The 57,671-nt window shown below is 39.8% G+C and carries 44 protein-coding genes and 15 pseudogenes (2 of these 59 running past the window's edge); 26 read left to right on the top strand and 33 right to left on the bottom strand.

Going from position 1 to position 57,671, the window contains the following annotated elements:
• A pseudogene (locus BTN49_RS21360) lies at positions 1-471 on the bottom strand (IS982 family transposase) (its annotated part extends 292 nt beyond the left edge of the window); the annotation flags it as partial.
• A 368-nt stretch (positions 472-839) separates the two neighbouring features.
• On the opposite strand from BTN49_RS21360, the gene BTN49_RS11245 reads away from it, so the two are divergent.
• The 9 genes from BTN49_RS11245 to nqrM all read left to right on the top strand — a co-directional run bounded on the left by BTN49_RS11245 (position 840) and on the right by nqrM (position 10,138).
• A complete protein-coding gene (locus BTN49_RS11245) occupies positions 840-1,184 on the top strand; it encodes a BolA/IbaG family iron-sulfur metabolism protein (protein WP_199399596.1) in 345 nt (114 codons plus the stop codon).
• A 1,668-nt stretch (positions 1,185-2,852) separates the two neighbouring features.
• A complete protein-coding gene (locus tag BTN49_RS11250) occupies positions 2,853-4,193 on the top strand; it encodes a Na(+)-translocating NADH-quinone reductase subunit A (protein WP_097357246.1) in 1,341 nt (446 codons plus the stop codon).
• A gap of 3 nt (positions 4,194-4,196) precedes the next feature.
• A complete protein-coding gene (locus BTN49_RS11255; RefSeq protein WP_097357247.1) occupies positions 4,197-5,438 on the top strand; it encodes an NADH:ubiquinone reductase (Na(+)-transporting) subunit B in 1,242 nt (413 codons plus the stop codon).
• Positions 5,428-6,210, top strand: a complete 783-nt coding sequence (locus BTN49_RS11260) for a Na(+)-translocating NADH-quinone reductase subunit C (protein ID WP_097357248.1) — start codon at positions 5,428-5,430, stop codon at positions 6,208-6,210. The genes BTN49_RS11255 and BTN49_RS11260 overlap by 11 nt, the downstream gene beginning before the upstream one ends.
• Entirely contained in the window at positions 6,203-6,835 is a 633-nt protein-coding gene (locus tag BTN49_RS11265) for an NADH:ubiquinone reductase (Na(+)-transporting) subunit D (protein ID WP_097357249.1), read from the top strand. The genes BTN49_RS11260 and BTN49_RS11265 overlap by 8 nt, the downstream gene beginning before the upstream one ends.
• Positions 6,836-6,842: 7 nt before the next feature.
• The gene (gene nqrE, locus BTN49_RS11270; protein ID WP_097357319.1) at positions 6,843-7,439 is read left to right on the top strand and encodes an NADH:ubiquinone reductase (Na(+)-transporting) subunit E; all 597 of its coding nucleotides are present in this window, start codon (positions 6,843-6,845) and stop codon (positions 7,437-7,439) included.
• Positions 7,440-7,470: 31 nt separating this feature from the next.
• Positions 7,471-8,694 carry an NADH:ubiquinone reductase (Na(+)-transporting) subunit F gene (nqrF, locus tag BTN49_RS11275; protein ID WP_097357250.1) on the top strand — a complete coding sequence of 408 codons (1,224 nt, stop codon included), beginning with the start codon at positions 7,471-7,473 and terminating at the stop codon, positions 8,692-8,694.
• 99 nt (positions 8,695-8,793) lie between these two features.
• Positions 8,794-9,810 carry an FAD:protein FMN transferase gene (locus BTN49_RS11280; protein ID WP_097357251.1) on the top strand — a complete coding sequence of 339 codons (1,017 nt, stop codon included), beginning with the start codon at positions 8,794-8,796 and terminating at the stop codon, positions 9,808-9,810.
• A gap of 124 nt (positions 9,811-9,934) precedes the next feature.
• Positions 9,935-10,138 carry a (Na+)-NQR maturation NqrM gene (nqrM, locus tag BTN49_RS11285; protein ID WP_097357252.1) on the top strand — a complete coding sequence of 68 codons (204 nt, stop codon included), beginning with the start codon at positions 9,935-9,937 and terminating at the stop codon, positions 10,136-10,138.
• Between the two features lie 649 nt (positions 10,139-10,787).
• On the opposite strand, the pseudogene BTN49_RS18505 reads toward nqrM, so the two are convergent.
• Together BTN49_RS18505 and BTN49_RS21365 are read right to left on the bottom strand one after the other, a co-directional pair.
• Positions 10,788-11,309 (bottom strand): annotated as a pseudogene (locus BTN49_RS18505) (IS982 family transposase).
• Between the two features lie 750 nt (positions 11,310-12,059).
• On the bottom strand, positions 12,060-12,188 hold the full coding sequence (locus tag BTN49_RS21365) for a transposase (protein ID WP_146679426.1): 129 nt from the start codon (positions 12,186-12,188) through the stop codon (positions 12,060-12,062).
• A 1,102-nt stretch (positions 12,189-13,290) separates the two neighbouring features.
• Between BTN49_RS21365 and BTN49_RS11300 the strand changes: the two genes are divergently transcribed.
• The 4 genes and pseudogenes from BTN49_RS11300 to BTN49_RS16750 all read left to right on the top strand — a co-directional run bounded on the left by BTN49_RS11300 (position 13,291) and on the right by BTN49_RS16750 (position 16,327).
• Positions 13,291-14,577 (top strand): NCS2 family permease, encoded by a 1,287-nt coding sequence (locus BTN49_RS11300; protein WP_097357254.1) that lies wholly within the window; start codon positions 13,291-13,293, stop codon positions 14,575-14,577.
• Positions 14,578-14,642: 65 nt separating this feature from the next.
• A complete protein-coding gene (gene gpt / locus BTN49_RS11305; RefSeq protein ID WP_097357255.1) occupies positions 14,643-15,101 on the top strand; it encodes a xanthine phosphoribosyltransferase in 459 nt (152 codons plus the stop codon).
• Positions 15,102-15,706: 605 nt separating this feature from the next.
• Positions 15,707-16,120 (top strand): annotated as a pseudogene (locus BTN49_RS11315) (transposase).
• A 24-nt stretch (positions 16,121-16,144) separates the two neighbouring features.
• Positions 16,145-16,327 (top strand): hypothetical protein, encoded by a 183-nt coding sequence (locus BTN49_RS16750; protein ID WP_150138541.1) that lies wholly within the window; start codon positions 16,145-16,147, stop codon positions 16,325-16,327.
• A 39-nt stretch (positions 16,328-16,366) separates the two neighbouring features.
• On the opposite strand, the pseudogene BTN49_RS18510 reads toward BTN49_RS16750, so the two are convergent.
• Positions 16,367-16,471: pseudogene (locus BTN49_RS18510) on the bottom strand (IS982 family transposase); the annotation flags it as partial.
• Between the two features lie 155 nt (positions 16,472-16,626).
• On the opposite strand from BTN49_RS18510, the gene tcdA reads away from it, so the two are divergent.
• Positions 16,627-17,439, top strand: a complete 813-nt coding sequence (tcdA, locus tag BTN49_RS11325) for a tRNA cyclic N6-threonylcarbamoyladenosine(37) synthase TcdA (protein WP_097357259.1) — start codon at positions 16,627-16,629, stop codon at positions 17,437-17,439.
• A 114-nt stretch (positions 17,440-17,553) separates the two neighbouring features.
• On the opposite strand, the pseudogene BTN49_RS22700 reads toward tcdA, so the two are convergent.
• The 8 genes and pseudogenes from BTN49_RS22700 to BTN49_RS11360 all read right to left on the bottom strand — a co-directional run.
• Positions 17,554-17,904, bottom strand: a pseudogene (locus BTN49_RS22700) (IS982 family transposase); the annotation flags it as partial.
• Positions 17,905-18,295: 391 nt separating this feature from the next.
• Positions 18,296-18,661 carry a transposase gene (locus BTN49_RS19460; protein ID WP_097357260.1) on the bottom strand — a complete coding sequence of 122 codons (366 nt, stop codon included), beginning with the start codon at positions 18,659-18,661 and terminating at the stop codon, positions 18,296-18,298.
• A gap of 200 nt (positions 18,662-18,861) precedes the next feature.
• Positions 18,862-19,155: a hypothetical protein gene (locus BTN49_RS11335; RefSeq protein ID WP_158523761.1), complete on the bottom strand. Its 294-nt coding sequence runs from the start codon at positions 19,153-19,155 to the stop codon at positions 18,862-18,864.
• A 481-nt stretch (positions 19,156-19,636) separates the two neighbouring features.
• A complete protein-coding gene (phaC, locus tag BTN49_RS11340) occupies positions 19,637-21,454 on the bottom strand; it encodes a class I poly(R)-hydroxyalkanoic acid synthase (protein ID WP_097357320.1) in 1,818 nt (605 codons plus the stop codon).
• A 60-nt stretch (positions 21,455-21,514) separates the two neighbouring features.
• Positions 21,515-21,862 (bottom strand): phasin family protein, encoded by a 348-nt coding sequence (locus BTN49_RS11345; protein ID WP_097357262.1) that lies wholly within the window; start codon positions 21,860-21,862, stop codon positions 21,515-21,517.
• Between the two features lie 45 nt (positions 21,863-21,907).
• Positions 21,908-23,122, bottom strand: a complete 1,215-nt coding sequence (locus BTN49_RS11350; RefSeq protein WP_097357263.1) for an acetyl-CoA C-acetyltransferase — start codon at positions 23,120-23,122, stop codon at positions 21,908-21,910.
• A 16-nt stretch (positions 23,123-23,138) separates the two neighbouring features.
• The gene (locus tag BTN49_RS11355; protein ID WP_097357264.1) at positions 23,139-23,879 is read right to left on the bottom strand and encodes an SDR family oxidoreductase; all 741 of its coding nucleotides are present in this window, start codon (positions 23,877-23,879) and stop codon (positions 23,139-23,141) included.
• 549 nt (positions 23,880-24,428) lie between these two features.
• Complete coding sequence (locus BTN49_RS11360) at positions 24,429-24,851, bottom strand: SufE family protein (protein ID WP_097357265.1); 423 nt, start codon at positions 24,849-24,851, stop codon at positions 24,429-24,431.
• A 410-nt stretch (positions 24,852-25,261) separates the two neighbouring features.
• Between BTN49_RS11360 and BTN49_RS22705 the strand changes: the two are divergent.
• Positions 25,262-26,158 (top strand): annotated as a pseudogene (locus BTN49_RS22705) (IS982 family transposase).
• Positions 26,159-26,289: 131 nt separating this feature from the next.
• Here the strand turns inward: BTN49_RS22705 and BTN49_RS11370 are convergent.
• The 4 genes and pseudogenes from BTN49_RS11370 to BTN49_RS21375 form a co-directional block, all read right to left on the bottom strand.
• Positions 26,290-27,513: an aminotransferase class V-fold PLP-dependent enzyme gene (locus BTN49_RS11370; RefSeq protein ID WP_097357321.1), complete on the bottom strand. Its 1,224-nt coding sequence runs from the start codon at positions 27,511-27,513 to the stop codon at positions 26,290-26,292.
• Positions 27,514-28,493: 980 nt separating this feature from the next.
• A pseudogene (locus tag BTN49_RS11375) lies at positions 28,494-29,290 on the bottom strand (IS982 family transposase).
• A gap of 204 nt (positions 29,291-29,494) precedes the next feature.
• A complete protein-coding gene (locus BTN49_RS21370; protein ID WP_146679428.1) occupies positions 29,495-29,629 on the bottom strand; it encodes an IS1 family transposase in 135 nt (44 codons plus the stop codon).
• Between the two features lie 117 nt (positions 29,630-29,746).
• A complete protein-coding gene (locus tag BTN49_RS21375; RefSeq protein WP_146679429.1) occupies positions 29,747-29,935 on the bottom strand; it encodes an IS1-like element transposase in 189 nt (62 codons plus the stop codon).
• A gap of 208 nt (positions 29,936-30,143) precedes the next feature.
• Here BTN49_RS21375 and mltA point away from each other — a divergent pair, with 208 nt between their 5' ends.
• Positions 30,144-31,220 carry a murein transglycosylase A gene (gene mltA, locus BTN49_RS11380; RefSeq protein ID WP_097357266.1) on the top strand — a complete coding sequence of 359 codons (1,077 nt, stop codon included), beginning with the start codon at positions 30,144-30,146 and terminating at the stop codon, positions 31,218-31,220.
• A 34-nt stretch (positions 31,221-31,254) separates the two neighbouring features.
• On the opposite strand, the gene BTN49_RS11385 is transcribed toward mltA, so the two are convergent.
• Positions 31,255-32,226: a TAXI family TRAP transporter solute-binding subunit gene (locus BTN49_RS11385; protein WP_097357267.1), complete on the bottom strand. Its 972-nt coding sequence runs from the start codon at positions 32,224-32,226 to the stop codon at positions 31,255-31,257.
• A 751-nt stretch (positions 32,227-32,977) separates the two neighbouring features.
• Positions 32,978-33,139: a transposase gene (locus BTN49_RS11390; RefSeq protein WP_150148458.1), complete on the bottom strand. Its 162-nt coding sequence runs from the start codon at positions 33,137-33,139 to the stop codon at positions 32,978-32,980.
• Positions 33,140-33,238: 99 nt separating this feature from the next.
• Here BTN49_RS11390 and BTN49_RS11395 point away from each other — a divergent pair.
• A pseudogene (locus BTN49_RS11395) lies at positions 33,239-34,052 on the top strand (transposase).
• Between the two features lie 342 nt (positions 34,053-34,394).
• Here the strand turns inward: BTN49_RS11395 and BTN49_RS11405 are convergent.
• The 5 genes and pseudogenes from BTN49_RS11405 to rsmC all read right to left on the bottom strand — a co-directional run.
• Positions 34,395-34,535 (bottom strand): annotated as a pseudogene (locus BTN49_RS11405) (IS1 family transposase); the annotation flags it as partial.
• Positions 34,536-34,592: 57 nt separating this feature from the next.
• Positions 34,593-35,512, bottom strand: a pseudogene (locus tag BTN49_RS11410) (IS5 family transposase).
• A gap of 708 nt (positions 35,513-36,220) precedes the next feature.
• Positions 36,221-36,639, bottom strand: a pseudogene (locus BTN49_RS22710) (transposase); the annotation flags it as partial.
• A pseudogene (locus tag BTN49_RS11420) lies at positions 36,639-37,254 on the bottom strand (IS5 family transposase); the annotation flags it as partial. The pseudogenes BTN49_RS22710 and BTN49_RS11420, both read right to left, overlap by 1 nt.
• A 106-nt stretch (positions 37,255-37,360) precedes the next feature.
• A complete protein-coding gene (gene rsmC, locus BTN49_RS11425) occupies positions 37,361-38,419 on the bottom strand; it encodes a 16S rRNA (guanine(1207)-N(2))-methyltransferase RsmC (RefSeq protein ID WP_097357271.1) in 1,059 nt (352 codons plus the stop codon).
• Positions 38,420-39,284: 865 nt separating this feature from the next.
• On the opposite strand from rsmC, the gene BTN49_RS19480 reads away from it, so the two are divergent.
• Positions 39,285-39,419 carry a hypothetical protein gene (locus BTN49_RS19480; RefSeq protein WP_263364201.1) on the top strand — a complete coding sequence of 45 codons (135 nt, stop codon included), beginning with the start codon at positions 39,285-39,287 and terminating at the stop codon, positions 39,417-39,419.
• 202 nt (positions 39,420-39,621) lie between these two features.
• On the opposite strand, the gene erpA is transcribed toward BTN49_RS19480, so the two are convergent.
• Positions 39,622-39,963 (bottom strand): iron-sulfur cluster insertion protein ErpA, encoded by a 342-nt coding sequence (gene erpA, locus BTN49_RS11430; protein WP_097357272.1) that lies wholly within the window; start codon positions 39,961-39,963, stop codon positions 39,622-39,624.
• A 222-nt stretch (positions 39,964-40,185) separates the two neighbouring features.
• On the opposite strand from erpA, the gene hemL reads away from it, so the two are divergent.
• Positions 40,186-41,475 carry a glutamate-1-semialdehyde 2,1-aminomutase gene (hemL, locus tag BTN49_RS11435; protein ID WP_097357273.1) on the top strand — a complete coding sequence of 430 codons (1,290 nt, stop codon included), beginning with the start codon at positions 40,186-40,188 and terminating at the stop codon, positions 41,473-41,475.
• 105 nt (positions 41,476-41,580) lie between these two features.
• On the opposite strand, the pseudogene BTN49_RS22715 reads toward hemL, so the two are convergent.
• The 4 genes and pseudogenes from BTN49_RS22715 to BTN49_RS13505 all read right to left on the bottom strand — a co-directional run.
• Positions 41,581-42,385: pseudogene (locus BTN49_RS22715) on the bottom strand (IS982 family transposase); the annotation flags it as partial.
• A gap of 76 nt (positions 42,386-42,461) precedes the next feature.
• On the bottom strand, positions 42,462-42,641 hold the full coding sequence (locus tag BTN49_RS11450; RefSeq protein WP_097357276.1) for a hypothetical protein: 180 nt from the start codon (positions 42,639-42,641) through the stop codon (positions 42,462-42,464).
• Positions 42,642-42,823: 182 nt separating this feature from the next.
• A pseudogene (locus BTN49_RS11455) lies at positions 42,824-43,147 on the bottom strand (transposase); the annotation flags it as partial.
• 62 nt (positions 43,148-43,209) lie between these two features.
• Complete coding sequence (locus tag BTN49_RS13505; protein WP_146679431.1) at positions 43,210-43,449, bottom strand: hypothetical protein; 240 nt, start codon at positions 43,447-43,449, stop codon at positions 43,210-43,212.
• A 635-nt stretch (positions 43,450-44,084) separates the two neighbouring features.
• On the opposite strand from BTN49_RS13505, the gene BTN49_RS21380 reads away from it, so the two are divergent.
• Positions 44,085-44,198, top strand: coding sequence for a hypothetical protein (locus BTN49_RS21380; RefSeq protein WP_097357278.1), 114 nt, complete (start codon positions 44,085-44,087; stop codon positions 44,196-44,198).
• 22 nt (positions 44,199-44,220) lie between these two features.
• Positions 44,221-44,454 (top strand): transposase, encoded by a 234-nt coding sequence (locus tag BTN49_RS21385; protein ID WP_146679433.1) that lies wholly within the window; start codon positions 44,221-44,223, stop codon positions 44,452-44,454.
• Positions 44,455-44,499: 45 nt separating this feature from the next.
• Here the strand turns inward: BTN49_RS21385 and lptG are convergent, their stop codons facing one another.
• Entirely contained in the window at positions 44,500-45,573 is a 1,074-nt protein-coding gene (lptG, locus tag BTN49_RS11470; RefSeq protein ID WP_097357280.1) for an LPS export ABC transporter permease LptG, read from the bottom strand.
• The gene (gene lptF, locus BTN49_RS11475; protein WP_097357281.1) at positions 45,573-46,673 is read right to left on the bottom strand and encodes an LPS export ABC transporter permease LptF; all 1,101 of its coding nucleotides are present in this window, start codon (positions 46,671-46,673) and stop codon (positions 45,573-45,575) included. Before lptF ends, lptG begins: the two co-directional genes overlap by 1 nt.
• A 193-nt stretch (positions 46,674-46,866) precedes the next feature.
• On the opposite strand from lptF, the gene pepA reads away from it, so the two are divergent.
• From pepA to mltC, 5 genes are all read left to right on the top strand, one after another.
• The gene (gene pepA, locus BTN49_RS11480; protein ID WP_097357282.1) at positions 46,867-48,375 is read left to right on the top strand and encodes a leucyl aminopeptidase; all 1,509 of its coding nucleotides are present in this window, start codon (positions 46,867-46,869) and stop codon (positions 48,373-48,375) included.
• A gap of 914 nt (positions 48,376-49,289) precedes the next feature.
• Entirely contained in the window at positions 49,290-52,163 is a 2,874-nt protein-coding gene (locus BTN49_RS11485) for a valine--tRNA ligase (RefSeq protein ID WP_097357283.1), read from the top strand.
• Between the two features lie 285 nt (positions 52,164-52,448).
• A complete protein-coding gene (gene mutY / locus BTN49_RS11490; RefSeq protein WP_097357284.1) occupies positions 52,449-53,513 on the top strand; it encodes an A/G-specific adenine glycosylase in 1,065 nt (354 codons plus the stop codon).
• Between the two features lie 38 nt (positions 53,514-53,551).
• The gene (locus BTN49_RS11495; protein ID WP_097357285.1) at positions 53,552-53,824 is read left to right on the top strand and encodes an oxidative damage protection protein; all 273 of its coding nucleotides are present in this window, start codon (positions 53,552-53,554) and stop codon (positions 53,822-53,824) included.
• Between the two features lie 111 nt (positions 53,825-53,935).
• A complete protein-coding gene (mltC, locus tag BTN49_RS11500; protein WP_097357286.1) occupies positions 53,936-55,078 on the top strand; it encodes a membrane-bound lytic murein transglycosylase MltC in 1,143 nt (380 codons plus the stop codon).
• 201 nt (positions 55,079-55,279) lie between these two features.
• Here mltC and BTN49_RS22720 read toward each other — a convergent pair.
• From BTN49_RS22720 to BTN49_RS11515, 3 genes and pseudogenes are all read right to left on the bottom strand, one after another.
• Positions 55,280-55,963, bottom strand: a pseudogene (locus BTN49_RS22720) (IS982 family transposase); the annotation flags it as partial.
• A gap of 1,086 nt (positions 55,964-57,049) precedes the next feature.
• Positions 57,050-57,232, bottom strand: a complete 183-nt coding sequence (locus tag BTN49_RS21390; protein WP_146679445.1) for a transposase — start codon at positions 57,230-57,232, stop codon at positions 57,050-57,052.
• Positions 57,233-57,598: 366 nt separating this feature from the next.
• Positions 57,599-57,671 carry the final stretch of a transposase zinc-binding domain-containing protein gene (locus BTN49_RS11515; RefSeq protein WP_097357289.1) on the bottom strand. 122 nt of this gene lie beyond the right edge of the window, so the window shows 73 of its 195 coding nt (coding positions 123-195); the start codon falls outside the window, past its right edge; it ends in the stop codon at positions 57,599-57,601.

Here is a 57,671-nt window from a genome sequence, read left to right on the forward strand (position 1 = left end):
CAGATATATAACCTTTATCTCCGTATAAACACCCCCAAAGCTCGTCAACAATTTCCGATACAGGCTTTCTATTATCCACGTTAGACATCGTCACTTTGATTGAGATAATTCTAACTTGGTCATTGATAGTAAGGTGTAATTTAAAACCGTAGAACCACCCCTCGTTCCTTTTCCTCGCTTCGCGGTACCTTTAAAAACCTGATGTTTGAGAATGAGGAGGTTGTGACAAACCTGTAACTTAGACGAATAAACAAAGGCAATTCCTGTCGGCCTTGCCTGACGGTGCGTGAGGTAAGAGCAAAACAGAACTAGAACACCTTGCATGAGCCTGAGCATTCGCGTGTAACTGACTAATTTAGGAAATTTATTGGTGAGGTAGAGGCAAACAAAGTGGATATAATAGGTTTTGAAGTCTCGATATCCTGATTGATGGAAAGCTATCACTATCGTCATCACCTCGGTTATATCTAGCACCATCTAAGATTATAGGCAACTTATGCGTTAATGAGGAAATGTCTCTAAACTTATTGGATACATAACCCTATTAAGGATATTATTGTTGATAATCATCATTTCTGATTGCGTTGGTAATGACAAGCATTTGGGTGTCGAAATAGGGTATACATCCTTTCTGAGTAACCTTTTTAAGGGGAGAACTACGTTGTTCAAAAACAGCTAGTACAATTTGAATACTGGTTTTCATTGAAAATATTTGCTATGTGCGCAAAAAAATAAAATTCATTGTTACAGGTAACAAAATACGACAATCGTCTTTAACCTCCAATCTAAATCTGGTTGAGCTTTAAACGAAAAAAATGAATGTGGAGTTAAAAAACATGCTGGTTCAGATGAACATTGAGCAGAAATTATCGGCAGCGTTTTCACCGATATTTCTCCATGTGATGAATGAAAGCCATATGCATAATGTACCAATAGGATCAGAAAGCCATTTTAACGTCACTATTGTTAGCGAATGTTTTGTCAGTCAGTCTTTGTTAGCAAGACATTGTGCGGTTCATCAGTCACTGGCAGAAGAATTGAAAAATGATATCCATGCCTTGGCAATCCACACTTATACTGAAAGGGAGTGGCATACTTTAAATAATCAATTACCTGTGTCTCCACCTTGTTGTGGAGGGTTTACTGATAAAAGAAAAGGATCAAAAAAGTCTGTGAGTGATTAGGACGTATTTATCTTTGATGAGTGCTTTAGGAATAATCTGGTGGAAAGTTATAATCACTTCGCCAAAACAACCTAACCTACAACACCATACCTAGAACCATGTTAACGGATAATCGCTGGGAACTATTACTCTAACTAATGAAAAAGATTGGTAATATTTATGACAAGCCAGAACATAAAATGACTCTTTAAGGTCTTTTTCATCGGATGTGATCTAGTATTCCATGGTGAGATTGAAGACGTTACTTTAGAAAATAGAATCAGTGTATATCGACGATTTAATATTTAGCCTAAAAAAGGAATTCTTTAGAAATATTGCAAGCAAAGAGTTATCTAAAATTTCGACTTCCAATCGGTTCCTATGGAGGGTTCAATTGTTGGAACACCTCAACACAGTACTGAGGCAATGATTCCGAATCATGAGTAAATAGGAAAAAGCTGTGGTGGTAATTTAACAAAGGTTTTGTCAGTACGTCATTCAGCAATGATGTAGACCTTTAAAGAGGGAAAAACTCTCAATGACAATTAAAATTGTGGGCGAGATATCGATAAAAGTAGTATAGGTTAATCACTATATGTGTATCTACTTTTTTAGTAGAAAATACCTTAGGGCGAATTAAATAATATCGTTAAGTTCCAACTAGATATTATAAATTAGAACGAAATTATGTCAGCAGGGTATCACTGGAATTTATATGAATATGACGACCGTAGTATTGTTGAATGAGTTTTGTAGAGCAAAGATCAACAGCTCCTAGTCTTTTTGTTACCCAAAGTGAAATATAGAATGAGAAATTAACAATTTGAGGTAAAAAATGTCATTTTGAATGAAAAGTTGGCAGTTATACTTAATTACATATTCGAATAGTGATATTTATAAACTAAAATTCCCTTACAAAAAGGGTTAGATCATGGAAGTTTCTTTGCACTTTTCCTGATGATTCGAACGGAATTAGTGTGAATATCAACCGACGTATGAGTAAAAATTAGACAAGTTGTCTGTTTTTTGCGCAGGTTATTTTAGGAGTTATACAACGCAAGAATAACGTCAAGGTATAATCTGGTTGGAACTGCTGGTAATTAATATCAAACCAATTCGTGATCTTTTCCTGTTCTTACCAGTTATTTACGCTTACTAACAAATCTTGGAATATCTCTGTTATGTTTGATTTTTTCACTTACTAATACTTATTAGTTCGCATTGATGGTTAGATTTCCAATCTTATTGATCTTTGATATCATCTCTGTATTTAGAAGTGTTTATGATAATTATTGAAGTGCTGTATCCATTTCGTAATCAAACTCAACCGATTGTTAAGGAAAACAATTGGTTACTTAAAATATACAAAATGAACGGCAAAGTGATAAACGCTTTTAGCGAGCGCAAGTTTTACCACTACTCACGATATTGGAGCCATGACCAAATTGATGAAAGTTTATCCAGTTCTAGTAATTCAAGGCATATCATGAGGATTACTGAGGAATAGCGATTTTGCTTGATGAGAGAATCCTCGGCTTGAAAACTGCTCCCTAGCGCATAAATTTTGCTTAATTAGTGTTGAAGACAATGTGAGGATAGTCGATTAGCATGTTCGGCTAGACAGTGAAAGTAGTGTATTAACTGCGCCACAACAGAATTCTTTTTTCCGTTAATATAGTGCAAGTGCGTATGATTACAATAAATAAAGGCTTGGATCTCCCTATCTCAGGGATTCCTGCTCAGGTGATTAGCGATGGTCCTGTCATAAGAAAAGTTGCCTTACTTGGCGAAGAGTATATTGGAATGCGTCCAATGATGCATGTAGGTGTTGGAGACGTAGTAAAAAAAGGAGAGGTTCTTTTTGAAGATAAGAAAAATCCGCATGTTAAATTTACTGCTCCTGCCTCGGGCACAGTAATTGAAGTAAACCGTGGTGAGAGACGTGTTCTTCAATCAGTTGTCATTGAAGTAAAAGGTAACGAGCAAGTCATCTTCAATAAGTATGATGCCACTGAAATCGCTGCTTTAGATCGCCAAGTTATTGTAGAGCAGCTGGTTGAGTCAGGCATGTGGACAGCACTACGAACGCGTCCCTTTAGTAAAACCCCTTCAGTAGATGGGAAACCTGCTGCCGTATTCGTTACAGCAATTGATACTAACCCTCTTGCGGCGAATCCAGTGCAGATTATCAATGAGCAGAAAGAATCATTTGTTGCAGGCTTAGATCTCGTATCACATCTGACCGATGGAACAGTGTATGTATGTAAAAGTGAAGAAAACCTACCTTGTAGTACTCAGTTGAATGTCGAGGAACGTGTGTTTAAGGGTCCTCATCCAGCAGGTCTGGTAGGTACCCATATTCACTTCCTTCGTTCTGCTGGTTTATACATGCAAGTTTGGCATTTAAACTACCAAGATGTTATTGCATTCGGTAAGCTTTTTCTTACGGGTGAAATTTATACAACTCGTGTGATCTCCTTAGCGGGTCCTGTGGTTAAGAACCCTCGACTGATTCGTACACAAATTGGTGTATCTATCCAAGAGTTGACTGAAAATGAATTGATGCTAGGTGAAATCCGCCTCGTTTCAGGATCCGTATTAAGTGGTACTCAAACCGATTGTGTATACGGTTATCTTGGTCGTTTCCATTTGCAGGTGAGTGCACTAAGAGAAGGTCGCGAAAAAGAACTGTTTGGCTGGTTAGTACTAGGTAAAAATCAGTTCTCTATTACGGGTGCTTTTATGAGCCATTTCTGTAAAGGACAGCTATTCAACATGTCAACGACTACCAATGGTAGTGAGCGTTCGATGGTGCCAATTGGTAGCTACGAGCGTGTTATGCCTCTGGATATTGAACCTACAATGTTGCTTCGTGACATTTGTTCGGGTGATTTGGATAGTATGGTCCAGTTAGGTGCGCTAGAACTAGATCCTGAAGATCTTGCTCTGTGTACCTTTGTTTGCCCTAGCAAATATGATTATGGTTCGATGCTTCGTGAACACCTTAATCAAATTGAAAAGGAAGGATAACTGATGACCCTAAAGAAATTTATTGAAGATATCGAACCGCATTTCGAACCCGGCGGAAAGTACGAAAAATGGTTTGCACTGTATGAAGCCACTGCCACTCTACTTTACACGCCAGGTTTAGTAACAAAAAATGGTGTGCATATTCGTGACAGTATAGATCTTAAGCGTATAATGATCATAGTGTGGTTGGCTGTATTTCCAGCAATGTTATTTGGTGTGTATAACACGGGAAATCAAGCAATTACAGCATTAAATTGGATGTATGGCAGTGTCGATCTAGCTATGATTATCGATGCAAACTGGCAGTACTGGCTAACCGAGATGTTAGGGGGTTCCATATCAACCGACGCAGAGTGGCCAAGCAAAATGTTGTTGGGTACAACCTACTTCCTGCCTATTTACGTGACTGTTTTTATTGTTGGTGGTTTTTGGGAAATGCTGTTTTGTATGGTTCGCAAGCACGAAGTCAACGAAGGTTTTTTTGTGACCTCCATCTTATTTGCGTTGATTGTGCCTGCGACATTACCTTTATGGCAAGCAGCTATCGGTATTACCTTCGGTGTTGTTGTCGCGAAAGAAATTTTTGGTGGTACAGGCCGTAACTTTTTAAACCCAGCATTAGCGGGTCGTGCATTTCTATTTTTTGCATATCCTGCTCAGATTTCTGGTGATTTAGTTTGGACTGCTGCGGACGGTTTCTCTGGCGCAACAGCGCTCAGCCAATGGGCTACGAGTGGTCAAAGTGCACTGGTAAATAATGTTACAGGACGCACTATTTCTTGGATAGATGCATTCCTTGGTAACATTCCAGGTTCAATCGGTGAAGTTTCTACATTGGGCATTTTGATCGGTGGTACCATGATTGTAGCTACTCGTATTGCATCGTGGCGCATCATTGCTGGCACCCTGATTGGTTTGGTTACAACATCGACACTGTTCAATATCACTGGTTCTGATACCAACCCAATGTTTAGCATGGCGTGGCATTGGCATTTAGTTCTAGGTGGTTTTGCCTTCGGCATGGTGTTCATGGCGACTGACCCAGTTACAGCATCGTTTACTAATAAAGCAAAGTGGTGGTACGGCATACTGATTGGTGTGATGGCAGTGATGATTCGTGTGGCAAACCCCGCATATCCTGAAGGTATGATGCTAGCGATTCTGTTTGCAAACCTTTTTGCACCGCTGTTCGACAACCTTATAATTCAGGGTAATATCAAACGGAGGTTGGCTCGTGTCAAGTAATAACGATGGTGTTAAAAAAATATTGACTGTTGTTGTCACACTGAGTTTAGTGTGTTCAGTTGTAGTTTCGTTTACAGTGGTCTCTCTACGTTCCTTGCAAGAGAAAAATGTTGCGTTGGACGAACAGCGTAATATCCTTTCCGTTGCTGGGATTGATGATGACGGTGATATTCAAACCGCTTTTGAGGAGTATATCGAACCACAACTGATAGATCTTTCTACTGGTGACATGGTTGGTACGTTAGAGGAGGCACGGGAATACAATCAGCGTCTAGCTGCTAATAACCTTGAGAAATCTATATTACTGTCTTCTAATGTGGATGTTGTAGGTATTGGTCGCCAAGCGAAGTTGGCAAAAATCTATTTGGTAAAAAACGATAGAGGTGAAACTCGGGAAATTATTCTTCCAATACATGGAAATGGACTTTGGTCAATGATGTATGCCTTTATTGCAGTTAAAACTGACGGTAATACTGTTGGTGGCATCTCTTACTACCAACAGGGTGAAACCCCAGGATTGGGTGGTGAAGTTGAAAATCCTCGCTGGCGTTCCCAGTGGGTCGGAAAAAAACTTTTTGATGATGAGGGTAAACCAGCTATTCACATCGTAAAAGGTGGTGCGAGATTAGGTGACATCCATGGTATAGATGGTCTATCAGGTGCGACACTGACTAGTAATGGTGTTCAACGCACCTTTGACTTTTGGTTAAGTACCAATGGGTTTGGACCATTCCTAGCGAAAGTTCGCGAAGGAGGTTTAAAAAATGGCTAATACTAAAAAAATTAGAGAGAATTTTTGGTCACCGATTATTGAAAATAACCCTATTACACTTCAGGTGCTAGGTGTATGTTCGGCATTGGCCGTTACCACTAAACTTGAAACAGCGTTTGTCATGTCATTTGCGGTACTATTCGTCACTGCCTTCTCAAATTTATTTGTTTCCTTAATACGTAATCATATCCCAAATTCTGTGCGCATTATCGTGCAGATGACGATTATTGCATCGCTAGTTATTGTTGTAGATCAGATCTTGAAAGCCTACATGTTTGGTATTTCTAAACAATTATCAGTGTTCGTTGGTTTGATCATTACTAACTGTATTGTAATGGGTCGCGCTGAGGCCTACGCAATGAAATCAGCACCGATACCTTCGTTCATGGATGGTATTGGTAACGGTCTTGGCTACGCTTTTATTCTATTATCCGTTGGGTTCTTTCGTGAGTTATTGGGTTCAGGAAAGCTGTTTGGTGTGTCTATCCTACCTCTAACATCAGAAGGTGGTTGGTATCAATCAAATGGCATAATGCTTCTTGCACCATCTGCATTTTTCTTGATTGGTTTCCTTATTTGGATTGTACGTATGATCAAGCCTGAGCAGATAGAAGCGAAGGAGTAAGGACATGATGGAACATCACATTAGCTTGCTGGTGCGATCGATCTTCATCGAAAATATGGCACTTTCCTTCTTTTTGGGGATGTGTACATTTTTGGCCGTATCTAAGAAAGTAAAAACTTCTTTTGGTTTAGGTATCGCAGTAACGGTGGTTTTAACCATTTCTGTACCTGTAAATAATCTAGTATATAATCTAGTTTTAAAAAACGGTGCCCTTGCACCGAGTGTAGATCTTAGCTTTTTGAACTTTATCACCTTCATTGGTGTTATCGCAGCGTTGGTTCAGATCCTTGAAATGATCTTGGATCGTTACTTCCCACCCCTTTACAACGCCTTGGGAATTTTTTTACCTCTAATCACAGTTAATTGTGCAATTTTCGGCGGTGTTTCGTTCATGGTTCAGCGTGACTACAACTTCAGTGAGTCAGTGGTGTATGGTTTCGGGTCGGGTATAGGCTGGATGCTGGCGATTGTTGCACTAGCAGGTATCCGTGAAAAGATGAAGTACTCAGATGTACCACCTGCTCTTCGTGGTTTGGGTATTACCTTTATCACTGTAGGTCTGATGGCACTAGGCTTTATGTCTTTCTCCGGTGTTCAACTGTAAGTCGGTTAAACCGCGATATAAGGAATAGTCAATGGACATTATTCTTGGCGTAGTAATGTTTACTCTTATCGTACTGATGCTCGTACTGGTGATTCTTTTCGCCAAGAGCAAGTTGGTACCTTCGGGTGACATAACCCTTTCTATAAACGGCGATGATTCTCTAGAGATTATTACACAACCAGGAGGTAAATTATTGACTGCTCTGGCAGATGCTGGTTTATTTGTGTCTTCTGCTTGTGGTGGTAGTGGTTCCTGTGGACAGTGTCGCGTAAGAATAAAATCAGGTGCTGGTGATATATTGCCAACAGAACTTGATCATATTAGTAAAGGAGATGTTCGAGAAGGAGAGCGTCTGGCATGTCAGGTAGCCATGAAAACTGACATGGATATCATTTTGCCAAAATACATTCTTGGCGTAAAGAAGTGGGAATGTATCGTTATCTCTAACGGTAATAAAGCTACCTTCATAAAAGAACTAAAACTTCAGATCCCTGATGGTGAGTCGGTACCTTTCCGTGCAGGCGGTTATATTCAGATTGAAGCACCTGTTCATCATATTAAATACTCTGATTTTGATATTCCGGAAGAGTACTGGGCAGATTGGGACAAGTTAAACCTGTTTCGTTACGAGTCTAAGGTTAACGAAGAAACTAGTCGTGCATACTCGATGGCAAACTATCCAGGAGAGTCTGGAATTATTATGCTGAATGTACGTATCGCTACGCCACCACCGAATAATCCAGATGCTTCACCAGGTATCATGTCTTCCTATATTTGGTCTCTGAAAGAAGGTGACAGGTGTACAATATCTGGACCGTTTGGTGATTTCTTCGCGAAAAATACTGATGCAGAAATGGTATTTGTCGGGGGTGGTGCAGGTATGGCCCCTATGCGTTCTCACATCTTTGACCAATTGAGACGTCTTAATTCTAAGCGGAAGATATCTTTTTGGTATGGTGCCCGTTCTAAACGTGAAATGTTCTATATAGAGGATTTTGATATGCTTCAGGCTGATAATGATAACTTCGTTTGGTACTGTGCACTGTCTGATCCTTTGCCAGAAGATCATTGGGAAGGTTACGTCGGCTTTATTCATAATGTACTTTATGAAAACTACCTAATGGATCATGAAGCACCAGAAGATTGTGAGTTTTACATGTGTGGACCTCCAATGATGAACGCTGCGGTGATAGGCTTACTGAAAGAATTGGGCGTTGAAGATGAAAATATCCTGCTGGATGACTTTGGCGGTTAATCCCTTCTGAGTCTGAACGATGAATACTATTCCGATGGTCAACCATTTATTCTTCAGACTCAGAAACTATCGTCTTCTTGAAATTAATTGTATGAAATAATGTTAAAATTTCTGTTGATAACTATTTTTCTTATCGTATTACTGGTGCTGGGTGGTGGCAAAAAAGCATCAAAACAAACTCATTTAATAGGTTACACGATGGGAACATATTATTCCATTAAATACCTGAACGATGAGGGGCTTCCTAGTGCGGAGGAAATTCAAGCTGAAATTGACAGTCGTCTTGAGACGGTTAATAACCAGATGTCGACGTTTCGAAGGCAATCTGAACTAAGTCGGTTTAATCATCATAAAGATAATTCTCCTTTTACAGTATCACGTGATACGATAAAGGTCATTAGTGAAGCAATTCGCATTAATAAGCTATCTGAAGGTGCGCTTGATATAACTGTAGGATCGTTAGTAAATCTTTGGGGATTTGGAACTGAAGGAAGTTCGAATAGTGTTCCTACGGATATACAGATCGCTAATCGGTGCCTGATGACAGGTATTGGACACCTAAGTATAATAGGGAATAATCTTATAAAATCAGATCCAGATCTGTATGTCGATCTCTCGTCGATAGCAAAAGGATTTGGGGTTGATGTGGTGGCGAATTACCTATCTGAATTGGATCTCAAAAACTATCTTGTTGAGATTGGCGGTGAATTACGGTTAAAAGGAGTAAATATGGAAGGGCAACCTTGGCGTATTGCGATTGAAAAACCAAGAAACGGCCAGCAAAGCATTCAAGAAATTATCACACCTGGTGATATGTCCGTCGCAACGTCTGGCGATTATAGAAATTTTTTTGAAGAAAATGGTATTCGCTATTCACACACTATAGATCCTACGACGTGCAAGCCGATTAATCATCATCTTATATCGGTGACTGTTCTTGATAAGCATTGTATGACGGCAGATGGCTTATCGACTGCATTTATGGTCATGGGGCCTGAAAAGGCATTAGCTTTAGCAAACAGTGAAAAGATCTTAGCATTTTTTATCGTAAAAACAGATAATTATTATAAATCAATAGCATCAGACGAGTTTAAAAAATATTTAATTCCGGATTAATTGAAGTTTAAGATCCGCATTAAATTTTATTTAATATGAGCTTATTTTATCTAGGTGATTGGTGCGCGTGAGATCGTTAAAGGGAATTATTTCTTTAAAATAAAAGTGACATAAGGGTAATCGAATGTCTGTATATTTGATAGCATGCTCAGTTTACCTTCTGGTAATAGCTTGTATGTTAATTGGCTACGTTATTCAACGTAAAATCATTACTGGCAGTTGTGGTGGCTTAGCTTCAATAGGTATAGAAATGAAATGTGACTACTGCTCAGATCAGTGTGATGCTCGAAAACACCGAGAAGCGCTTACAATCAAAAAAGTGGAATAACAATAAAATTATCTAGTGCGGTGATAACCAACATCCTAAAGATAAGGATGTCTCGATGTTTTTGAAAAGGTTAGTCTTCTAATTTTAGGAGTTCAGTAATATCTGGCAGGATAAGTAATGATCTTGGTTATATTACCTTTTGTCATTGGTGAAGCGACACAGTAACTCTCAAAACCCAACAAATTACATGCATAGGATGAATTCATAGAGATCTACTCTTATTTATCCTTCCCTCATCGTGGAATAACCTAGAGTCTCTGTCTGTTTCCCCCACATCCGTACCCACCGCTTAGTAAATCGCAAGTAGTATATTCTTGAATTACTCAAGTTGCTTGAAATAACATGCTCTTTGATCACCCTAGATGCGATGGGTTGCTAGCGAGAAATTACCCAAACCATTATAGAGGGTGATGCGAATTATCTGCGCATAGTGAAAAGAAAAAAACGCTTGCAGGTTGTTGTATCTAAGTGTTTTCTCCTCTCTAAGGCCACGTATACTTTCAGCAGTATTTTTCCTCGCTGACGATTTAATAAAAATCCGTAGTAACGTACTATCTTGAGACTGGAGATGCTTATCTGTAATTTACTCTACCAGTCTTTCTATTAATTCAACCTCAGATCTGCATAAGCGCTTGCTTATCAAACCTAGTCATCTTGATGCTCTTCTTTTTGGTTGAAATGAATACGCAATAAGCCCCGCCAGCAAGTTGACCATAAAGCTGATACAGCTACGGTGCCGAGAATACTCGATTTGGGATATGTTGTTTAGTTGGTCAAAAACGGTTTCAATAATCAATCATTTCCGGAGTATTAGGCGGTTCCAAAATTTCATCACTTTGGGTTTTATATTCTTTTTCACACCCGTTATCAGTGTCACTCTCTTTTCTACAAATTCTAGTTCCAATGGACCAGAGATATAACCTTTGTCTCCGTATAAACACCTCCAAAGCTCGTCAGCCATTTCCGCCCACAGGCTTTCTATCATCCACGTTAACCATCGTCACTTTGACTGAGATAATACACCTTGGTTATCAATAATAAGGTGTAATTTGAAACCATAGAACCACCCACTAGTTCCTTTTCCTCGCTTCTCGATACCTTTAAAAACCTGATATCTGAGAATGCGTAGGTTGTGACAAACCTCTAGCTTAGACGAATCAACAAAGGCAATTTCTGTCGGCCTTTACTGACGGTAAGTGAGGTAAGAGCAAAGCAAAAGTAGGACACCTTGCATAAGTTTGAGCATCCTCGTGTAATTAACTAATTTAGGAAATTCGTTGGGGAGGTAGCGATAAACAAAGTGGATGTAATAAGTTTTGAAGTCTCAATATCCCAATTGATGGAAAGCTATCACTATCGTCATCACTTCGCTAACTGAGAGGCGAGAATGCTTATTTCTTTATTTGACATCGGAAGAAATAAGATGTTTTTCCCATGCAGGGGGGAAAGTCTGGTAGACGTTGACGAAAACGGCGTCTAGGTTATTCATGCCCAAGTCCTTGTGCAGTCCATACTTTATTTCAAACGATTAGATCGCGACTTTGGCATTTAGTTAATTTCTTATGCGCAGCTCAGGTTAATTCACTATGACCCTGCGTTAAGCGAGGGGTATCCGTAATTCTATACTCTAGATAATCAAAGGCCACCATTCAACACTTGCTATAATAACAAAATCGATATATGGAGATGAGCGGACACTTCAGGTATCATTCAAGGTAATTCACTGTTTGATGGAAGTTATCCGTATTTTCCGCAGAATTGACTTTCTAGTATCGGTTGTATTGATCATCCAGAAAGTGATTTTACTTCCTTTTATTTCGGATGTACGCGTATTTCTCATCAGACAGGTTTAATGTCAGGCACGCTTGGTACAACAACCGTGCTATCGCATATCGCCAGCTCCCTTCAGTCTCTTTGGCCTTTAAAAAGATCGGTAGCCAAAGCAAATTTTTTTATGCAGACCTCCTTGAGTGACGGACAGGTGAGGATGTGTACTCCAGTTGAACTTTCGGCCGTAAGTATGCAGGACGAAAAAAATACCGATATCCATCCCTTCCTTTTTTACCCACCTAGCATGGTTTTGATAATAACATATCTAATAATGCACGGTTAGTGCGAAATAGTGGGCGATAATTTGTCTGAAAGCGTGAAGGTGATATGTTGTCCTTTACAATCAGGAAGTACGTATTATTGGTTACGTATCCATAGCTAAGTGGATTGACCGCCACAGTTATTGCAGGCGCGAGATTCGTAGGTTTAATTAATAAATTTAATACGGAAGCAGCCGCTATTGCTACAGCAATATTGGCTAAAGCCAAAAGCCGTGGTGCCTCACGTGAGCATTCTGGTGATATTTTTAATGATGACATCCCTCACTGTACCAATATTTCCATTGAGGAAAGGGAGCCAAGTCTATTGTGTTAAAGGCGGCATTTTAGGGAATGATACCGAGGATTACAATAAAAGAAGGGTTGCGGTCTGTAAGTTACCGCCATAGGTGGTCTCTTTTCAATATCTTTTTTCCTCGCTCAACTATTGATAATTTATGGAGTACAACTTATTGCTTTGGCGCGAAGACCATACCTATTTTAGTAGTGATTTTTTCCTTCTATACTAGACCATAAATGTGGCTTTTTTATCTAAATTCAGAGAGTATTTTCACTAATTCTGTTGTCGTAAAAGAAAGATATTAAATCTATTTTATCAATCGGTTATCCATATTCAATGTTGCATTTTATGCACGGATAGTTTCAATGTAAACGATACCTTTTCCAGAGAATAAACACCTTGTTGACAAGCTCTCTACGCAATGAATTGAGAGGTAAAATTAGATCTTCATAATACACCAGAAACGACTAAATCGGAAAGCGATTGGATAATGAAAAGCACCGAAAATATATGACCAAGTGATTTGTACATTCATTGAGCGTGAGTATTACCTTTAAAATATAACCAACTTATTGAATACATAACCTAACAGGTATTCGCTGCTTTCTCTGAGTGATTAATCAACTATTAAAATGAGTGTGACTTAATCCATACTGGAAATTGTCTAATTTGGCGAGTAAGATTCGCGTCATATTCAGAAAAAAACGTTTACCTAAGCGTTGCTTAAAATTGACATACACACACTTTCCAAGGAATCAAAAGCCATGCTTGAGCATATTTTTAAACTAAAAGAGCACGGTACAGATGTTCGAACTGAGGTTATTGCAGGATTAACCACTTTCATGACTATGGCTTATATAATTTTTGTTAATCCAGCTGTCTTGTCAGAAACTGGAATGGATCGCGGTGCAGTCTTTGTCGCCACTTGTTTAGCTGCTGCAATTGGTTGTTTTATTATGGGTCTGGTAGCTAATTACCCTGTGGCCCAAGCCCCAGGTATGGGGTTGAATGCGTTCTTTACCTATACCGTTGTTTTCCAAATGGGGTATACGTGGCAAGTTGCTTTGGCTGCGGTCTTCCTATCTGGTCTTTGCTTTATCTCGTTGAGCTTGTTTAGAGTTCGTGAATTGATCATCAATGCTATTCCTATTTCTTTGCGCACGGGAATTTCAGCGGGTATTGGTATGTTCTTGGCGCTGATTGCGTTGCAGAATTCTGGTATTGTTATCGCTCACCCTGCAACCTTAATTTCTATGGGAGACATTTCTTCCTTTGGTCCTGCGATGGCTGGGCTTGGATTTTTTTTGATTATCGGTTTGGTTACCCGTGGCGTTAAGGGTGCGGTAATGATCTCAATTCTGATTGTTACTGCGCTCGCTGTTATCTGCAGTGACGTTCAGTACACTGGGATACTATCTGCACCACCAAGCATTGGGCCTACCTTTATGCAGCTCGACTTATCCGGAGCAATGACAGTAGGAATGATTGCTATCGTATTTGCATTCTTGTTTGTTGACCTGTTTGATACTGCAGGAACTTTGGTGAGTGTGGCACAAAAAGCAGATATGCTAGATCTACATGGTAAACTTCCACGTCTTAGACGTGCACTGTTGGCGGATAGTACTGCAACTACTATTGGAGCCATTCTAGGTACGTCAAATACCACGTCTTACGTAGAAAGTGTGGCGGGTGTTGTAGCAGGGGGTCGTACGGGATTAACTGCGGTGGTCGTTGGTATTATGTTCCTACTGGCACTGTTCTTTTCACCATTAGCTGATATGGTTCCTCGATATGCCACAGCGGGTGCGCTGTTTTATGTTGCAATTTTGATGATATCCGGTCTTGTCAACTTGGATTGGTGTGATCTCACAGAAGCAGCACCCGTAGTTGTGGTGTGTTTGCTGACTCCACTGACTTATTCCATCACACATGGTATTGGTTTAGGCTTTATTTCTTACTGTGCAATTAAGGTTATCAGTGGTAGAGGGAGTGATGTACCTGTTAGTATTTGGGTTCTGGCTGTCCTTTTCTTACTAAAATTTATTGTGTAAGAGACAATACTTCGAAATTAACACTATGAGTTAAATGGCGCCCATCGCCACTAAGGTTTTTTAGAATGAAAAATAAGTTTGTTATTACGTGGGATAACATGCAAATGTATACTCGCCAATTGGCCGATAAATTGTTACCAGCAGAGCAATGGATAGGTATAATTGCTGTAAGCAGAGGGGGGTTGGTTCCTGCAGCTATTTTGGCGCGTGAACTGGATCTTCACCACGTTGATACCGTGTGTATTTCGAGCTATGATCATGATCAGCAACATGATATGAACATCATTAAAAAAGCTGAGGGTGATGGCGAAGGCTTCATAGTTGTTGATGATTTAGTTGATACAGGTGGCACTGCGAAAGTGATTCGTGAGATGTATCCGAAGGCTAAATTTGTAACTGTATGTGCGAAGCCACTTGGTAAGCACTTGGTTGATGACTACGTGGTTGATGTTATCCAAGATTGTTGGATTGAACAACCATGGGATATGGCAGTAGTATTCGTGGAACCTATCGCAAGGTGTTAGCTTAATAAAGAAACCAAGAATGGGACTTTTATATAGTCAGCGTTAAATTTTGAGGGCTAATATTAAGTCATATATTCAATGGGTTGATTATGATTTAAAGGTAATACTCACGTTAATCGTGTGTTCTATAAGTTGGTTGCCCTCTAGAAAATAAATTTTCTCGTGGTTATAAATTTTGTTAAAATATATGATATCTGCAGTAATAGACCACTGGTTTGTAAATGACACTGATGAACCATTAAATTTATTGAATACGTAACCTTCCAGTTCAATGAATATACCGATCACTTTGTTGTGCATTTTACTTGACGGAGGGCGTTAGTAAACCGTGGTTCAGTTACTTCTTGGTAAGATGACGAGATCGGCATTGTCTAAATAGTAGCTACGTCTATCTAAAAAGTCACTGAACCAAGGTTTATTAATGCTTGATTATATTGTTTCCAGTTTCCGATCTTGTAGGGGGCATTTTCCATAATCACCTCCCGCTTCACTCCATGATGATCTAATCGTAGGAATTGCGATTAGTTTAGATATTTAGGAAACAACGCCTCTGCCTTACCACCAATTTTCCTAAATTAGTCAGCTACACGCAAATGCTCAAGTTCATGCAAGTTATTTTGGTTCCACTTTGCTCTTACCTCACTCACCGTCAGGCAAGGCAAATAGGGATTGCTCTTGTTGATTCGTCTAAGCTACAGGTTTGTCACAACCTACGCATTCTCAAACATCAGATTGGTAAAGGTATCATGAAGTTAGGAAAAGGAACGATGGGTAGTTATACGACTTCAAATTACACCTTATTATCAATGACCACAGTTGGCATTATCTCAGTCAGAGTGATGACGGCTAACGTGGATGATAGTAAGCCTGTGGCGGAAATGGCTGACGAGCTTTGAAGGTGTTTATACGGAGACAAAGGTTATATATCTAGTCCATTGGAACTAGAATTTGTAGACAAGAGAGTGACACTGATAACGGGTATGAAAAAGAATATAAAACCCAAAGTGATGAAACTTTGAGACCGCCTAATACTCCGGAAATGATTGATTATTGAAACCGTTTTTGACCAACTAAAAAATATATCCCAAATAGATCATTTTCGGTACCGAAGTGGAGTGAGCTTTATGGTCAACTTGCTGGCGGGGCTTATCGCGTATTCATTTCAACCAAAAAAGAAGAGCATCAAGATGACTAGGTTTGATAAGCAAGCGCTTATGCAGATCTGAGGTTAACTAATTCAGGAAATTCATTGGTGAGGTGGTAGCACGCCAAAAAAAGTGGATGTAATAGGTTTTGAAGTCTCGATACCCTGATTGATGAAAAGCTATCACTATCGTCATCACTTCGCTAACTGAGAGGCGAGAAGGTTTGTTCCAGTTACACCTATGATTGAGTTATCTTAAACGTGTGATTGTATATCCCCCATTTTGGTGATGGTAGAAGCATTGAGCAGATATAGACATTTCTGCTCCAAGCGAGTATAAACCTCAATACATCCCTACGACTTGGAGCTAACCAATAAAGTATGTCGACAACACCAGTGCCCGCGTCTGATCGCTACCAGCAACGCTTCAGTGGCACTTGCCGCTTATATGGCATGTTTGGGCTCGAAATTCTACGAAGATCTCATATTTGTGTGATCGGTATTGGTGGTGTTGGATCGTGGGCAGTGGAGGCGTTAGCGCGTAGTGGTGTTGGTGCTTTGACGCTGGTAGATATGGATGATGTGTGCGTAACCAACATGAACCGGCAGATCCATGCAATGTCGGGAACGATCGGGCAAAGTAAGATTGAGGTAATGGCTGATCGTGTTCGTGCAATTAACCCTGATTGCCAGATCACATTAATTGATGATTTTATTTCAGAAGCTAATATTCCGCAATACATTACAAAAAACTTTGATTACGTACTGGATGCCATCGATAGCATTCAGCCAAAGACAGCCCTGTTAGTATACTGCAAACGCAACAAAATAAGAGTTATTACTGTAGGTGGCGCTGGTGGGCAGATAGACCCAACCCAGATCCAAGTTGCAGATTTAACCAAATCAGTCCAAGACCCTTTGGCAGCAAAACTCCGGAATAATTTACGCTACTTTCACAACTTCACAAAAACGAAAAACAGGAAATTCGGTATTGATTGTGTCTTTTCGACCGAGAAACTTAGATATCCACAACCAGACGGCAGTGTATGCGAAGCTAAAGTCAGTGGAAAAGGCTCCAAGAAATTGGATTGTTCAACTGGTTTTGGTGCTGCAACTATGGTGACAGCAACTTTTGGCTTCATTGCTGTATCTCGAATTATTGCTAAGTTAATGGCAAGGAAAAAACTAACCTGAGCTGTGCTCAAGGTGTAATTGAAAGCTGTAGAACTACCCCACCGTTCCTTTTCTTCACTTCTAGGTACCTTTAAAAGTCTGATGTCTGAGAACGCGTAGGTTGTGATAAACCTATAGCTTAGACGAAATCAACAAAGGCATCCTTATTTGCCTTGCCTGACGGTGAGTGAGGTAAGAGCAAAGCGGAACTAGGACATCTTATATGAGTTTGAGCATCCTCGTATAACTAATTCAGGAAATTCGTTAGTGAGGTAGCACGCCAAAAAAAGTGGATGTAATAGGTTTTGAAGTCTCGATACTCCGATTGATGGAAAGCTATCACTATCGTCATCACTTCGCTAACTGAGAGGCGAGAAACCTTGTTTTTTATTTGATACCGGAAGAAATTAGGTGTTTTTCCCATGCAGGGAGGGAAATCTGGCAGAAATCATCAGCATCTACGACAACTGCGTCTAAGTTATTCATGCCAAAGTCCTTATGCAGTCAATAGTTTTTTAACAATCAGATCGCGATTTTGGCATTTAGTTCATTTCTTATGCGCCGCTCAGATTGATTAATCATAGTCAGCCGTTTATCTATTAAATAAATGAACAAGTTGTTTCAGTTGAGGCATTTTTATATTGGCGGTAACACTGATACCCTACAAAACCTGTTTATACGATTACGGCAAATAATGGTCTTAAATTTGCCCGTCATGAAGAGATTGTAAAAGCTTTGGATGCAGAAATTGACTTCACCTACCCTTACAGTTCAGAGGAACTGTGAAAAGAAATCATATTAGTTAACCACTATCGTAAGAAAATAAATCGAAGAATACACCCTGTTTTGGATGGGAAAGTCGAACAAACTACATCCCTCACCCACAAAACACACATTTTAAAGGATTACGACCTGCTATCTCTTCGAAACACTCTACATAGCTGATACGTTTGGTGTAACTCATCATTGCATCCACCAAGTCTCCTCCTGCCCTCGCTATCACTTCATACCACTTCTTAAAGCTCGTTGTCGCTTGGAGGCCAAAATATCTCACTCTTTGAAATCCTTTAGGAAGACTGTGCTGAGACAGTCTGCCAACAAATACCTGAATATCCACTGTCTCATACGTTTTTAACTTCGTTTTATGTGATTGATAGTAATACCTGATTTGATGACCGTCAGACCCAACTATCCTAGATAATCCTATCGACGGGGATGACAAATAGTTGGTTAGGTATCTTATTAACCCTCAGTAGCTTTTGCTTAGAACTTTATTTTTACGATCATTGCCATGATGGGCATAGAAATTATCAGGATAATTAGCCCATAAGGTTTTAATCACATATTAACGCACCGGAAACTCAATCTTCATCAACTTCAGTAAGTGTTTTTTTAAAGTAATCGTAACTGAAATAACGATAAATGCTGAAACCTTGTCCAATCCTAGTTTGAAGAAAAGAATGCACCTTTAGCCAGTATCACATGTAAATGCAGATTGTAGTTGCTATTACAACTATGGATATGGATGAAAACAAAGACGGCAATTTCACACGCATCAGTCTTAAAATACGCTTGAATCAACTCTGATAAGCAGCCTTCCGATAAGACCATAAACCAAAAATAAAAACGCTTCTGATTGGAGTGATTATGGGAAGGAATACGAAGTTGCTCAGGCAATGTTAAGGCAACTTGCCGATAGCTCACTCTAGGAAACAGGCAGACGCTTATTTTGACCATACTCTCCCGTGCATAACGTTTTTCACATTGCGGACAAGCTTTCCCCTTACAACATAAAGTTAACTTTATGTTGCCCTTGACCGCAATCCAAGCATTGGTAAGTAGCAAAACCATTTTCTGAGCTTCCACACTTCAGCATCTTAGCGATTTATAAATGATAATAATCGGTGTCATAGCTGGGATGACTGGATAGGAATATGACCAAATTCGTAGTGAAAATATATTTCAAGCGAAGCAGTTTTGATTGGATACCTTTAACATTCATTCATGCCTTTTATCTGTTCAATCGTGCTAAATGTATCACAGAAAGGGACAGGTATTAAGCCCCACTACATATAGTTTCTGGGAGGAAATTTCTAGGTAAAATAAACAGAAGAGGAAAATTGGTTTTTGTGATTGTACATACAGTACATAAAAAAGGCCACCCTTTCAGGAGGCCTTTTTTATGTTGATGTAAGTGTAAATAAAGTAGTTTAGGGTATTAAGCATTAGTGCTTTTGAGATCTCTCCTTTCCAGTACTTTCTTCTTCGGTTCAATAGGTAGAACCTCTTTAACATACTCTCCAGGGGCAGATCCAATAACTGGATAGTTTCTTGATCCTAGTGCATATGGTACAATTTGTTCTTTCGGGTTGAAAGCTTTAAGCCACTTATTCCAATGCAACCACCAAGATCCTGTATTGTGGTTAGCCCCTCTATACCATTCATCGGCCGACTCACACAGCTCCTGGTTAACCCAGTAGCCATATTTATTTTTATCAGGATGATTGATGATGCCTGCAATATGCCCAGACTCCCCTAATACAAAAGTCTTTTTACCACCTAGATTTAACGCTCCTCGATAAGTACCTTGCCAAAGGGCAATATGATCTTCTTTAGTAGAGATGAAGTAAGCTGGTATTTTAATCTTGTTCAAGTCAATCCAAACACCACCAATATTTACACCTTTATCTTCGACTAAACGATTGTTCAAATACAGTTCACGTAGAATAAAGTTATGGGTTGCTGCAGCAACGTTAGTGCTATCGCTGTTCCAGTAAAGGAGATCAAAATCAACAGGACTATTCCCCTTTAGGTAGTTGTCAATGTAGTAATTCCAGTACAAGCTGTTTTCACGCAACAGACTGAAGATAACGCTTAGTGAACGACCATCCATGTAACCACGAGAATTGTTTTGTAACTCAATCGCACTGATCAAACTTTCTGTAATATAAGCACCCACTTCACCAGGTTGAGAAAAGTCAAGCAAGGTTGCGAAAAATGTTACAGATTTAATACGCGCCTTCATGCGTTTTAACGCATAGTAGGCGACTGTACACGCCAAGATGGTTCCACCAATGCAATAACCAGCTGCATTGATTTGCGATCGACCGGTAATGTCTTCAATCACACTGACAGCTTTGACTACACCCTCTGTAATGTAATCACCAAACTGAAGATCTTTTTGTTCCTCAGTAGGATTCCGCCACGAAATCATAAAAATAACATGGCCTTGTTCTAGCAGCCACCGAATCATTGAGTTCTTCTTGCGAAGATCAAGAACGTAGTATTTATTAATAAATGGCGGTACCATCAACAGTGGTGTAGCGTTTACTTTTTCCGTCATTGGACGGTATTGAATAAGTTCGAACAGCTCATTTTTATATACCACATCACCTACAGTATTAGCTAAGTCTACGCCAATACGGAACGCATTGTTGTTAGTCATTCTAACTTTAAGAATGTCTGAACTGGACTCAATGTCCTCTTGCAACTGTTTTAGACCTTTCACTAGATTTTCGCCATTCTTTTCAAGAGTAAGGCGAAATAATTCTGGATTTGTTCCAATAAAGTTGCTCGGCGACATAGCATTGAGTGCTTGACGTGAAAAGAATGTCAAACGTTCCTTCGTTTTTTCATCAAGGTCCTCAATAGAGTTGATAGTTGTAAGATAAGTTTGGCTAAATAGCAGGTAAGACTGCTTAATAAAATTATAAAATACTTTATCCTGCCAGTTTTTATCTTGAAATCGCTTATCATCATCTTCAGGTTCAACGATTTTTACACTGTTTGCAGCGAGTACAACGTTGTGCCAGATACTTAGTTGTTTTTCCCACCACTGCGCCTGAATTTGCAACATCGCAGCTGGTTGTTTTGCGGCAAGTTCAAAAAACTTAGTTGTATCTTCGATACTCTGTTCTTGTATTGCCTGGTTCACTGGATCATTTACGGCTGCCTTGCCTTGCTCAAGATCCTTCCACCATTGCTGGTTACTCTCTTGGAGTTTTACAAGGTAGTCCGAGAAGAAGTTCTGAAACATGTGTAAACCCTCTTTATCGGAAACAACGCCACCCTCCATACAGGAGGGTGGTAATCCTAATTAGGCTGGAGTTGCAGCTTTAATATTTTCAGTTGTAAGTTTTTCTAGATCTTCTTTAAACTCTTTAGATATGGTTTGCATCTTAGTACTGTCCTCCATCATTTGCTGAGAGAGTTTGCTCAGCGCGGCCAGTTGCTGACTACTGAATGCAGTTAAAGAAGTAATATCAGTGACATTGCTTGCTGCTTTCATTTGAGCTAGACCCATTTCACTGTAAGTACGAACTGCGTTCAGCTGAAGTTCTGCCATAGTTATAGCGTTTTTCGCGACCATTTTGTTGAACTTAACGTAAGGAGCCAAGGTTTTTTCAGTTTGCTCTGAGAATGCTTTAAACATATCTGTGTACATGGTATATCTCCTAAGTGTATTAATTGGTTATTAAGGGATGTAAGGTTAATTAGTTACAACACGTTTTACAATGACAGCCGTACCCATGCCACCTCCGATACAAAGCGAAGCTACACCATACTTACCTTCGCTCTTTTTCAACTCGTGGATCAGTGACACCAAAACACGGTTCCCTGATGCCCCAAGCGGGTGACCCAATGCAATTGCGCCTCCGTTAACATTAGCTTTATCTAGAATTGCTTCAGACCTGACGTTATGTGTGTCTGCAAGCTGATGAATAACTCCCAACGCTTGAGCCGCGAAAGCTTCGTTGAGTTCAAACAGATCCATATCTGAAATAGAAAGCTTTGCTTTTCTCAGAGCTTCTGTTATAGCTCCAACAGGGCCTAATCCCATGATTTTCGGATCTAACCCAACTTGTGCGTAGCTGGTTATTTCAACTAATGGTTTTAATCCAAGACGTTTAACTGCAGTTTCAGAAGCCACGATTATAGCACTGGCACCATCATTTAAACCTGATGAGTTACCTGCAGTGACCGTACCTTCTCGGGTGAACGCAGGTAAAAGTTTTGCCAAACACTCTAGGGTAGTATCTGCTTTTGGGTATTCGTCAATATAGAAAGAAACCGTTTGGTAATGTTGCTTGATTTCGACGGGGACTATTTCATCTTTGAATCGACCTGATTCTATCGCCGCCACAGCTTTTTGTTGGCTTTGTAGAGCATAGGTATCTTGTTGCACACGGCTGATACCAACCAGTTCAGTAATGTTTTCTGCAGTTACACCCATGTGAAATTTATTGAAAACATCAGTGAGACCATCACTGATTAGAAGATCATTAAGGTTGATGTTCCCCATTTTTTGACCACTACGCAATGATCCAGAGGCTGCGAATGGAATTTGAGACATGTTTTCTACACCAGCAGCAACCACTACATCAGCATCACCACAACGGATGTGTGTAACAGCATCCATGACTACTTTCATACCGCTTCCGCAAACCATATTAATCGAGTAAGCAGGGACAGATTGAGGAATACCCGCAAACATAGCAGCCTGACGACCAATGCCCATACCTTGACCTGCACTGATAACATTACCTAAGATAACTTCGTTGACAGACTCAGGTGCAACGTTACTTTCTTTTAGCACGCTTTCAATGGCTATCGCAGCGAGTTTACCTGCTGGTATATCTTTTAATGAACCCATAAATGAGCCAATTGCGGTACGTTTAGCTGCAACGATATACACTTTTTCCATGTGGACGCCCCCCTGTTTAGCTCATGTACAAGCCACCGTTAACCGACAGCGTTTCTCCAGTAATATAGGCAGCAGCATCACTAGCTAAATATGCGACCGCTTCTGCGATTTCTTCTGGTTTAGCCAAACGTTTCATCGGAATTTTACTCTTGATAGCATCGAGAATACCCTCGCGCATTGTTTCCACCATGGGTGTTGCAGTATAACCTGGAGCAACAACATTCGCAGTGACGTCATAACGAGCTCCTTCCATTGCCAACGCTTTAGTAAAACCAATCATACCTGCCTTTGCTGCCGAGTAATTAGTTTGACCAAATTGCCCTTTAAGGCCATTGACAGAGGAAATATTTATGACACGACACCCCCTTTTTTCACACATCGCTGAAAACAGCGGTTGGGTGACATTAAATAAGCTATTTAGGTTGGTATCAATAACCGTGTTCCAGCTATCCGCTGTCATTTTCGTGAACAATGAATCGAGAATAACACCCGCATTATTTACAGCAACATCCACGGTACCTTCTTCTTCTAGAAGGGTAGTAAGACGCGTAGCACACTCTTCTGTGTTCGTCACGTCTAGCTCAAACAAGCGGACTTGTTCTAGATTAAATTTCTTCTCTTCGAACCATAGCTCTGCGCAGCGCAGATTTCCGGTGAAGTAGGTAGCAACTACGCGATAGCCTTGGTTGACTAGCTTTTCCGTTATCGCTGAGCCGATACAACCTTTCGACCCTGTGACGAGTGCTAGTTTTCTCATTGACAACTCCATTGTTAACAACAAGCAATTAAATTTACCCCCGTTACTACATTTGGCTATCCAAAAATACAGGCACCGATGATTATGATAGTTTAAACTCAATAAATTTTAGGTTACGAAAATTCATTAAGCTCCAAGCAACTTCCGTTATTATTACGATGCTCTTTTTATCACCATTACCAAAGATACTCAATCTTTTGAATAAGGCAAAAAGAAAAACACAAAAATCCAAAAAACAAGACATACATCAACAATAAACAACCTAAAGCTAAGAAAAAATCAAATTTTAATTTGTTTTGGAAATTAATACTGTGCTGGTATTGTTGTATTTGTCTATTTTTTATAGAAAGTGATGTTCTTTTTATATTTTTACGTGATGCATTATGCACGAAAAATATGCAATAAAAGTTAAAACATAAAGGTTTATTTGTGTAAATAAGCATGTTGTTATCATTGACTGCAGTCTAAACACTCAAGATGAGTGCTGTACAGTAAAGTACACAAATACCATAGGTCACTAAGTGAATGTCCTACGTCTAGAAAGACGTACTAAATGTTCTTAATTTGTTTGATTATCACACGTAGATCGTTACTGAGAGACTGGCTGATATGGTTAATAAAATCCATGGTAGAAAAATATTCCTCAAAGTTAAAAGCCTTCAATTTCTCATGTGTTTTAGCTTCAATTGAAGCTAAAATAAGTGCAAGTAAACCCTTAACAATTCTTGAGTCTGCATCAGCAGAGAAGTAATAGTAGTCATCCACTTTTTTCCAGACTAACCAGACTTGGCTTTCACATCCGAGTCCTTGGAGGCTTTGTGGTTTGAGTGCCTCATCCATGATTGGAAGTTTCTTTCCCATTTGGATAACAAGTCTATATTTGTCTTCCCAGCTATAACATGCAGACATTTTATCCAAAATATCATCGGCCGTAATCTCAGTACCGAATGGATGTGAGCAGAGTGTATTCATTATTACTCATTATGATATGTTGATCATTGATGTGTACGTTTTAAACATACATGGTGAAGCGTTAGAATCACTTCGCCAAAACAACCTAACCTACAACACCATGCATAGAACCATGTTAACTGATAATCACTAGGAACTGTTACTCCAACTAGTGAAAAACACTGGTCGTGTATATGACCAACTTGAACATGGAGTGACTTTTGAAGTCATTCTCTATTCCGTTGTTTTAAAGGTGAGAAGACCGTCATTGCTAAGCGAAATCATGGGTGAGATAGAGATCAAAGCAGTATCAACTTCTCTCTATATTAAATATCGTTATTTAACCTGAGCTACGCATAAGAAATGAACTAAATGCCTAAGTTGCGATCAGATCTTTTGAAATAAACTATTGACTGCACAAGGACTTGGGTATGAATGACTTAGACTCTATTTTTGCCGATGTCGACGACTTCTACCAGACTTTCCTCCCTGCTTAGAAAAAATACCTAATTTCTTTCGGTATCAAATAAAGAAACAAGCCTTTTTGCCTCTTTGTTAGCAAAGTGATGACGGTAGTGATAGCTTTACATCAACCGTGGGATCGAGACTTCAAAACTTATTACATCCACTTTGTTTTCTTCTTCCTCACCAACTAATTTCCTGAATTAGTTAGCGACATGAGGATGCGCAAGCTCATGCAAGGTATCCTATTTTTGCTTTGCTCTCACCTCACTTACCGTCAGGCAAGGCCGACAGTAATTTCCTTTGTTGATTCGTCTAAGCTACAGGTTTGTCACAACCTACGCATTCTCAGACATCAGGTTTTTAAAGGTACTGCGAAGCGAGGAAAAGGAACGAGGGGTGGTTCTACGGTTTCAAATTCCACCTTACTATCAATGACCAAGGTGGAATTGTCTTAATCAAAGTGACGACGGTTAACGTGGATGATAGAAAACCTGTATCGGAAATGGTTGACGAGACTTAGGGGTGTTTATACGGAGAGAAAGGTTATATCTCTGATCCATTGGAGCGAAAACTTGCAGACGAGGGAGTGACACTAATAACGGGTATAAAAAGAACATGAAACCCAAAGTATAAAACTTTGAAACCGCCTGATGCTCCGGAAACGATTTATTATTGAAATCGTTTTAGACCAACTAAAAAATATATCCCAAATCGAGTATTCTCGGCACCTTAATTGTATCAGTGTTATGGTCAACTTGCTGGCGGGGCTTATCGCGTATTCATTTCAACCAAAGAAGCCGAGCTTCAAGATGACTAGGTTTAATAAGCAAGTGCTTATACAGATTTCAGGTTATTTAGTATAAATACCTATGTGACGAATTTAGAAAAAAATTACATCAGTGATAGTATCACTAGAATTTATATTAATTTAACTGCCGTTGTCGTTATATTGTTAAACAAATTTTGTACAGCATAGATCAACAACCCCTAGGGTTTAAAGTAAATTACAAGCTTTCTGTATTGCCGTAATGCATCGTTCGATTTCATCAGACGTATTATATAAGGCGATAGACACTCGTACGCATCCTTTTATTCCAAGCACATCCATCAGAGGATGTGCACAGTGGCGGCCAGATCTCACGGCAATACCTTGTTGGTCTAGGAGGATTGCAATATCAGAATGATGAACACCTTCCACCGTAAATGCAACTACATTCGCGCCTTGTTGTAAACCTATAATGTTGAGGTCATCAATATCACGAATTCCTAAAATTAACTGAGATTGCAATGATGCAATGTGTTGTTTTGCTTTTTTTTTGTCGAGGCTATTAAACCATAAAATGGCTTTTTCTAACGCGAGCGCACCTGCAACATTAGGGGTGCCTGCTTCAAACTTAGCTGGAGAATCTGCAAATAGTGTACCTTCAAAAGAGACTTTCTCTACCATTTTCCCACCACCATGCCAAGGGGGCATAACATCTAATAATGCAGCCTTGCCGTATAGCACGCCAATACCGGAAGGTGCAAACAGTTTATGTCCCGAGAAAACGTAGAAATCAGCATCTATAGCATTCACATCTATAGGTTCATGAACTACAGCTTGTGCACCATCAACAACTACAACTACACCATACTCATGTGCTTTTTTTATAATGTCTTTAAGAGGATTCAGAGTACCAGTAACATTGCTGATATGACTGACAGCAACAATCTTCGTTTTGTCATTAAGAAGATTTTTATAGGCGATCATATCAAGTGTGCAGGAGATAGGGTCGATTGACCACTTAACCACTTTTGCACCAGTCTGCTCAGCGATTAGTTGCCATGGCACAATATTTGCATGATGTTCCATTTCGCTGATCATAATTTCATCGCCAGGCTTGAGCGTTTGTCTTCCATAACTTTGAGCAATAAGATTTAACGCTTCGGTTGCTCCACGGGTCCAAATAATACAATCGTTATCTGCACCAAGAAATCCAGCAACAGTCTTGCGTGCTGTTTCAAAGCGATTGGTGATGGATCCTGTAAGCGAGTAACTACCTCGATGCACATTTGCTATTGCCCCTGAATAGAAAGTATTGATGCAATCAATAACTTGTATTGGCTTTTGAGTCGTCGCTGCACTGTCTAGATACACCAATGAGTGACCATTAATCAGATGATTTAAGAACGGAAAGTTACTACGAACAGCATCAATGTTGAAAGTTTGGCTTGTCATTATTTCGGTGTTGCTCAGTTCAGACATATTTAATAAAGAAATAATCGCTTTTCTCTGAGTTTAACTCAAGTGAAAAGTATGGTTATCTATTGAATAGATTGTTCTTCATGTAGAATGCCTATTTTTACATTGTAATCATTATAACTAGCGTTGACGTTAAAAGTTGTTTTGACCAGTATCATAAAGAGCTATGGTCAAATCTGGTATACAGCTTCCAAAGCAGTATCCTGATAATTGATGTTTGTTTCATGAATGCTATCTCTGAATTTCACGCCTTTGATGATATCCGCAAGTAATTTAAAGCCTCGCAGGCTATGCCGGTTAATCTCAACGGTTTACATCAGTTTGCAGGCCATGGCTAGTGTCGTTTTTCGGCTTCCACAATTCTTGGTTTTGTTCGTTCTTAACATCACCGTTGCAAACATTGATTCAATGGAGTTTGTCGTTCGAATATGTGTCCAGCACTCGGCGGAAAATCGTAAAATGCTAGCATTTCCACTTTGTCTTTGGGCAGACATTCCACTGCTTTGGAATATTTAGCACCATATCGTGCTTTCGAACTGTCCGAAGGTTTTCTCTGCCTTTTGTTGTACCTTCGCCATTCAGATATCGTGAAGCGTTTCGTTCATTCTTGGTTGAACAGATTTTTGAAATTTTGTTTAATACATTGGCCGTTTTGTATACCCAGAAACGCTAATGACGCGTCGTTGGATAATGCTTTGTCACTATATTCCAAAAAACGAAATCACCATCACTAACAGCGAGTTCAGGAGCGATACAAATACCGTGAACGTTAGCTGTGATAGAACTTCAAGCCAACCTGACCTCGGACTCCCTGTACCCATCGACAACAGCTAGCACTTCCTTCTGGCTGGTATTATCAACGCTGATGACAACAAGCAGGCAAAGCTTGTCATCCATCCTGACTTTGCAGTAAACACCATCGGCCAAAATGCAGACATACCGCCGTTTACTTAACCTCAGACCTGCATAAGCACTTGCTTATCAAACTTAGTTATCTTGATGCTCGACTTCTTTGGTTTAAATGAATACGCGATAAGCCACGCCAGCAAGTTGCCCATAAAGCTGATACAACTACGGCGCCAAGAATTCTCACTTTGGGATATGTTTTTCCACCCGTTATCAGTGTCACTCTCTGGTTTGCAAGTTCCCGCTCCAATGGACCAGAGATATAAACTTTATCTCCGTATAAACATCCCCAAAGCACGTCAACAATTTCCGATACAGGCTTTTTATCAGCCATGTTAGCCGTCGTCACTTTAACTGAGATAATACCACCTTGGTCGTTAATAATAAGGTGTAATTTGAAGCCGTAGAACCACCCTATCGTCCCTTTTCCTCGCTTCGCGGTACCTTTTTTTAAAATCGGATGTCTGAGAATGCATAGGTTATGGCAAACCTGTAACTTGGACGAATCAACGAAGGCAATCCATGTCAACCTTGCCTGACGGGGCGTGAGGTAAGAGCAAAGTGGAACCAAAACACTTTGCATGAGTTTGAACATTCGCGTGTAGCTGACTAATTCAGAAAATTCGTTGGTGAGGTAGCGGCAAACAAAGTAGATGTAATAGGTGTTGAAGTATCTATACCTCGATTGATGGAAAGCTATCACTATCGTCATTACTTCGCTAAATAAGAGACGAGAAGGCTTGTTTCTTTATTTGATACTAGAAGAAATAAGGTATTTTTTCCATGAAGGGAGAAATTTCTGGTAGAAGTAGTCAACATCGACAAAGACAGAATCTAGATTTTTCATATCCAAGTCCTTATACCGTCAATAGTTTTTTTAAACTATCAGATCGAGACTTGAGCATTTGGTTCATTTCTTATGCGCATTTAAGGTTATTTAGGTCATGTATCCAATCATTCTTAGATTTAGTCGTTTCGAGCGTATACGGAGGGTAAAATTTTCCCTCTTAATATGCATTTCCTTATAGAACTTGCCAACAATATGTCTATCCTAAGGATAGACATCGTACACATTGAAACCATCCGTGCACCAAAATGGGACATTGAATATGGATAACCGATTAAAAAGTAAATTTAATAACTTTCTTTCTCGATAACCGAATGCGTAAGCAATTATTTTCTTCACTCGAAGCTCTCAAGCATACCAGAACTAGCGAGAGATTTTTTATTGCCTACGAGAAAGACCATTGCTTATTTACTCCGCAGATAAGCACCTCTTCATGTATACCAAGAGGAAATGAGGTTACACAGCAGAGTGTAAGTTTTTTAAAACTAGGATAACCGAATTAATGCTGATATATAGCACTCGAAAAGAGTATCGGATACCCATATTGGGCATAGCAAGTTCAACAAATTTTTTATACACACCTGACAAGCTTTGTATGCATATTAAAGATAGAAGCTTCGGCAACATGCTTGGTAACGATAGCATTGGTGTCCACCACGGGCGATACCTTATTTTTAACCATTTTATGTGCTGGAAAACGACATTTAACGTCAACTCTAGCTATTAAGGGTCACCTTACAAAAGCAGATATTTTACACTACGTGCAACCTATTAAATATAATATTTCTATTTGCATTATAGAGTACACGGGTATCTATCACCCTTTTGATCCATATTTAAATCAGGATTTAACGTGAATCGTATACTTTGTATTACCGTTTTATTTTTATTATTAGCTGGATGTGTTCTCCCAACGGATCGTGGACAGAGGTACATTGACGGGAGTTTTGATGAAGTATTGAACTCGGTTTCCTTATTAGTGTTGGATAAACCCCAAAACAATTTTCTTTTCCTCGCACAACTGGAAAAAATTGAAACCATTTCTCCTGTTCTATCGATATCGCATGAGCCTCTTTACACCAGCGTTAAGGCGTGGTTGTCAGAAAGTGGAAATCCAACTACATTGACCGAATACAATATTCGATTTGAGCAAATGGGGGGCATCGATGGCTATGGTAACGTTCTATTTACAGGTTATTTTTCCCCAAAAATAAAATTACGGCATAAGCCTAACCTGCTATACCGTTACCCTATTTATTCAATTCCAATCTGCCAAACTCTCTGCCCAACTCGTAAGGAGATCTACAATGGAGCGTTAGATGGACTAGGTTTAGAATTGGGCTACAGCGCTTCGTTGATTGATAATTTCATTATGGAAATACAAGGGAGTGGTCTTATCCACTTCACTGATACCGAACAGTTGAGTTATTTTTCCTATGGTGGAAAAAACGGTCACCCTTACGTAAGTATTGGTAAAATATTGATTGAACGTGATGAAGTTCCACAAGAAAGTATGTCGCTTGAAGCAATTAAAGATTGGGTAGATACACAGGATGAAAAAACAGTGGTAGAGTTACTCAATCATAATACATCGTATGTATTCTTCTTGCCAAAAGCTGTTGCTCCAGTGACGGGTACGGCTGGTATTCCTCTGATTTCTGGTGTAGCTGTTGCAGCTGATCGTACGTTTTTTCCTATGGGTACTATATTGTTGGCAGAAGTACCTCAATTGGATGAACAAGGCAGTTGGAACGGCCAACACGTTTTAAAATTACTGATAGTTCTTGATACAGGCAGTGCCGTAAAGAAAAACCATCTTGATTTGTATCATGGTGTGGGTGATGAAGCAGGCATTAAAGCTGGTCATCAGAAGTATTTTGGTCGCGTCTGGAAACTCATAAACCTGAAAGCACCGAATGGAGTTGGTTGAATGTTGATGTTTCTCGTTCTTTCGTTAAGCAGTTTTATTGGATAAGACCGACTTCTCTGTAGTACTTCTGTGCACCCCTATGTAATGGGGCTGACAAACCATCAGAAACCATTTCTTCTTTCTTGAGGTTCGTAAAGGCTGGGTGTAAACGGCGAAAATCGTCAAGGTTTTCGAATACTGATTTAACCACGTTATAGATAACTTCTTCTGGGATTTCAGATGAAGAAACGAAGGTTGCACCTACACCAAAGGTAGCCACGTCGTCAGTATTACCTCGGTACATACCACCAAGGATGGTCGCTGAACGGTAGTGATTATTTTCAGACGTTAATTTCTGAGCAGCCACATTGTTTACCTCGACGATCACGCTGTCACAAACCGTTGTTGCTTCTTGGATGGCCCCACTTGGATGGCCAACGGTGTAAACCATAGCATCAATTTTATTGTCACACAGTGCTTTAGATTGTTCACCTGCTTTTAACTCATAAACTTGTTTAAAGTCGTCCATATTCCAGCCCATTTTATCCATAAGTACTCCAACGGTACCATGCTGACCTGAGCCTGGATTACCAATATTGACACGTTTTCCTTTCAGGTCATTAAACGTTTTAATACCTTTTCCTGACTGAGCTACCACGGTAAAGAGTTCAGGGTGAACAGAGAATATTGATCGTAAGTCTTTGAATGACCCTAAATTGGTGAACTTGCTGCTACCGTTATAGGCGTGATACTGCCAGTCAGACTGAACAATAGCCATGTCTAATTTTCCTGCACGGAGGGTATTGATGTTGTAGATAGAGCCACCCGTGCTTTCTACGGAACAGAGGATGCCATGCTCTTTTATTGATTTGTTGACAAGACGACAAATCGCACCTCCCGTTGGATAGTAAACACCAGTGACACCGCCTGTGCCGATGGTTACAATCTGATTAGCCCGTGCTAGAACAACAGTACCTAAAGCAGCTACAAAGCTTATTGCAACGATAGTGTTTTTTAACACTTTCATATTTTATGTTCCTTGTCGAGGATATGTCTGACTTTTCTGTACGTATTCTCGTCCTGGAGGAAGATTATGGATGCATATTGTTGACTAGCGACTGTTGATTATTTTCTGTATAAAAATAGTTCAGGAATACAACGGCAACTACATTAACATACATGCCTAATCTGTCATTATGTTTAAGCACTGTTAAAAAGCATAATATCTCTAATGGTAGACACCAATATTCTACGACATTGATGGTAATACTAATGAGCCCTACAATTCATGGTATACCTAACCTAAATACCAAGGATATTATCCTGACGTAATTTCATTCCAATTTATCATCTCTAATTAGAATTAGAACGATATTGTTTAATTTGTCTAAAGATGTTTTCTACTAAATTAGTATGCTTATATATAGCAAGTAGTTTATACCACTTTTATCGATATTTTGCCCATAATTTCGTTTAGTAATGACAGTATTTCCACCTTTAAACTCTACATGTTCTCTGAATGACGAGCTGTCGTAACCTTTAACAAGAACTATCGTATTGACTTTGTCAAGATGGTCTACAAGACTTTTGCATAAACAATAACGTACATCTATCCTTCTAATAACTAAAAGTAGATAGTCAATCCGCCACTATCTACGACAAGATGAATCTTTATCAAATTACCACCTAAGCTTTTTCCTATTTGCCCATAGTTGAAAATCGATACCCCTGTCTTGTGTAGATGTACTCAGAAAAATTCAACCCTCAATAAAAACCAATTAAGAGTCAGCCATTTTAGATAACTGTTTGGAAAGTTTTACTAAAATTTCCATTTTCTGCCAAAAATTAAATCGTCGACACACACTACGCCACTCTCCAAATAAACGTGGTAAAGCTCGCCATGGAATATCCGTTATCATCTGATAGATAAATACATTCAAAAGTTATTTTTTATTCTGGCTACGCATAAGAAATAAACTAAATACCAAAGTCGCGATCTGATCGCTTAAAAAACTATTGCCTACATAAGGAATTGGGCATTGAATAACTTAGACACTATTTTCGTCGATGTAGACGATTTCTGCCAAACTTTCCTCCCTACATGGAAAAAACACCTAATTTCTTCCGGTATCAAACAAAGAAATAAGCCTTTTCGCCTCTCAGTTAGCGAAGTGATGACGATAGTGATAGCTTTTCATCAATCGGGGTATCGGGACTTTAAAACTTATTACATCCACTTTGTTTGCCACTACCTCACCAACGTGTTTCCTGAATTAGTCAGTTACACGCGAATACTCAAGCTCATGCAAGGTGTTCTAGTTCCACTTTGTTCTTACCTCACTTACCGTCAGGCAAGGTTGACAGGGATTGCCTTCGTTGATTTGTCCAAGCTATAGGTTTGTCATAACCTACGCATTCTCAGATATCCGATTTTAAAAGGTACCGCGAAGCGAGGAAAAGGAACGATGGGATGGTTCTACGGAGATAAAGGTTATATATCTGGTCCATTGAAGCGGGAACTTGCAGACAAGGGAGTGACACTGATAACGGATGTGAAAAAAGAATATGAAACCAAAAGTGATGAAACCTTGGAACCGCCTGATGCTCCGGCAACCCTTTATTATCGAAACCGTTTTTGACTAGCTAAAAAACATATCCCAAATTGAACATTTTCGGCACCGGAGTTGTATCAGCTTTACGGTCAACTTAACGATGGGGATTATTGCGTATTCATTTCAACCAAATAAGTCAAACTTCAAGATAATTCAGCTTGATAAGCAACGCCATTCGTCATTTAAAATACACAGGTATTATATCTTAAGCCGCCATCAAATACTCTACAAACATCGTTAGGAAAGCAATACCAACAACTCACCCTAGCACGTATATCGAGGATATGTTCTATCTTAACAATTTTCTCATTACTGACCTAGTTGAAATCAATTCCCTTGGATAAAAATCGCCTTACCAGACCATTGATCTGCTCATTTAATTCCCAATCACTTAACCGATGAGGTTTGGCAAAATAGAAATTAGCGTCTGTGATTTTAGCAACCTCTTCATAACCGGCGAATTTTATATCGTTGTCTGACATGATGGTTTTGGAGTCATGGAAGGTGGAATTTACAATTATCAATAAACGTGTCCACCACCGTACCAGACTGCTGGTCATGTATTCAATAAATTGATTATAGTTTAAAGGTAATACTCACGTTCAATGAATGTATTGATCACTTTGTCGTAAATTTCCGTTGATTTTGAGTATCCAATCGTTTTCCAGTTTAGTCGTTTCAAGCGTGTACGGAGGATTAAATTTTCCCTCTCAATATGTTGTGTAGGTGTTGTTAATTCAATCAAGCCTATAATGCACTGCTCCCTATGTTTTTTGTAGTCTTAATTTGTCTGTTGGCGAACAGGCATACCGAATCCTAGAACCTTGTTCATCGCCTTCACACTTGCCAGCGCTTCACTAACTTGAGCATTGTAATTACGAAGAGCAAGTTTAAGGTTGAGCAACTGTTTCTAGCGAAATATTTCTATCTCTGCTAATGAGCGTTCATTATAACCCCTGTCTTTTTTCCACTCCGCCATTTTGTCCTCGTTTAACGCCTTATATAGCTTCATTTCTAGGATGCCCTTCCTCCCAGTACCCGTATTGCTTCGAGATAGAATAGTGGGCCTTATCTCTTTGTTCTTAAGTACGTGGTAACATGCTCTTGCACCATAGGCTCCATCAGCACTGACTTGCTGTATCTTTCGTCGTAATGGGTTAAGCAATGATAGGTAAAAACCTCATTGTCACCCACAGAAATCAAGCTAACTTCTGCAGCAATAACCTCATGAGTAGATACATCCACGACAAGATGAAGTTTCGCCAGATACGCCTCTTTTACTTACCATGTTTACACATTTGCCATTCAGCTTAATCGTATACTTTGAGGCCTGTGACATCAATAATGACTTGGGCGTCAGATCCTCAACTCGGCAAACGATACTTAACCTTTACGGTCTTCGAACGCTTACTAATGCAGCTGTATGTAGGGGATTTTAGCGGGACATTCATCAACGTAAAAACCGAATTAAGAAAACCTTCTAGTCCACGAAGTGGAAGTTTAAAAATACCTTTCACCATCAGTGCCGTTTTAATCTCAGTATCCGAAAATACAAATCCACGGCCACGATGACAGTGATGCTTTAGATAATGCCATACCTTAATATCAGAGACGTCTATCCAAAATATCACTGAACCACGGTTTACTAATACTTGTATTATATTGTTTCCAGTTGCTGATCTTGTACTTAGCCGTTCCCATCATCACCTCCCGTTTAACTCCATGATGATCTGATCATGGAAATTACGATTAGTTCAAATATTTAGGAAACAACGCCATGTAGGGTAGTAAAGATAAAAAGTTGTTGTATAATCTCTCTGTAAAAAGTTTTATACAATGCCAGTGTGGTGGAATTGGTAGACACAGGGGATCACCACGTGTCTGAAGTCTATAGGCTAAAAAATAAACGAGTCCCCCCGTTGAGTGATTAACGGTGAGAAAAACTGGATGAATTGCTGGAATATCTAAACATATAATGATGTAGACAATCAGCAGCCAAGCTCTCGGAGAGAGAAGGTTCAGAGACTACCTGAGCGACAGCGATGTGGCTTAATAACAGGAAGTAGCTAAGGATTAAAACTTTAGTGAAACAGCGTCCAGCCCCTAGTTATTTAAGGGTGATGATATAGTCCGTCTGCTGTGAAAACAGTTAGATTAAATGTCAAAATCCCCCGCCTTTTGGCGTGACGGTTCGAGTCCGTTCACTGGTACCATTTTCTATGATGACTTATTTTCATAGAGCAATTGATAATTTATCCAACGTATATTATTACTACTTTTCTGATTTTGTTTTGTGTTTCATGTAGGTATCGTTGATTAAACGAGGCCTACAACGAACTGATTACAATATGTTTTATAGTCTTAATTTGTCTGATGGCGAACAGGCATATCGAATCTTAGAACTTTATTCATCACTTTGGGTTTCATATTCTTTTTCACATCCGTTATCAGTATCACTCCCTTGTCTGTAAGTTCCCACTCCAATGAACTAGATATATAATCTTTATCTCCGTAGAACCACCACATCGTTCCTTTTCCTCGCTTCACGGTACCTTTAAAAACCTGATGTCTGAAAATGCGTAGGTTGTGACAAACCTATAGTTTGGACAAATCAACGAAGGCAAGCCCTGTCGGTGAGTGAGGCAAGAGCAAAGCGGAACCAGAACACCTTGCATGAGCTTGAGTATTCACGTGTAGCTGACTAATTCAGGAAATTCGTTGGTGAGGTAGTGGCAAACAAAGTGGATGTAATAGGTTTTAAAGTCTCGATACCACGATTGATGGATAGTTATCACTTCGCTAACTACGAGGAGAAAAGGCTCATTTCTTTATTTTTCAGTACGTGGTGACATGCTTTTGTGTCATAGGATCCATCAGCACTGACTTGCTGTATCTTTCGTCGTGATGGGTTAAGAAATATAGATAAAACCGCATTGTCACCCACAGAAACTAGGCTAACTTCTGCAGCAATAACCTCATGAGTAGACACATCCACGGCAAGATGAAGTTTGCGCTAGATACGGCGCTTCTCCTTACCGTGTTTACGCGGTTTCCATTCAGCTTAATCGTATACTTTGAGGCCTGTGACATCAATAATGACTTGGGCGTCAGATCCTCAACTCAGCAAACGATACTTAACCTTTACGGTCTTCAAACGCTTACTAATCCAGCTGTATGTAGGGGATTTTAGCGGGACATTCATCAACGTAAAAACCGAATTAAGAAAACCTTCTAGTCCACGAAGTGGAAGTTTAAAAATACCTTTCACCATCAGTGCTGTTTCAATCACGGTATCCAAAAATATAAACCCACGATCTTGATGCTTTAGACAATACCATGCCTGAATAGCTAGAGACGTCTATCCAGAAAGTTACTGAGCCACGATTTACTAATGCTTGATGATATTGTTTCCAGTTGCTAATCTTATGCTTGGCCTTTCCCATGATAGCCTCACGCTTAACTCCATGATGATCTGATCGTAACCATATAGATTAGTTCAAATATTTTGGAAACAACGCCATCTGCAGTAGTAGATGGTTTGGTTGCAAATCATACTGACGAACCATTTAATTTATTGAATAAGTAACCACTTTTAGTAGCATGATAAATAGCAAATTTTTTGTTCTTATTTGGTATATAACAATGCCCAAAAGTCCCTTCAATAAATTGGATGTAACGTAGAAATCTATTGGCAACAATCATCAATTGTCCTTTTTTATTCAGGAATGCCGGAGCACCTTCAAGGAAAGTTTCTGTTGCTGTATAGTGGGTTTTTAAACCTACATGGAATGGTGGGTTGCCGATGATGTTGTCAAACTTAGACCCGATAGCACTATAGACGTCAGACGCAAAAACTTCTCCATCAATATTGTTAAACCGCAAGGTCTCTTTCGCCGATGCTACTGCCAGCGCATTAATATCTACCATGGTCACATGGGTGTTTGGATAGCGTTGCTTGATGGCTATACCAATCACTCCCGCACCACACCCAAAATCCAGAACACTACCCTTCAACGGTGGGAGAGTATCTAAAAGTAATTGACTTCCCTTATCCAATGCGCCATAGCTAAATACGCCTGGAAGCGAACGGATGGTCAGTGTGCACCCACTCAATATAAGTGGGTAGTTTATGAACCACTCTTCCAGTACAAAAGGCGCGGGTTCGTGGATACACTGACCCCAGTATAAACTGCAGCGGCGCGCGGTATCGAATTTGTTGACAGTGCCATAAGGAATAAAAATCTTCTCGATACTCCTTACACCGCTTCGGTTTTCTCCCACCACGACAATTTCAATTCCTTTACCCAATATTGCTATCAGCATAGATAGCAAAAACTCTGCTTCGGCTTTCGCTTTTGGCCAATATAGTAGCACTATATCTATTTTAAAATCGGTACGGTATATGTTACCAAATTGAGTGTTGATTTGTGAGTAACTAGACATTTGGTTGGCGTATGCCAGATTAGTGGTGAAGATATTGACGCTTTTTGCAGATTCGCAAAGCTTTGTAGCGAAGGTATCCTCCAACGCACCGGCTATCAGGATATGCTTATTCTCAAAATACTTAAGTTGACGAGCCACTATTTGGCTTGTGATGCTATAGGACATGCACACTTCTAAGGTTAAAAACGGGAAAACATATTTTTACACAAAGCGTAGTGTTAGGGAATTTCTACGTGGTATGTATTTCTATCAACCTGACGCGTGAGTCGAGAGTCAAGAGATAAACTAAATGCTTAAGTCACAATCTGATCGTTTAAATAGAATAATCCATTGTATAAGGACATTAACATACATAACGCAGATGTTGATATCTTTGATATTAAAGATTTATATAGAGGTAGAGGCCTCACTCCCTAGTTGGAAAAATACCAGATTTCAGGTGTCTAAACAAGCAAGATACCTTCTCATATTTCAGTCAATGAAGTCATGACGATTATTGTATCTTTTCATCAATCTAGCTATAGCGATACTAAATAGTATTAAACACAATTTATCTACCGTTACCTAACAGGTAAATTCCCTGATTTAGTTCGCTATACGAATATGCTTAAGTTAACCTGAGCTGCGCATAAGAAATGAACTAAATTTCCAACTCATTGTGCAGTCAATAGTTTTTTAAACGATTAGATCATCATGGAATTGCGATTAGTTAAGATATTTGAAAACAACGCCTCTCTCCGCCGCAATTAGCCTAGTATCGGTGGGTGACAATGAGATTTTATCTACATTCCTAACCTATTAGAACGGAAGACACAACAAATAAGTGATGACAGAACCTATGGCATAAAAATATGTCACTAAATTCCGAAAAACAAAAGAGTAATGCCCACTATTCCACCACGAAGCAACGCGGGGTACTGGGAAGAAGGATATCCGAGGAATGAAGCACTAGAAGGTATTGAAAGAGGACAAACTGGTGTAGTCTAAACAGGTCGGTGGTCATCACAAACGATCATTATCCGAAACAGCAATGTATCGCTATAAGAAATTGCTCTTCCATAAACTAACTCTTCGTGATTACAATGCTCAAGTTGTTAAAATACTGGCAAAAGCAAAGAACACAGTTATAAAACTCGATATTCCTGTTCGCCAGCAGACAAATTAAGACTGTCTCTGTAACAAGAAAATATCGTATTTTATTGCTTTCCTCACTTTAAACCGAAAGAACAGAAATGCCTAACAAATCGTAAAAATATAATCCCAGTTCAATATAGAGAATAGAAAGTAAGACGCAAAGCCACCTGAATTAACTATTTTATGAATCTTGACTTGATTACTACAAGCTTATCCTTTAGGCCAAATTTGTTTTATACACTGAATGACGCACCACAACCACAGGTTGTCATTGCGTTAGGGTTTTTTACAAGGAAACGGGAACCTTCTAACCCTTCGCTATAATCAATAACCCCACCGATTAAATATTGAGAACTCATAGCATCTACAACCAACGTTACACCAAACTTCTCAATCATCATGTCACCTTCATTTACATTCTCATCGAACGTGAAGCCGTACTGAAAACCGCTGCAACCACCACCTGTAATATACACACGCAGTTTCAGCTTATTATTCTCCTCTTCTTCAATCAGTTTTTTTACCTTGTTCGCCGCCTTTTCAGAGAATTGCAACGGCAAATTCATATTACTCATTTTCACCTCACATACATCTTTTATATTGTTCGTATTATCTAATGTTTGACTAATTAATTTTAGTATTACACATTCTTCCCAGAAATTCGCCAAGCATAATCTTAAGTGCATAATGGCATATTTGTGAGGATAAACGTATAAACAAACTCGCCTGAGTTACTTGCATCTCGTACAATACCAGACGATCTCGAATTGATGAACTAAATAGTCAAGGAAAAAATCATGTCCAAATCATCTGAATTATTCCAACAGGCCTGCAAAATTATTCCTGGCGGTGTAAACTCCCCTGTTCGAGCCTTCATAGGTGTTGGCGGTAGCCCACTTTTCATTGAACGTTCAGACGGTGCTTACATCTATGATGTAGATGGTAATGCGTACATAGACTACGTAGGATCTTGGGGACCAATGATCCTAGGTAATAACCACCCTTCCATCCGTGCGGCACTGATTGAGGCAGCACAAAATGGTCTGAGTTTTGGTGCACCAACAGCCCGAGAAATAACTTTGGCTAAACTGGTAAATCAATTGGTTCCTTCGATGGAAATGGTTCGTATGGTAAATTCAGGCACAGAGGCAACCATGAGCGCAATTCGTTTAGCTCGTGGCTATACCCGTCGTGATAAATTCATCAAATTTGAAGGCTGCTACCATGGTCATGCAGACTGTTTGTTGGTCAAAACTGATTATGGCACACCAACCTTTGGCGAAACAACGTCGCTTGGTATTCCTGTGGATTATGCAAAACACACCCTTAGTTGTATTTTCAACGATCTAGACTCTGTTCGTGCAGTATTTGCACAATACCCAAAAGAGATTTCATGCATCATTGTTGAACCTGTCGCAGGCAACATGAACTGTATTCCACCGCAACCAGGTTTCCATGAAGGTTTGCGCGCACTGTGTGATGAATTTGGTGCGCTTCTTATTTTTGATGAAGTCTTAACAGGTTTCCGCGTGGCTTTGGGTGGTGCTCAAACGTATTACAATATAAAACCTGATCTGACCACACTGGGTAAAGTGATCGGGGGCGGTATGCCTGTAGGGGCATTTGGTGGTCGTCGTGACGTAATGGAATACATTGCGCCAAGTGGTTCTATCTATCAAGCGGGAACGCTATCAGGTAACCCTGTCGCAATGGCTGCAGGTGAAGCTGCACTAACCGAATTGAGAAAAGAAGGTAATGAAACGCATATAACAACCATTACCCAACATTTAGCGGAAGGCTTTAAAGCCATGGCTGACAAACACGGTATACCTCTGGTAGTTAACCAAGTTGGTGGCATGTTTGGTCTTTTCTTTACCGATAAAAACAGTGTCACTTGCTTCTCTGACGTACAGCAATGTGATATTAACAAGTTTAAATACTTCTTCCATCTAATGTTGGCGGAAAATATTTATATGGCTCCATCTGCATTTGAAGCCATATTTACTTCGCTTGCGCATGGCCAGAAGGAACTAACCGCAACACTAGAGGCTGCTGATAAAGCTTTTGCTGCACTAGCAAATAGCTAAAAAACTACATGCAACACTCAACATATTCTACGCTGTGCCAAGTGCACCTCTTTATTCTTACACATGATCTTCATCCTTTGTAACTTATTATTTTCATAATAAACCTCAGATCTGCATAAGCGCTTGCTTATCAAACCTAGTCATCTTGATGCTCGACTTCTTTGGTTGAAATGAATACGCGATAAGCCCCACTATAAGGTTGATATAACTACGGTGCCGAGAATGCTCGATTTGGGATATCTTTTTTAGTTGGTTAAAAACCATTTCAATAATAAATCGTTTCCGAAGCATCAGGTGGTTTCAAGGCTTCATCACTTTTGGTTTCATATTTTTTTACACCCGTTATAAATGCCACTCCCCTGTTTGCAAATTGCCGCCCCAATGGATCCGAGGTATAACCTTTATCTCCGTAAAAACACCCCCAAAGCTCGTCAGCAATTTCTGATACAGACATTCTATCATCCACGTTAGCCGTCGTTATTTTAACTGAGATAATGCCACCTTGGTCATTGATAATAAGGTGTAATTTGAAACCGTAAAACCATCCCATCATTCCTTTTCCTAGCTTCTCGGTACCTTTAAAAACCTGATGTCTGAGAATGCGTAGGTTGTGACAAATCTGTAGGTTGGACAAATCAACGAAGTCAATCCCTGCCGATCTTGCCTAACGGTAAGTGAGGTAAGAGCAAAGCGGAACTAGAACACCTTGCATGAGTTTGAGTATTCGCGTGTAACTGACTAATTCAGAAAACACATTGGTGAGGTAGCGGCAAACAAAGTAGATGTAATAAGTTTTAAAGTCTCGATACCCCGATTGATAAATAGTTATCACTATCATCATCACTTCACTAACTGAGAGGCGCAAAGATTTGTTTTTTTGTTTGAAACCGGAAGAAATTAGGTGTTTTTCCTCCCTATATGGATGTTGTCGATTAAATCAGGCCTATAATGCACTGCTCCCAATCTTTTTTACAGTCTTAATTTGTCTACTGGTGAACAGGCATCCCTAATCTTCCAACTTTGTTTATCGCTTTCACATTTACCAGCGCTTCACCAACTTGAGCATTGTAATTACCAAGAGTAAGATTAGGGCTGAGCAACTGTTTATAGCGGAACAGTGCTGTCTTTACTAATGAACGTTTGTTATAACCCCTGTCATTTTCCACTCCAACAGTTTGTCCTCTTTTAAAGCTCTTACAGTTTTATTTCGAGGATTCCATTCCTCCAGTATCCCTCGTTGCTTGAGAGGTAGAATACTGAGCGTTATTTATTTGTGCTTCAGTGCGTGATGACATGCTCTTGTGTCATAATCTCCATCAGTACTGACTTGCTGCATCTTTCATCGTCATGGGTTAAGCCATATAGGTAAAACCTCATTATCACCCACAAAAACTAGGCTAACTTCTGCAGCAATAACCTCATGAGTAAATACATCAACTGCAAAATTAAGTTTGCGCCAGATACACCGCTTCTCCTTACCGTGTTTACGTGTTTTCCATTCACCTTCGTCGTATACTTTTAGGCCTGTGGCATTAATAACGACGTTGGCGATAGCTCCTAGACTCGGCAAATGGCACTTAACTTTTACGCTCTTCGAGAGATTACTAATGCAGGTGTGTGTAGGGAATTTCAACGGGACATTCATCCACGTAAAAACCAAATTGAGAAAGCCTTATAATCCTAGTTTAGAAGGAAAAATGCACTTCCAACCAGTATCACTGATAAATGCGGATTTTAGTTGCCATTACGACTATGGGTATGGATGAAAACAATGACGGTGATTTCACACACATCGGTCTTAAAGTGCGCCTGAATAAACTCTGATAAGCAGGCTTCCGCTAAGATCATAAACCCAGAATACAAATACTTCTGATTAAAGTGATTATGGAAAGGAATACGAAGTTGCTCAGGCAATGTTAAGACAACTTGCCAATAGTTAACTCTAGGTAACAGGCGGACGCCTATTTTGACCATACTTTCCCGTGCATAACGCTTTCCACATTACGGACAAACTTTCCCCTTACAACTAAAGTTAACTTTATGTTGCCCTTGACCTCAACCCACGAATTGGTAAATAGCAAAGTTATTTTCTGAGTTTACACACTTCAGCATCTTGGCGATTTCTGAATGATAATAGGCGATGTCATAGCGGAGATGACTGGATACGAATATTGCCCAATTCATAGTGAAAATACGTTTAAAATTCATTCATGCCTTTTATATGCTCAATCGTGCTAAATATATCACAGAAATGGATATGCCTTAAGCCCCACCATATATAGTTTCTGGGAGGAAATTCCTAGGTGAAATAAAACGAAAAAATAAACCTTCTCGCCTTTCCTTTAGCGAAGTGATAACGATAGTGATAGCTTTTCATCAATTTGGGTATCGAGACTTTAAAACGTAACACACCTAATTTGTCTACCATCACCTACCCTGATTTGATCGGCTATATGCGGATTCTTAAGTTGATGGAATCTGCTCTGATTCCCTTTTGTTCTTATCTGACGTACCAAAAGGCCAAGCCTGCTAACATCACGTTCGTTTATTTCACCAAGCTTTAAGTCTATCACAATTTACGTATTCCACGGCATCGAGTATTTGAGGGGATGGCTAAACGAAGTAAGGAGACGATAAGACGGTTTTATGGCGTTAAACTTCACCTTATCATCAACGACCTAAGAAGGTATCATTTAAGTAAAGATAACAGCAGCCAATGTTGATGGCAGAGAACCCGTGCCTGATATGACCGATAACCTCTGGAGAACACTCTATGGAGATAAAGGGTATATATTTGGCTCCTTTAAAAGAGCATTCAACGAGAAATTGGTTAGTTTCATCACAAATACACGGAAGAACATGAAACCAAAAAATATATCCAAAATAGAGTATTCTCGGCACCGAAGTGGGATAAAATCTATAATCAACCTTATTGCTGGACTCATTACATATACGTTACAACAAAAAAGGTGGCCTTAAAATTACTCGGCTTGAGAAGCCGCTCTTATACAGATCTGAGGTTAATTATAACTTGCGATTAAGATAATATAACGTAACAGTAACAAAAACCAGACTTGGCGCTGAGGCTCCAAAGAGGGGATGCAAACGATAGACCAAGGTTAATGGTCCAAATACCTCGTTAAATATATAAAATAGAAAACCAACAATAACCCCTGACAGCACCCTCGCTCCCATTGTGACAGAACGTAGTGGACCAAACACGAAACTCAATGCCAGCAACATCATCACACCAATAGAAAACGGCTGAAATACTTTCCGCCACAACGCCAATTCATAACCAGAGAAATCCTGATCAGACGCTCGAAGGTATTCAACATAACTATAGACGCCACTCAGCGACAATTCTTCGGGCTTAACGGTAACAATCGCGAGTTTTTCTGGGGTCAATGTAGTATGCCAAATCAATTCATCTTGATTAATTTTAGTTAATTTGTCTATGCCTTCAAAGTACGTGATAGTGACACTTCTAAGCATCCAATTATCTTTACCAAGAAAGATCCCACTTTCCGCAAAGACCATTTCTTCTAGTTCCTGCTTATCATCAAATTTCCAGATATTGATCCCTGTTAATGATTCTTTCTTATCGGTACGAGCAATATAGATGAAATCATTGCTGTCTTTAGCCCAAACACCGTGACGAGTCGACATCACGCTACCACCTGCTTTCGCAAATGCTCGTAGTTCCCGTGCCGATTTTTGTGCTTCAGGTACACCCCATTGAGCAAGAGCTAACACAATCAGCATTAAAGGCATGGCTGTTTTTAATACCGCCCGTACAATGTCTGATTTCGAGAAACCCGCAGCTTGCATGACGATAAGTTCAGAACTCGAAGCCAATGTACCCAGTCCAATCAATGCACCAAGCAACACGGCCATAGGAAAGAACATTTCAATATCCCGAGGTAAACTCAGCAACACATATTTCACTGCAGTCATCATAGTAAAAGTACCTTCTCCTACAGAACGCAACTGTTCAACAAACTTAATGATGCTTGATAACCCCACCAAGGTCGCCAAACACAATGTGGTTGTCATACTTATAGTACGCCCAATATAGATATCGAGAATTTTAAACACTAGGCAGTTCTTCGCAGAAGATACTTGAGTTTACGCATAAGCAAACTATCCCAGCTAATAAGCAACAAGGCCAGCAACAAGGCCACCATGTGGACACTCCACGACCCTATGTTTGGGGCTAAATTTTCTTCTTCTATTGCAGATTTTGCGGCGCTTAATGCCAAGAAATACGTCAGATAGATCAACACAGCAGGAAATAGTTTAGCGAAGCGTCCTTGCCGGGGTTCCACCACCGAAAGTGGCACAACTATCATCGTCATCAGTGGAATACATAACACCAGTGATATACGCCATTGAAGCTCTGCCTGTGCACTTAGGGATTTTTCATTAATCAATTTCTGTGTTGGTACAGCATCCCAGTCTCGATGTTTTTGTCTCACTTTTGGATGGCCGATCAATACCTGATAATTGTCATAGTCAGTGATGTTGTAATCAAGACGTGTCGGTACACCTTCATAACGGACACCGTTCTTCAGATCTAACACTTGACGACCGTCTGATAGTTCAGAGATAAAACCTTTTTTGGCAATGACGACATTGGGGCGTAATGTCCCTCGATGCACAGACTGTGCGATAAATATTTTATGCAGATCTCTACCATTCCCTGTAATGTCGTTGATGAATACCACAGCTTCACCATCTGGTGTAGTCTGTATCTGACCTTTAAGTAGCAATTTAAGCCCAGTATCCGCTTCAAGGTTTTCCATCAATTTTATTTCTTTGTTATTCGCCCACGGTGTTAACCAAAGTGAGTTAAATGCCGCTAACACACCAGTGATCAGTGCAAGATATAGTGCAGCGTGGATCAGAAACTTATTTCCAATCCCAGTTGCGTTCATTACAATTATTTCACTTTCCGTGTAGAGACGACCAAAAGTGATCAATATTCCAATATAAAGACTGAGTGGTAACATCAACATAGCCATGCTTGGCATATACAGACCTACCACGGTTAATACATCACTGCTCGGAATTGATCCACCTATAGAATACGCCAAGACACGAATAAATTTCTGACAGAAAAAAACTAAAAATAATACAAACATCACAGCAACTTGCGTTTTGACTGTCTCACGGATCAAATACCGAACAATAATCACGGACTTTTACCTTAAGAAAACTTGTTTTTCCACACGAATCACTATAGTTTCTGGATAAATTGGTTGTTTTTAAATCTTGTGGCCACGTGTCAGTATGCTTGTTTCAATTTACCTCGAACATATTTTCGGATACTGATGAAACAAACATTATCCAGTATTTATCCCCACTTGTCTTTAGAATATAGGAGTAGGCATGGAGTTCAGTGTAAAAAGTGGAAGTCCCGAAAAACAGCGTAGCGCTTGTATCGTAGTCGGTGTGTTTGAACCACGTCGTCTATCAACAAACGCAGAGAAGCTAGATAAGATTAGTGACGGATATATCAGTAGCCTGTTGCGGCGTGGAGACCTCGAAGGCAAACCTAGCCAGATGCTCCTCTTGCATCACGTTCCTAATATACTGTCCGAACGTATACTACTTGTTGGCTGTGGTAAAGAACGTGAGCTCGGAGAGCGTCAATACAAAGAAATAATTAAGAATACCATCAACACACTGAATGAAACTGGCTCAATGGAAGCGGTCTGCTTCCTGACTGAACTACACGTGAAAGGTCGTGATACTTACTGGAAAGTCCGCCAAGCTGTTGAAAGCACGAAAGATAGCCTCTACACTTTCAATCAATTCAAAAGTTTAAAATCAGAAACACGCCGTCCTCTCCGTAAACTAGTGTTCAATGTACCAACACGTCGCGAATTAAACTTAGGTGAACGAGCTATTTTTCATGGCCTCGCGGTATCCTCTGGTGTTAATGCCTGTAAGGATTTAGGCAATATGCCACCAAACGTGGCAAATCCAGCATACCTCGCATCACAAGCTCGCCGTCTAGCTGATGATTATAAAAAAGTTACCACTAAGATCATTGGTGAACAAGAAATGAAAGAACTTGGTATGACCTCTTACCTAGCAGTCGGTCAAGGATCAAAAAACGAATCCATGATGTCCGTAATTGAATACAAAGGGCATCCAAACTCAGATGTCAAACCGATCGTATTAATTGGCAAGGGTTTAACATTCGATGCTGGCGGTATCTCTTTGAAGCAAGCTGCTAACATGGACGAAATGAAGTACGACATGTGTGGTGCAGCGGCGGTATTCGGCACAATGCAGGCTCTAGTGGAACTGGAATTGCCTATCAACGTAATTGGTGTATTAGCAGGATGTGAGAACATGCCTGGTGGCAACGCGTATAGACCTGGTGACATAGTCACCACCATGTCAAAACAAACAGTTGAGGTATTAAATACCGATGCAGAAGGGCGCTTGGTACTATGTGATGCACTAACGTATGTTGAACGATTTAATCCCGAATGTGTTATTGACATTGCAACACTGACCGGCGCATGTATCATAGCTCTCAGCCATCATATTAGTGGTTTGATATCAAACCACAATCCTCTAGCACATGAAATTGTGAATGCATCAGATCAGGCGAGTGACCGAGCATGGAGGCTACCAATGACTGAAGAGTATCAAGAGCAGATCAAGAGCCCATTTGCCGACATGGCAAACATAGGAAGCCTAGGTGGAGGTGCCATCACAGCGGGGTGTTTCTTGTCACGTTTCGCTAAGAAGTACAACTGGGCGCACCTAGATGTCGCAGGAACCTCATTTCAAAGTGGTATTGATAAAGGAGCAACAGGCCGTCCAGTCCCGTTGCTCGTTCAGTTTTTGCTGAACCGATCAGGCATAGAGATAATTGAATGACACTTCACTCAATAAGAAGAGGAGATTCAGACCTCCTTTTCTTTCTCATACCATTTATTTGATGATATTTCAGCAGAAAACTGGGGGATTTCCCATCTACTTCTAGGTAAAAATCATGACATAGTTTGTCTAATAATGACTAATGAAAGGTAGTTAAACTTTCTCACAGACTTTTTTGTTCTATTTTTAAATGTCCTCTTTAAGACCTGTTTCTGCATTGATAAAATTTAATGTCCCATATTTAACCTCGAAGCAACCGGAGGTACTGGAAGAAATGGCATCCTAGAAATGAAGAGGCAAAGGCATTGAAAGATGAAAAACTGGCGAAGTGGCAAAAGGACAGGGGTTATCACCAACGCTCATTAGTAGAGACAGCAACGTTTCGCTATAAACAGTTGCTCAGCCCTAAACCTAACTCTTCGTGATTATAATACTCAAGTTGGTGACGATCTGGCAAATGTGAAAACGATAAACAAAGTTATAAGATTCAGTATACCTGTTTGCCAGCAGATAAATTAAGACTGTGAAAAAGATTAGAATCAGTGCATTATAGGCCTAATTCAATCAACAATGCCATTCCAGATAACTAAATCTTTTAATAAATTTAACATAATTAAACGGCAATTAGCGTGCCTTCTTTTACGAAAATGTTAAACTCCGTGCTTTACAAGAGGCACTATCTAGAAACAAGCGTGAAAGCTTTACACAATTTTCTAAATGGCAAAGCATCAAATCCGTACCCTTGCCATTGAAGTAATACCCGATACCCAAAGTAATTGACGGTTCAACTAAGCGATAAATGATTGAGTACCTATGAATACAGGTAGAGTATGTCATCAGGATGAATAACCCAGTCAAAAACGCTATGATCTCGAATATAAAGGGTAAACTTACACTTATCCATCAAGAGCGCTATGGAAAAGACATATCACCCAACTTCAATTGAACAAGCCTTATACCAGTTCTGGGAAGAGGCTGGTTACTTCAAACCTCATGGTGACACGTCAAAAGATGCTTATAGCATCATGATCCCACCACCTAACATCACTGGCAACCTGCATATGGGTCATGCATTCCAAGAGACTATCATGGACATTCTGATCAGGTGCGAGCGAATGAAAGGAAAGAACACCTTGTGGCAAGTGGGTACCGACCACGCAGGTATCGCAACGCAAATGGTTGTTGAACGTAAGATCGCAGCAGAAGAGGGAAAAACCAAACACAATTACGGTCGTGACGCGTTCATCAACAAAATCTGGGAATGGAAAAACGAATCAGGTGGCACTATCACCAAACAAATGCGTCGTCTGGGTGCCTCTGTAGATTGGAATCGTGAGCGCTTCACCATGGATGATGGCCTATCTAATGCCGTTCAAGAAGCGTTTGTTCGTCTGTACCAAGAAAATCTTCTCTACCGTGGAAAACGTCTGGTTAACTGGGATCCTAAGTTGCATACCGCGATCTCAGATATCGAAGTTGAGAACAAAAACATTAAAGGTTACATGTGGCACTTCCGCTACCCATTAGCAGACGGGGTAAAGACCGCGAAAGGTAAAAACTACATCGTAGTAGCAACTACCCGTCCAGAAACTATTCTCGGCGATACAGGTGTCGCGATACATCCAAAAGATCCCCGTTACATGGATTTAATTGGCAAAAAAATCATTCTCCCTATAGTTGACCGGAAGATTCCTATCTTAGGGGATGAATACATAGATATGAGTAAAAATACAGGTTGTGTAAAAATTACCCCTGCACACGACTTTAATGACTATGAAATAGGTAAGCGTCACAACCTAGCAATGATCAACATTCTGACCTTCAATGCAGATATCCGTGATAGTGCTGAAGTATTTTCTTCAAATGGTGAAAAGAGTAATATTTACAGCACTGAAATTCCAGTTAAATATCAAGGAATGGATCGTTTTTCTGCCCGTAAGGCGATCGTAGATGAGTTCGATAAACTCGGTTTGCTAGAAGACATTAAAGATCACGATCTCGCCATTCCGTATGGGGATCGTGGAGGCGTAGTTATCGAACCCATGCTGACAACACAATGGTACGTACATGCCGCCGCACTTGCAAAACCTGCTATTAAAGCAGTTGAGAATGGTAACATTCGGTTTGTACCTCAGCAATACGAGAACATGTACTTCGCTTGGATGCGTAATATCCAAGACTGGTGTATCTCCCGTCAGCTGTGGTGGGGCCACCGCATTCCTGCATGGTATGACAACGACGGCAACGTTTACGTCGGACGCACTGAAGAAGAAGTTCGTGGACAACACAACTTGGAACCTATCGTTGTTCTGCGCCAAGATGATGATGTACTGGATACATGGTTCTCGTCATCTCTGTGGACCTTTGGTACACAGGGGTGGCCAGAACAAACTAATGATCTAAAAACTTTCCATCCCTCTGATGTATTGGTAACTGCTTTTGATATCATCTTTTTTTGGGTTGCTCGCATGATTATGATGACCATGCACTTATGTAAAGACGAAGACGGTAATCCACAGATTCCATTTAAAACCATCTACGTAACGGGTCTTATCCGTGACGAGAACGGTGAAAAAATGTCAAAGTCTAAGGGTAACGTACTTGACCCTATTTATATGATAGATGGTATCGATCTTGAATCTCTGGTTAAAAAACGTTGTGATAACATGATGCAGCCTCAGCTAGCGGAGAAGATTAAAAAGAATACCCGTGAAACATTTAAAGGTGGCATTAAACCTTATGGTACTGATGCCCTGCGTTTCACTCTTGCGGCAATGGCTTCAACGGGTCGTGACATCAACTGGGACATGAAACGTCTTGAGGGTTATCGTAACTTCTGTAACAAAATATGGAATGCAAGCCGCTACGTACTGATAAATACCAAAGAGTATGATTGTGGTTTCTCTTCATCTCAAGATCAGTGCAGTGAGATGGAATTCTCACTGGCAGACAAGTGGATCGAATCTCAATTCCAACTAACGGCGAAAGACTTCAATGCACATATCGATAACTTCCGTTTCGATATGGCAGCAAACACCTTGTACGAGTTCATCTGGAACCAATTTTGTGACTGGTACCTAGAGCTAACAAAAGCTATTCTGTGGAAAGGAACTAAAGTGCAACAGTGCGCAGCCCGTTATACGCTGATTACTGTGCTTGAAAAAACACTACGTCTTTCGCACCCAATTCTGCCATATATCACCGAGTCAATCTGGCAGGATGTCAAACAGATCATCAGTCATATTGAGGGTAACACCATTATGTTACAACCACTTCCTCAATACGAGGAAACACTACTTGACATAGAAACACTAGCAGATATTGAGTGGGTGAAAGCCTTTATCACGGCGATCCGTAACTTACGTGCAAAGTACAACATTGCACCCAATAAAGAGCTAGATGTAATGCTGAACGTAATTGATGAGAACGATGTAGAGCGACTAAAGGCTAACAAACAAGTATTGGTATTTCTCGCAAAATTAAAAGGCATCCGTGTTTTAACTGAAGATGAGGAGGTACCAGCATGTGCAACCTCATTGGTTGGTAAGTCTACGCTGATGATCCCAATGGGAGGTCTCATCAACAAGAATATAGAACTAGCACGTCTGAACAAAGAAATTGCTAAAATAAAAAATGAGATCAAACACATTGACTATAAGTTATGCAACAAAGAGTTTGTGGCGAAAGCCCCTAAAACCATTGTTACAGCTATACGCGATAAGCTAAATGGCTACAACGAAACACTGGTAAAATTGAACAAACAAAAAGCGACGATCGCTGGTCTATAATTCATACAAACACTAGGAAGTGTTGATCTTTAACAAGTGATTTTTGAACAGCATGGTGAAGCGTTATACTTACTTCCTTAAAAACAATCTAGATGACAACACAATGCCTAGTAACAACGAAAAGTTAAGCTAACCGAGAACTATCCAAAGTTCAAGCAACTCTTCAAGCATGTCATCTAACAGCATATTATTTACTAAGATGACCACAATATTACAGCCTTTTATGTGCCAGTTTGCTAGAATTACCGTTAGAATAAATATGTATCCCCAAAAAGAGCAAGTAAAGTGAAACAGTTTTTTTCCGACGCCATCTTAGCTTGGTATCACCAATATGGGCGAAAAACTCTACCTTGGCAGTTTAAAAAAACACCTTATAAGGTATGGCTATCCGAGATCATGTTACAGCAAACACAAGTTATCACCGTCATTCCTTACTTCGAGCGATTTAGCGTACGATTCCCAACCGTGGTTGATTTAGCCAATGCAGAACTGAATGACGTTCTGCACTTATGGACAGGCCTTGGCTACTATGCACGAGCTCGGAACCTTCACAAGGCCGCGAAGAAAATCGTATCCGACTATCAGGGTAAATTCCCTACCTCTATAAAAGATGTCATGAGTCTCCCAGGTGTAGCCCGTTCAACTGCAGGTGCGATCTTATCACTGTCGTTAAGTCAACATCATCCAATTTTAGATGGTAACGTGAAACGTACCTTGGCACGTCACTTCGCAGTAGAAGGCTGTCCTAGCAAAAGATCCGTCGAGAATCTCCTTTGGGAATTTGCGGAAGCCAACACTCCCGTCTACGGTGTACAACACTATAATCAGGCCATAATGGACATCGGATCCATGATTTGTACTTGGAGAAAACCAAAGTGCAAAATCTGCCCTATCAACATAAGTTGTAACGCTTATACACTTGGCCGACAAACTGATTTTCCCAGCAAAAAAACAAAAAGAAAACTACCAGAACAAGATATTTGCTTTGTAATCCTCCAATATGCCAATTATATTTGGCTTGAGCAACGCCCAACTAATGGGTTATGGGGTGGCTTATGGTGCTTACTCAAGATAAAAGAACAAAATATCGATTCATTTATTAAAACCAAACTGATCGGATCGGAGTCTTCAAATCCTGAATACCTGCCTAGATTTCGTCATACCTTTAGCCATTTTCATTTAAACATCATGCCACTTCTATTCAAGCTGAAGGGAAAACAAGCCTTCATAGGCCAAAACGAGATCATAGATGGCAACCGTGGTTTTTGGTATAACTTAAATCAACCAGCAAAAGTCGGACTACCTACCCCCGTACAAAAACTACTAGAACACCTAACAAAAAATTCATAATTCGGCAATAGCCGGACAATAGATCGAGGAACTGAGAAATGAACCGTACCGTTTTTTGTGATCACCTAAAAAAAGAAGTAGAAGGCCTTGATTCTCAATCATATCCAGGTGACTTGGGTAAACGAATTTTTACAAACATATCAAAAGAAGCATGGGCACTCTGGCAAAAAAAACAAACCATGTTAATCAACGAAAGAAAGCTGAGCTTGATAAATCAAGAGCACCGTAAACTAATTGAAACTGAAATGGTAAAATTCCTATTTGAAGGACATAATACCGTGATCAAAGGCTACTCTCCCCCAGAGAAATAAATTCTATATTCAAGATACGTCACAATTTTACTATATTATTTTAGACATAAAGGCATCCTGATTACTCTAAATCTGGAGATCTGGGCTTCCTTTTCCACTTGTACATCATTTATGAAACTATGTCGCTTGGTCACACTGCTCGTACTCATGATCCTCATCACGGGATGCACCCGAGAGAGGATGGAATCCATCTACCAAGTAGATTACAAAACCACTAATAGATTTGCAAAGAATCTTGCACCACTTCCAGGTCAGTTCCAAAAAGATTCCACCGCACTAAATCAACTTATTACTAGTTTTACTAACGATATTCAGACTCTATGGGGAAAGGATAACGTATACGTATCTGGAAAACGAGATTATGTCAAATACACAGACGATTATCAAAGCCGCGCTCGCGTGGACTTTACCAATGGTTATATAACTATTGAAACCGTTGCTACCACACAACCCAAGCAACACTTAAAACAAGCGATCATCACCACACTATTAACACCGAGTAACCCTGCGACAGTTGATTTGTACTCAGCAGCTGACGTACCTCTCAAAGGCCATCCATTTCTACAGGGACAAATTCTCGACCAAGATGGAAAAGAGATCACATGGGAGTGGCGCGCCCATCGCTATGCAAACCATTTAGTCACAAACAACATCAAAACTAAATCGTTACGTTTCCAAAAGGTGTTTTATGTTGAAATTACCATGGTTTCTGATCATTCAAGTAGGCGTCAATACCAATATGCGGATTTAATCCGCAACGCTTCTCGCCGCTATGACATCTCAGAAGAATTAATTTACTCCATCATCAAGACAGAGAGCAGTTTCAACCCATATGCGGTGAGTTGGGCAAATGCCTATGGTTTAATGCAAGTCGTGCCAAAAACAGCAGGTCGTGATGTATTTAAGTTAGTAAAAAAACTCTCAGGTGAGCCGTCTCCAGAATACCTTTTTGATCCAGCCAAAAATATTGATATGGGAACAGCCTATTTCTACATTCTCAAAACACGCTACCTAAAAGACGTACGCGACCCACTTTCAAAACACTACAGTATGATCTCCGCCTACAACGGTGGTACTGGGAATGCGTTAAAAGCCTTTCATCACTCTAACCGAAAACATGCTATGAATAATCTTAATCGGTTGAATCCCAATCAAGTGTACTGGGCACTGATAAATAAACATCCTTCTTTAGAATCGCGACGATATTTACAAAAGGTAATGAATTTCCAAAAAAAATATCAGTCAATGTTATAATTTCTTGCCCAATCTAACATTTTAAAACCAAATAGATAAAAATATAGACACAAAAAACTTGGATCATTTTTTGAAGGAATCTTATTCACGGTATCCGTCAAAAGACGGTACATGCTGTACTGAACGAAAAGCTCAAGTCGCAATCTGATCATTTGAATCAAGTCATCAGTCGCATAATAATTTTGGCATTAATATTTAATCTCAGATCTGCATAAACGCTTGCTTATAAAGCGGAGTTATCTTGATGTTCGGTTTCTTTGGTTGAAATGAATTCGCGATAAGCCACGCCAGCAAATTGATCATAAAGCTGATAGAACTACGGTGCCGTAAATGCTCGATTTGGGAGATGTTTTTTAGTAGTCAAAAACGGTTTTAATAATAAATCGTTTGCGGAGCATCAGTAAGTTCCAAAGTTTCATCACATTTGGTTCCATATTTTTTCACACCCGTTATCAGTGTCACTCCCTTGTCTTCGAGTTCCCGCTCCAGTGGACCAGAGATATAACCTTTATCTCCGTATAAACACCGCCAAAGTTCGTCAGCCATTTCCAGAACAAGCTTCCTATCATCCATGTTAACTATCATTACTTTAACTAAGATAATGCCACTTTTGTCATTGATAATAAGGTGTAATTTGAAGCCGTAAAACCACCACATCGTTCCTTTTCCTTGCTTTGAAGCATCTTATAAAAACCTGATGTCTGAGAATGCGTAGGTTTTAAAAAACCTGTAGCTTGGACGAATCAACGAAAGTCATCCCTGTCGGCTTTGCCTGATGGTTAGTGAGGTAAGAGCAAAGTGGATGTAATAGGTTTTGAAGTTTCGATACTCCGATTGATGGAAAGTTATCACTGCGCTAACGGAAAGGCGTGAAAGCTTATTTTTTGTTTATCAGTCAGTGGAATAATGATAATTATCATCTATGTTCATCAATTTTAGTTTCGTGACTTTAAAACGTATTACACGTAATTTGTCTGCCGTCACCTAACAGGTAACTTCCATGATTTAACCCGCTATACGAGGATGCCTAAATTGATGCAAAGTGCTCTGGTTTCCCTTTGTTATTATCTGATAAAGCTCTAAGGCAAACCTACTGGCATCGTCTGTTTGAAGGAGGCAAATGAGGTAAGGGAACGATAGGATAATTCTATGGCTTTAAACTTCACCCTATCATCAACGATCAAAGCGCTATCATTTCGGTATAGGTAGGTAACAACAACCAATATTCATATAACTTTGGGATCATCTGATCCTGAGAAAGCGATTTATCATCGATGACAGTTTTTAATCAACTAAAAATATATCCCCAATAGAGTATTTTCGGCAATGAAGTTGAGTTCGGCTTTTGGTAGACCTTAATTACTAGACTCATTTCTTATACGTTTAAATTAAAAAATCCTAGCCATAAAATCACTCGGCTTAAAAAATACGTGCTTATATAGAGCTGAGGTTAATTACCATTACGGAAAGCCTCAACAGTTAGATTATACAAATAACCATATAAAGCCAACGGGTTATGTATTCAATAAGTTGAATAGTTCGTTGGTATGACAGGCAACCCAGTTATCGACTACTGCAGATGTCATCTGTCTTAACAAGGATTTGCAATCCATAAAAGAATTCATTTTCTAGACGTGAATCAACTTTTTGAACAAAAACAATATCAATTAACCACTATCGAAAGCAAATAAATTAAAGCATACACCATGCTTTACGTCAGAGAGCCGAACCCACTCCATACCTCTCCCACCAAACACACATTTTAAGGGATTACGACCTGCTACCTCTTCGAAAAGCTCTACATAGCTGATATGTTTGGTTTAGCTCATCATTGCATCCACCAAGTCTCCTGCTGCCCTCACTATTACCTTCACACCACGTCTTAAAGCTCGCTGTCGACTGAAGACTATAACATCTAACTCATTGAAATCGTTCAGAAAAAATGTGGTAAACTAGCCTACCAATATATACCTAAGCATCCACTTTTTCATACGTTTTCAACTTCATTTTATGTGATTGATAGTAATACCTGACTTGATGACCGTCATACCCAACTATCTTAGATAAGCTGATCGGCGGAGATGACAAATATTTGGTTAGGTATCGTATTAACCCTAGGTAGCTTTTTAACCCTAGGTAGCTTTTGCTTGGGATTTTATTTTTACGACCATTGCTAGGATGGGCATAGAAACCATCAGGATAATTAACTCATAAGGTTCTAATCACATATGGACGCGCCGGAAACTCAATCTCCATTATTAACTTCAGTAAGTATTTTTGCCAAAGTAATCGTAGCTGAGATAACGATAAATGCTGAAACCATTTCCAATCTTGGTTTGAAGGAAAGAATTCACCTTCAGCTAGTATCACATGTAAATATGGATTATAGTTACCATCACGACTATGGGTATGAATGAAAAAAATGATGGCGATTTCATACGCATCAGTCTTAAAGTGCGCCTAAATCAACTCTGATAAGCAGGCTTCTGCCAAGACCATAAACCTAAAATACAAACACTTCTAATTGGAGTGATTATGGATAGGAATACGAAGTTGCTCAGGCAATGTTAAGACAACTTGCCAATAGCTCACT

This window comes from Candidatus Enterovibrio escicola (assembly GCF_002464935.1).
Taxonomy (GTDB): Bacteria; Pseudomonadota; Gammaproteobacteria; order Enterobacterales; family Vibrionaceae; genus Enterovibrio; species Enterovibrio escicola.

Coding starts and splice junctions, on each gene's coding strand:
- BTN49_RS11250 (WP_097357246.1), top strand. CDS start 2,853: ATGATTACAATAAATAAAGGCTTGGATCTCCCTATCTCAGGGATTCCT.
- BTN49_RS11255 (WP_097357247.1), top strand. CDS start 4,197: ATGACCCTAAAGAAATTTATTGAAGATATCGAACCGCATTTCGAACCC.
- BTN49_RS11265 (WP_097357249.1), top strand. CDS start 6,203: ATGGCTAATACTAAAAAAATTAGAGAGAATTTTTGGTCACCGATTATT.
- nqrE (WP_097357319.1), top strand. CDS start 6,843: ATGGAACATCACATTAGCTTGCTGGTGCGATCGATCTTCATCGAAAAT.
- nqrF (WP_097357250.1), top strand. CDS start 7,471: ATGGACATTATTCTTGGCGTAGTAATGTTTACTCTTATCGTACTGATG.
- BTN49_RS11280 (WP_097357251.1), top strand. CDS start 8,794: ATGTTAAAATTTCTGTTGATAACTATTTTTCTTATCGTATTACTGGTG.
- nqrM (WP_097357252.1), top strand. CDS start 9,935: ATGTCTGTATATTTGATAGCATGCTCAGTTTACCTTCTGGTAATAGCT.
- BTN49_RS21365 (WP_146679426.1), bottom strand. CDS start 12,188: ATGGATATCGGTATTTTTTTCGTCCTGCATACTTACGGCCGAAAGTTC.
- BTN49_RS11300 (WP_097357254.1), top strand. CDS start 13,291: ATGCTTGAGCATATTTTTAAACTAAAAGAGCACGGTACAGATGTTCGA.
- gpt (WP_097357255.1), top strand. CDS start 14,643: ATGAAAAATAAGTTTGTTATTACGTGGGATAACATGCAAATGTATACT.
- tcdA (WP_097357259.1), top strand. CDS start 16,627: ATGTCGACAACACCAGTGCCCGCGTCTGATCGCTACCAGCAACGCTTC.
- BTN49_RS11335 (WP_158523761.1), bottom strand. CDS start 19,155: ATGGTCAAAATAAGCGTCTGCCTGTTTCCTAGAGTGAGCTATCGGCAA.
- phaC (WP_097357320.1), bottom strand. CDS start 21,454: ATGTTTCAGAACTTCTTCTCGGACTACCTTGTAAAACTCCAAGAGAGT.
- BTN49_RS11345 (WP_097357262.1), bottom strand. CDS start 21,862: ATGTACACAGATATGTTTAAAGCATTCTCAGAGCAAACTGAAAAAACC.
- BTN49_RS11350 (WP_097357263.1), bottom strand. CDS start 23,122: ATGGAAAAAGTGTATATCGTTGCAGCTAAACGTACCGCAATTGGCTCA.
- BTN49_RS11355 (WP_097357264.1), bottom strand. CDS start 23,879: ATGAGAAAACTAGCACTCGTCACAGGGTCGAAAGGTTGTATCGGCTCA.
- BTN49_RS11360 (WP_097357265.1), bottom strand. CDS start 24,851: ATGAATACACTCTGCTCACATCCATTCGGTACTGAGATTACGGCCGAT.
- BTN49_RS11370 (WP_097357321.1), bottom strand. CDS start 27,513: ATGACAAGCCAAACTTTCAACATTGATGCTGTTCGTAGTAACTTTCCG.
- BTN49_RS21375 (WP_146679429.1), bottom strand. CDS start 29,935: ATGCTATCGTTACCAAGCATGTTGCCGAAGCTTCTATCTTTAATATGC.
- BTN49_RS11385 (WP_097357267.1), bottom strand. CDS start 32,226: ATGAAAGTGTTAAAAAACACTATCGTTGCAATAAGCTTTGTAGCTGCT.
- rsmC (WP_097357271.1), bottom strand. CDS start 38,419: ATGTCCTATAGCATCACAAGCCAAATAGTGGCTCGTCAACTTAAGTAT.
- BTN49_RS19480 (WP_263364201.1), top strand. CDS start 39,285: ATGTATCGCTATAAGAAATTGCTCTTCCATAAACTAACTCTTCGTGAT.
- erpA (WP_097357272.1), bottom strand. CDS start 39,963: ATGAGTAATATGAATTTGCCGTTGCAATTCTCTGAAAAGGCGGCGAAC.
- hemL (WP_097357273.1), top strand. CDS start 40,186: ATGTCCAAATCATCTGAATTATTCCAACAGGCCTGCAAAATTATTCCT.
- BTN49_RS13505 (WP_146679431.1), bottom strand. CDS start 43,449: ATGGTCAAAATAGGCGTCCGCCTGTTACCTAGAGTTAACTATTGGCAA.
- BTN49_RS21380 (WP_097357278.1), top strand. CDS start 44,085: ATGGCTAAACGAAGTAAGGAGACGATAAGACGGTTTTATGGCGTTAAA.
- BTN49_RS21385 (WP_146679433.1), top strand. CDS start 44,221: ATGACCGATAACCTCTGGAGAACACTCTATGGAGATAAAGGGTATATA.
- pepA (WP_097357282.1), top strand. CDS start 46,867: ATGGAGTTCAGTGTAAAAAGTGGAAGTCCCGAAAAACAGCGTAGCGCT.
- BTN49_RS11485 (WP_097357283.1), top strand. CDS start 49,290: ATGGAAAAGACATATCACCCAACTTCAATTGAACAAGCCTTATACCAG.
- BTN49_RS11495 (WP_097357285.1), top strand. CDS start 53,552: ATGAACCGTACCGTTTTTTGTGATCACCTAAAAAAAGAAGTAGAAGGC.
- mltC (WP_097357286.1), top strand. CDS start 53,936: ATGAAACTATGTCGCTTGGTCACACTGCTCGTACTCATGATCCTCATC.